Source organism: Spirochaetia bacterium 38H-sp, from assembly GCA_039023545.1.
In the GTDB taxonomy this organism is placed as follows: domain Bacteria; phylum Spirochaetota; class Spirochaetia; order Winmispirales; family Winmispiraceae; genus Rarispira; species Rarispira pelagica.
In genome coordinates, this window is record JBCHKQ010000006.1 from 1 (window position 1) to 57,671 (window position 57,671).

45 protein-coding genes and 1 tRNA gene (1 of these 46 running past the window's edge) are annotated in these 57,671 nt (G+C 39.5%); 17 read left to right on the forward strand and 29 right to left on the reverse strand.

Translation table 11 applies throughout. From position 1 onward, the window contains the following. The 6 genes from WKV44_09855 to WKV44_09880 form a co-directional block, all read right to left on the reverse strand. On the reverse strand, positions 1-582 hold a 582-nt coding region (locus WKV44_09855; GenBank protein ID MEM5948843.1), incomplete at its 3' end, for a LacI family DNA-binding transcriptional regulator. Positions 583-586: 4 nt separating this feature from the next. After that, entirely contained in the window at positions 587-2,860 is a 2,274-nt protein-coding gene (locus WKV44_09860; protein MEM5948844.1) for a glycoside hydrolase family 31 protein, read from the reverse strand. Between the two features lie 274 nt (positions 2,861-3,134). Further along, positions 3,135-4,007 carry a sugar ABC transporter permease gene (locus tag WKV44_09865; GenBank protein ID MEM5948845.1) on the reverse strand — a complete coding sequence of 291 codons (873 nt, stop codon included), beginning with the start codon at positions 4,005-4,007 and terminating at the stop codon, positions 3,135-3,137. Continuing rightward, positions 4,004-5,017: a sugar ABC transporter permease gene (locus WKV44_09870; protein ID MEM5948846.1), complete on the reverse strand. Its 1,014-nt coding sequence runs from the start codon at positions 5,015-5,017 to the stop codon at positions 4,004-4,006. The genes WKV44_09865 and WKV44_09870 overlap by 4 nt, the downstream gene beginning before the upstream one ends. 57 nt (positions 5,018-5,074) lie before the next feature. Beyond that, entirely contained in the window at positions 5,075-6,301 is a 1,227-nt protein-coding gene (locus WKV44_09875) for an extracellular solute-binding protein (protein MEM5948847.1), read from the reverse strand. A gap of 158 nt (positions 6,302-6,459) precedes the next feature. Further along, on the reverse strand, positions 6,460-7,692 hold the full coding sequence (locus tag WKV44_09880; protein MEM5948848.1) for a DUF763 domain-containing protein: 1,233 nt from the start codon (positions 7,690-7,692) through the stop codon (positions 6,460-6,462). A 32-nt stretch (positions 7,693-7,724) separates the two neighbouring features. Between WKV44_09880 and WKV44_09885 the strand changes: the two genes are divergently transcribed. Next, complete coding sequence (locus WKV44_09885) at positions 7,725-8,258, forward strand: 8-oxo-dGTP diphosphatase (GenBank protein ID MEM5948849.1); 534 nt, start codon at positions 7,725-7,727, stop codon at positions 8,256-8,258. Here WKV44_09885 and WKV44_09890 read toward each other — a convergent pair. From WKV44_09890 to WKV44_09920, 7 genes are all read right to left on the reverse strand, one after another. After that, positions 8,228-8,788, reverse strand: coding sequence for a cob(I)yrinic acid a,c-diamide adenosyltransferase (locus tag WKV44_09890; protein MEM5948850.1), 561 nt, complete (start codon positions 8,786-8,788; stop codon positions 8,228-8,230). The two genes, WKV44_09885 and WKV44_09890, sit on opposite strands and share 31 nt — an antisense overlap. A 3-nt stretch (positions 8,789-8,791) precedes the next feature. Next, on the reverse strand, positions 8,792-9,715 hold the full coding sequence (locus tag WKV44_09895) for a sigma-70 family RNA polymerase sigma factor (GenBank protein ID MEM5948851.1): 924 nt from the start codon (positions 9,713-9,715) through the stop codon (positions 8,792-8,794). Between the two features lie 144 nt (positions 9,716-9,859). Continuing rightward, positions 9,860-10,678, reverse strand: coding sequence for a M23 family metallopeptidase (locus tag WKV44_09900; protein MEM5948852.1), 819 nt, complete (start codon positions 10,676-10,678; stop codon positions 9,860-9,862). A 208-nt stretch (positions 10,679-10,886) separates the two neighbouring features. Continuing rightward, positions 10,887-12,083, reverse strand: a complete 1,197-nt coding sequence (locus WKV44_09905) for an ABC transporter permease (protein ID MEM5948853.1) — start codon at positions 12,081-12,083, stop codon at positions 10,887-10,889. Further along, a complete protein-coding gene (locus tag WKV44_09910) occupies positions 12,080-12,763 on the reverse strand; it encodes an ABC transporter ATP-binding protein (GenBank protein ID MEM5948854.1) in 684 nt (227 codons plus the stop codon). Before WKV44_09910 ends, WKV44_09905 begins: the two co-directional genes overlap by 4 nt. A gap of 6 nt (positions 12,764-12,769) precedes the next feature. Next, positions 12,770-13,867 carry an efflux RND transporter periplasmic adaptor subunit gene (locus WKV44_09915; GenBank protein MEM5948855.1) on the reverse strand — a complete coding sequence of 366 codons (1,098 nt, stop codon included), beginning with the start codon at positions 13,865-13,867 and terminating at the stop codon, positions 12,770-12,772. Then, a complete protein-coding gene (locus tag WKV44_09920; protein MEM5948856.1) occupies positions 13,867-15,255 on the reverse strand; it encodes a TolC family protein in 1,389 nt (462 codons plus the stop codon). Before WKV44_09920 ends, WKV44_09915 begins: the two co-directional genes overlap by 1 nt. Before the next feature lie 141 nt (positions 15,256-15,396). Here WKV44_09920 and WKV44_09925 point away from each other — a divergent pair, with 141 nt between their 5' ends. From WKV44_09925 to WKV44_09935, 3 genes are read left to right on the forward strand one after another with little or no spacing between them, the layout of a single operon-like run. Then, the gene (locus WKV44_09925; GenBank protein MEM5948857.1) at positions 15,397-15,921 is read left to right on the forward strand and encodes an RNA polymerase sigma factor; all 525 of its coding nucleotides are present in this window, start codon (positions 15,397-15,399) and stop codon (positions 15,919-15,921) included. Beyond that, complete coding sequence (locus WKV44_09930) at positions 15,914-16,222, forward strand: hypothetical protein (GenBank protein ID MEM5948858.1); 309 nt, start codon at positions 15,914-15,916, stop codon at positions 16,220-16,222. The genes WKV44_09925 and WKV44_09930 overlap by 8 nt, the downstream gene beginning before the upstream one ends. Continuing rightward, the gene (locus WKV44_09935) at positions 16,219-16,623 is read left to right on the forward strand and encodes a hypothetical protein (protein MEM5948859.1); all 405 of its coding nucleotides are present in this window, start codon (positions 16,219-16,221) and stop codon (positions 16,621-16,623) included. The genes WKV44_09930 and WKV44_09935 overlap by 4 nt, the downstream gene beginning before the upstream one ends. A 4-nt stretch (positions 16,624-16,627) precedes the next feature. On the opposite strand, the gene guaA is transcribed toward WKV44_09935, so the two are convergent. Genes guaA through WKV44_09955 form a run of 4 tightly spaced genes read right to left on the reverse strand, consistent with a single transcriptional unit; the run spans position 16,628 to position 22,284 of the window. Beyond that, positions 16,628-18,178, reverse strand: coding sequence for a glutamine-hydrolyzing GMP synthase (guaA, locus tag WKV44_09940; GenBank protein ID MEM5948860.1), 1,551 nt, complete (start codon positions 18,176-18,178; stop codon positions 16,628-16,630). After that, positions 18,163-19,389, reverse strand: a complete 1,227-nt coding sequence (purA, locus tag WKV44_09945) for an adenylosuccinate synthase (GenBank protein ID MEM5948861.1) — start codon at positions 19,387-19,389, stop codon at positions 18,163-18,165. The genes guaA and purA overlap by 16 nt, the downstream gene beginning before the upstream one ends. 22 nt (positions 19,390-19,411) lie before the next feature. Next, positions 19,412-20,848 carry an IMP dehydrogenase gene (gene guaB / locus WKV44_09950; protein MEM5948862.1) on the reverse strand — a complete coding sequence of 479 codons (1,437 nt, stop codon included), beginning with the start codon at positions 20,846-20,848 and terminating at the stop codon, positions 19,412-19,414. After that, positions 20,848-22,284, reverse strand: coding sequence for a lyase family protein (locus WKV44_09955; protein ID MEM5948863.1), 1,437 nt, complete (start codon positions 22,282-22,284; stop codon positions 20,848-20,850). The genes guaB and WKV44_09955 overlap by 1 nt, the downstream gene beginning before the upstream one ends. A gap of 193 nt (positions 22,285-22,477) precedes the next feature. On the opposite strand from WKV44_09955, the gene WKV44_09960 reads away from it, so the two are divergent. Further along, positions 22,478-23,959, forward strand: a complete 1,482-nt coding sequence (locus WKV44_09960; GenBank protein ID MEM5948864.1) for a pallilysin-related adhesin — start codon at positions 22,478-22,480, stop codon at positions 23,957-23,959. A gap of 43 nt (positions 23,960-24,002) precedes the next feature. Here the strand turns inward: WKV44_09960 and WKV44_09965 are convergent, their stop codons facing one another. After that, a complete protein-coding gene (locus tag WKV44_09965; GenBank protein MEM5948865.1) occupies positions 24,003-25,229 on the reverse strand; it encodes a pyridoxal phosphate-dependent aminotransferase in 1,227 nt (408 codons plus the stop codon). Continuing rightward, complete coding sequence (locus tag WKV44_09970; GenBank protein ID MEM5948866.1) at positions 25,226-26,023, reverse strand: hypothetical protein; 798 nt, start codon at positions 26,021-26,023, stop codon at positions 25,226-25,228. The genes WKV44_09965 and WKV44_09970 overlap by 4 nt, the downstream gene beginning before the upstream one ends. 58 nt (positions 26,024-26,081) lie before the next feature. Here WKV44_09970 and WKV44_09975 point away from each other — a divergent pair, with 58 nt between their 5' ends. The 4 genes from WKV44_09975 (at position 26,082) to WKV44_09990 (ending at position 30,345) form a co-directional block, all read left to right on the forward strand. After that, positions 26,082-27,242, forward strand: coding sequence for an HD-GYP domain-containing protein (locus tag WKV44_09975; protein MEM5948867.1), 1,161 nt, complete (start codon positions 26,082-26,084; stop codon positions 27,240-27,242). Between the two features lie 68 nt (positions 27,243-27,310). Next, positions 27,311-28,381: a hypothetical protein gene (locus WKV44_09980; GenBank protein MEM5948868.1), complete on the forward strand. Its 1,071-nt coding sequence runs from the start codon at positions 27,311-27,313 to the stop codon at positions 28,379-28,381. A gap of 52 nt (positions 28,382-28,433) precedes the next feature. Then, positions 28,434-28,724, forward strand: a complete 291-nt coding sequence (locus tag WKV44_09985; GenBank protein ID MEM5948869.1) for a hypothetical protein — start codon at positions 28,434-28,436, stop codon at positions 28,722-28,724. After that, positions 28,693-30,345, forward strand: coding sequence for a nucleoside kinase (locus WKV44_09990; protein ID MEM5948870.1), 1,653 nt, complete (start codon positions 28,693-28,695; stop codon positions 30,343-30,345). Before WKV44_09985 ends, WKV44_09990 begins: the two co-directional genes overlap by 32 nt. 11 nt (positions 30,346-30,356) lie before the next feature. On the opposite strand, the gene WKV44_09995 is transcribed toward WKV44_09990, so the two are convergent. The 4 genes from WKV44_09995 to nadE form a co-directional block, all read right to left on the reverse strand. Next, entirely contained in the window at positions 30,357-32,555 is a 2,199-nt protein-coding gene (locus tag WKV44_09995) for a cyclic nucleotide-binding domain-containing protein (protein ID MEM5948871.1), read from the reverse strand. Positions 32,556-32,635: 80 nt separating this feature from the next. Further along, positions 32,636-36,010, reverse strand: coding sequence for an LPS-assembly protein LptD (locus tag WKV44_10000; GenBank protein MEM5948872.1), 3,375 nt, complete (start codon positions 36,008-36,010; stop codon positions 32,636-32,638). 290 nt (positions 36,011-36,300) lie between these two features. Further along, positions 36,301-39,123: an excinuclease ABC subunit UvrA gene (gene uvrA, locus WKV44_10005; protein ID MEM5948873.1), complete on the reverse strand. Its 2,823-nt coding sequence runs from the start codon at positions 39,121-39,123 to the stop codon at positions 36,301-36,303. Between the two features lie 169 nt (positions 39,124-39,292). After that, entirely contained in the window at positions 39,293-41,098 is a 1,806-nt protein-coding gene (gene nadE, locus WKV44_10010; protein MEM5948874.1) for an NAD(+) synthase, read from the reverse strand. Between the two features lie 290 nt (positions 41,099-41,388). Between nadE and WKV44_10015 the strand changes: the two genes are divergently transcribed. After that, positions 41,389-42,165: a hypothetical protein gene (locus WKV44_10015; GenBank protein MEM5948875.1), complete on the forward strand. Its 777-nt coding sequence runs from the start codon at positions 41,389-41,391 to the stop codon at positions 42,163-42,165. A gap of 103 nt (positions 42,166-42,268) precedes the next feature. On the opposite strand, the gene WKV44_10020 is transcribed toward WKV44_10015, so the two are convergent. From WKV44_10020 to WKV44_10030, 3 genes are all read right to left on the reverse strand, one after another. Then, positions 42,269-42,961 (reverse strand): queuosine precursor transporter, encoded by a 693-nt coding sequence (locus WKV44_10020; protein ID MEM5948876.1) that lies wholly within the window; start codon positions 42,959-42,961, stop codon positions 42,269-42,271. 102 nt (positions 42,962-43,063) lie between these two features. After that, on the reverse strand, positions 43,064-43,774 hold the full coding sequence (locus tag WKV44_10025; protein ID MEM5948877.1) for a fumarylacetoacetate hydrolase family protein: 711 nt from the start codon (positions 43,772-43,774) through the stop codon (positions 43,064-43,066). Between the two features lie 42 nt (positions 43,775-43,816). Further along, positions 43,817-43,889 (reverse strand) — tRNA-Val (locus tag WKV44_10030). Between the two features lie 309 nt (positions 43,890-44,198). Here WKV44_10030 and WKV44_10035 point away from each other — a divergent pair. The 6 genes from WKV44_10035 to purD all read left to right on the forward strand — a co-directional run bounded on the left by WKV44_10035 (position 44,199) and on the right by purD (position 52,814). Continuing rightward, entirely contained in the window at positions 44,199-47,960 is a 3,762-nt protein-coding gene (locus WKV44_10035; protein ID MEM5948878.1) for a phosphoribosylformylglycinamidine synthase, read from the forward strand. Between the two features lie 72 nt (positions 47,961-48,032). Then, positions 48,033-48,515, forward strand: coding sequence for a 5-(carboxyamino)imidazole ribonucleotide mutase (gene purE / locus WKV44_10040; protein MEM5948879.1), 483 nt, complete (start codon positions 48,033-48,035; stop codon positions 48,513-48,515). Further along, positions 48,515-49,918 (forward strand): amidophosphoribosyltransferase, encoded by a 1,404-nt coding sequence (gene purF, locus WKV44_10045; protein ID MEM5948880.1) that lies wholly within the window; start codon positions 48,515-48,517, stop codon positions 49,916-49,918. The genes purE and purF overlap by 1 nt, the downstream gene beginning before the upstream one ends. Positions 49,919-49,939: 21 nt before the next feature. Next, positions 49,940-50,959 carry a phosphoribosylformylglycinamidine cyclo-ligase gene (gene purM, locus WKV44_10050; GenBank protein ID MEM5948881.1) on the forward strand — a complete coding sequence of 340 codons (1,020 nt, stop codon included), beginning with the start codon at positions 49,940-49,942 and terminating at the stop codon, positions 50,957-50,959. Further along, positions 50,947-51,552 (forward strand): phosphoribosylglycinamide formyltransferase, encoded by a 606-nt coding sequence (purN, locus tag WKV44_10055; GenBank protein MEM5948882.1) that lies wholly within the window; start codon positions 50,947-50,949, stop codon positions 51,550-51,552. The genes purM and purN overlap by 13 nt, the downstream gene beginning before the upstream one ends. Next, positions 51,549-52,814 carry a phosphoribosylamine--glycine ligase gene (gene purD, locus WKV44_10060; GenBank protein ID MEM5948883.1) on the forward strand — a complete coding sequence of 422 codons (1,266 nt, stop codon included), beginning with the start codon at positions 51,549-51,551 and terminating at the stop codon, positions 52,812-52,814. Before purN ends, purD begins: the two co-directional genes overlap by 4 nt. A 75-nt stretch (positions 52,815-52,889) precedes the next feature. Here the strand turns inward: purD and gltA are convergent, their stop codons facing one another. Continuing rightward, entirely contained in the window at positions 52,890-54,386 is a 1,497-nt protein-coding gene (gltA, locus tag WKV44_10065; GenBank protein MEM5948884.1) for an NADPH-dependent glutamate synthase, read from the reverse strand. A 2-nt stretch (positions 54,387-54,388) separates the two neighbouring features. Next, the gene (locus tag WKV44_10070; protein ID MEM5948885.1) at positions 54,389-55,237 is read right to left on the reverse strand and encodes a sulfide/dihydroorotate dehydrogenase-like FAD/NAD-binding protein; all 849 of its coding nucleotides are present in this window, start codon (positions 55,235-55,237) and stop codon (positions 54,389-54,391) included. Positions 55,238-55,523: 286 nt separating this feature from the next. On the opposite strand from WKV44_10070, the gene WKV44_10075 reads away from it, so the two are divergent. Beyond that, the gene (locus WKV44_10075; protein ID MEM5948886.1) at positions 55,524-56,894 is read left to right on the forward strand and encodes a CapA family protein; all 1,371 of its coding nucleotides are present in this window, start codon (positions 55,524-55,526) and stop codon (positions 56,892-56,894) included. 122 nt (positions 56,895-57,016) lie between these two features. Here WKV44_10075 and WKV44_10080 read toward each other — a convergent pair whose 3' ends face one another. After that, a protein-coding gene (locus WKV44_10080; protein MEM5948887.1) for an ATP-dependent Clp protease ATP-binding subunit crosses the window boundary here: on the reverse strand, positions 57,017-57,671 show its final stretch. It continues 1,865 nt past the right edge of the window; 655 of the gene's 2,520 nt are visible here — the last part of the coding sequence; its start codon lies beyond the right edge, outside the window; its stop codon occupies positions 57,017-57,019.

The following is a 57,671-nucleotide window of genomic DNA, read 5'->3' on the forward strand; positions in this document are numbered from 1 at the left end:
CGGACCTCCCAAAAAAACAAAATCCCTGTAACCTCTGTCAATCATCCAGTTGGTAAGCTTATACATAGCCTGAAAGTTATCGTTATCCACCCAGAGCATTTTATCATCCGGTATAGGATGACCTATAACTACAAAGGGTATGCTCTGGCTCTGCATATAATCTATACAGTCATCTTTCTCTCTTACAGTAAGCATTACAAAACCATCCACTCTTCTGGAACGATAAAGTTCTTTGATGTATTCCAATTCCTGATTTTGATCCTTGGAAAAAGCATAGAGAATAAAATAATGACAGGACTGAGCATATACGCTCAGTCCGCGCAAGGCATGTATAAAAAACGGGTTTAAAAAAAGGTCTCCCTCATCATTGGGGAGGATTACACCTAGAGACATGGTCTTCTTTTGCACAAGAGATCTGGCCGCAGCATTGGGGTAGTAGTTGAGCTTTGCCATTGCATAAAAGATTCTATCCTTAGTCTCCTGCTTGAGAGGGGCAGAATCATAGATGGCCCTGGATACCGTAGAAGGTGAAACCCCAGCCATCTTTGCAACGTCCTTTATCGTGACCTTTCTCTTGTTCATAATATCATCCGATTTTTATAACCATATCCTCTGAGCAGTTTACGGCATACTCATGAGTTTCCCAAGTATTATCCATGTTTGGCAACAAAATTACAAGTCTCTTATAGGATGTTTTTCTATCTATAGAAACTATAAGTTGATTATTTTTTCTAGTATATCTGTGTATGAGTGTTTCCTGTTCCCTGCTTATACCATCATCTTCTATAAAAATACCAGAGTTTTCTCCTTCTGCAATGGGCCAAACTTCCAAATACAGTGTTTCTCTGTCAATTTGACCTGTATGCTGGATATCGTAAGGATAGACGGGTATAACAGCCCCCTCTTTTACGTATATGGGAACAGTATCAAGAGGAGTGTCTGTTATCACGTGCTGCCTTCCATTGTATTTTACAAAACTATTTCTGTCGTACCAGATACCCTCTGGAACATAAACCAGCCTCTTTTTCTGTCCTTTCTCAAGACAGGGTGCAACCATGATAGAATCACCCCATAAAAATTGATCGCGAATAAAGGCATACTCTGCTCTGTCTTCCCAAAAAATAGGACGAAATACAGGGGTGCCTTTTTGTGTCATAAGATAAAACTGAGAATAGAGATACGGCAGCATCCTGTAACGAAAAGAGACAGCCTTTCTTATCAGAGCAGTTATATCATCTCCAAAAAGATAAGGTTCCTGAGGTTTTGACTCATTTTCATTATGCCCCCTAAAGAAAGGATAAAAAGAACCCAGCTGATACCAACGCACCATAAGCTCAGGATTGGTATTTTCACCAAAGCCGCCTACATCAGCACCAATAAATCCCACACCAGAAAGGCTCATATTGATAAGCTGAGGAACAGACATTGCAAGATGTTCCCAAGTAGAACGATTATCACCTGTCCACACTGCAGCATAACGCTGTATACCTGCAAAACCAGAACGCGTTAGAAGAAAAGGTCTTCTATCAGGAAGCATTTTATCAAAAGCAGCTCTGGTCGCCATGGCTTCATACATTGCATAAAGATTATGCATCCTGTCTTGCCCCGACCATCTGCCATCGTCATACATCCTGACTTCTTCCGGTATTGTGTTATCTTCTTTTATAGTTTCTCTAAGAAGTGCAGGCTCGTTCATATCATTCCATATGCCTTCTGCTCCTGCAGAGAAATATACCTCATGCAAATCTGCCCACCAATCTCTAACATCTCTTCTGGAAAAATCAGGGAAATGGACCTGTCCTGGCCATACTCGTCCCTCAAAAAGTCTGCCATCAGGATATTTCATAAAAAAATCGTTAGCTTTTCCCTGATCACAGACATCATATACTCCGGGAGAATCCGATTTTATGCCTGGGTCAACTATAAATACTGGATGAAATCCCAATTCTTTCATTTCTTTAAGATGTTTTTTGGGATTAGGGTACCTGTTTTTATCAAACGTAAACACACGATATGCATCCATATAGTCTATATCGTACCAGAATCCGTCACAGGGTATTTTCTCTTCCCTAAGTCTGGTTGCAACTTCTTTTGCTTCTGTCTCAGACATATAGCTGTATTTACACTGATGATACCCCAGCGCCCAGAGAGGAGGCATAGAATATCTTCCCGTAAGAGCAGTATACCTTTCTATGATTTCATCAGGAGTATCACCGCCTATAAAATACACTGTCAGGTCGTCTCTATAAAGACTCACAATAAGCTTGTCCCAGTCTGTATTGCCTATGTCAAAAATAGATTTATACGGAGAATCAAGAAAATATCCCCAAAAAATGTTGTCACTTATATTAACAGACATGAAAAAGGGAATACTGCAGTACATAGGTCGTGTTGCCTCAGTATGAGGAAAAGCAGCATCATTGTTCCAGTTTTCTATGATATATCCTCTGCGACTAAGAGGAGAAACCTGTTCGCCAAGTCCAAGTATTTCCTCTTTTTTTCCCAGAGTTCTGTAATCATACAGTGTATCTCCCGTAATATTTATACAATCTCCATGAGAAAGGACTTTTTTTCCATGATAAAAATCAATGGCAGCATTATCTCTCAGAACAATAGAATAATCCTCATATGATACCACAAGACCATTATCAGTCTTTTCTGCAGAGGCAGTCAGAGCCTTACTATCATAAATAACAGATAGGCTTCTGTATTCTTTTAGAGGCAGCTCTCTTCCCGCTCGCACTCTAAAAACTGCCTTATCTATGGCTTCTACTGTTAGTATCAGTCCTTCATATATTGCAATTACAGTATTATTTTCCTGTTTATATGACTTTATTTTTCCAGCTTTGTAGTTGTTCATAAGTTCTCCTGCTAAGCCAGAGGCCTATTTTATCTTATTTAGACTTCCAAGTATAGGAAACCAGTATTATAACAAAATATCATCTCAATATTATCAAATATCAGAAAAACAAACATCGTTTTCTTGATATTATTACAATAAGTAATACAGAAGAATCGGTATCCCTCAAAACGTCTACACAAACATCCCTAGAGAATAATATTTCTCAAAGAGCAAGGAGGTAAAGAAAGAAACTTATACCTTAGAGGGATACCTATCTTCCATAATTTCATAATCAATCTCCTTTTACGGAGCCAAGGGTAAGACCCGATACCAGATATCTGGATGTATAAATGAAAAGAGCAACAACAGGTATTGCAACAAGTATGGATGCTGCAGCAAACATACCCCATGCTGTTCTAAACTGCCCCTGAAGCTGTTGAAGACCAAGAGGCCAAGTAAATAGAAAATCTTTCTGAAGCATTATTCTTGCAAGCAAAAAATCTTTCCATGAATTCATAAAATTAAAAAGAAAAGCAATGGAAAGCCCCGGTAGAGCTAGGGGAAGTATGATTCTATAAAATGTTTGCATTCTTGTTGCACCATCTATCATGGCAGCTTCTTCCAAAGTATTGGGTATGGTGTCGTAGTAACCTTTTAACATCCATACACTAAAAGGAATAGAACCTACAGAATATGCAAGCACTAATCCCCTATAAGTGTTTATAAATCCAAACCTTGCGGCAAGAATATAGAGTGGCACCATCATCATGGTAGCAGGTATCATCTGAGTAGAAAGAAGAAACACAAGACCTGCTTTTTTGCCTTTGAAATTCCAACGGGAAAAAGCGTATGCAGAGGTTGCCGCAAGCATCAGCCCTATAAAAGCGGTGGAAACACTGATAAGAACACTGTTCCAGAGCCATAAAAAGAAATCTTTTTTAAAAAGTACATCTCTGTAGTTATCAAGTGTTGCTCCTTCCGGTATTATTCTAAGAGATGTAGATAGCAGTCTGTCTCCCGGTCTGAGGGATACGGACAAGACCCTTAATACCGGAAAAATTGCTATTACACATGCAATAATCAATACGATATGTGTAAAAATTCTAAAAGCTATGGAGTCGTGCCCCATTTTTCTTCTAAAAAGGACATTGTTTTTTATGTTCATGATTCTCTGACTCCTTTAAGACCGCCTGTTACTTTTATATACCAGATAGAGAAAACAAGCAGAATTGCAAAAATAACCATTGCAAAAGCAGCCGCAAATCCGTACTGATTATATTCAAATGCAGAACGGAATAAAGCAGTAACAAGAATGTCAGAAGATTCGAGTTCATTCTGGTTTATAAAGTAAGGTACGTTAAAGTTATTAAAAGTCCATATAACGCCAAGTATTATGGAAGGTGTCAAAATTGGTTTCAGCAACGGGAGGGTTATATTGGAAAATTTATTCCAACTTGTAGCACCATCCATATCAGCTGCTTCGTAATATTCTTTTGATATGCTTTGCAGACCGCCAAGTGCTATTATCATCATAAAAGGCACACCTAACCATATATTGGTAATATTCATTGCCACAAAATTCCAGACAGGATCTGCCTTCCATGGAATTGGCTCAGCTCCCAACTTTGTCAAAAGAATATTAAATACACCATACTCATAGTGGAATTCTCCTCTCCAAGCCAAACCAGAAATAATGTCCGGTATTGCCCAGGGAAGTATAAGAATGGCCTTATAAATATTCTTTAAAAACATTGGTCTATTTAAAAGAATAGCAAGACCAAGGCCTATGGTTACGTGTGCAGTAACCTGTACAACAGTCCAGAGTATTGTTCTCAAAAAGATAGGGAAAAAATATGTCTGTTTTAATACCGGTTTTGTAAAAACCCTTGCAAAGTTAGAAAGTCCTTGCAGTATGCCAAACTCTGGATGTTTAAATGTTCTTAGGTTCATATTACTAAAAGCCAGGCTTACTTCAAAAAGCAAAGGCCAAACAACAAGAACAAGTATTCCAACTATGGCAGGAGCAAGAAGCATCCATGTAAGCATATTTTTTGCCTTGGTTAGCTTTCCAACCAAAAAGAGCATAAGCTCCAGAAAAAGCACTCCAAGCCCGATATAAAGCACCATCTCTCCTATCTGTCCCAGAGATAATGCCATTATTTTTTTATCTATCATCACATGCTCCTTAAAATAAAGGGAGAGCCTAAGGCTCCCCCTTTTTATAAGCTGTTATTATTTTAATGCCTCTACACCAGCAAGAGCAGCTTCTTGCATTGCTTTTGCAGCTTCCGCAGGAGTTTTCTGATCAGCCAGCACAGCATTCATTTCTGGCTTCATAGCATCCCAATTAGCTCTCATCTCCACTACAGAAGGCATAGGAGTACCTACAGTCATCTGATCCGCACTTGCACTTAGAATAGCATCACTCTTTATGATTGGATCATTGAGAGCTTCTTTGAGTGCAGGAAGACGTGTAAGCGTCTTAACCATTGCAATCTGGTTTTCATAATTTGTTGCAAACTTGATAAAATCAACGACTGCTTCTAGTTTCTGTCCAGAAACCTCTGCAGGAATCATAAAATACTTTCCGCTTGTATAAGGTGCAGGCCATTTACCCGTTGCACTTACCATAGGAATCCTGGCAACACCCAGCTTATCACCAAGAGCTTCCTTATACCCGCTGAGAGACCAGTCTCCATTGATGATCATGGCAGCCTTACCCTCTTTAAAAAGAGTATCAGAACCATCATAGTCTGATTCTGCAGGAAGAATTTCGTATTTATATTTGAGATCATAGAGGAACTGGAGAGTATCTACCATAGCCTTGGTATTGAGAGACGGGGTGATTCCATCGTCTGCAAAGACCTTTCCACCAAAACCGCCAAGCCATGGAACAAGCCAGAAAGGCTCAGTCTGATTAAAAACAAGAGGGATAATTCCCTTTGACTTAAGAGCAGATGACATCTTGATTAGGTCATCGGTTGATTTTGGGGGATTAGCTACAAGCTTCTTGTTGTAAATGAGCATAAAATGATTACCGCTAGAAATAGGAACAGCCCATGTTTTGCCCTTCATCGACACTGAAGGAACATATTTGGAAAGATCCACTAGATCATCAACAGGTTGGATAAGCTCTGCAACAACAAAAGGACCAGCATGGTCATTTACTGTCCACAAAAGGTCCGGAGCAGCACCGGCAAGGCTGGCAGTCTGAAAATCTTCTCTTAGAGCTTCTGTGTCTTTATTAAGAACCTCTATCGTAAGACCTGGATACTTCGATGCATAAGCATCCGCAATCGATTGCACAAATGCATATGCACCTTCTGCTTCACCTTCTTGAGTCCAGAGTGTAATCGACATTCCTCCAGACTCAGTACCTTCTTCTGCCCCACCATTAGCAAACACATTAGCTCCAACAAGGGCAAAAACAAGGAAAAACACCCAAAAAAACTTCTTCATGGGTCACCTCCACATAGGATTCAAAGCTTGCTATGCAAGCGTTTGCACTAATTATAAAGCATTATTAAAAATTCTGCAACAAAAATTTTATCTTAATATTGTGTTTTTATTATAGAAAAAAGAAATCTCAAAAATCAAATTTTTTCAGAAAATTTTAATTATTCAAAAAGCATGAGCTGAGAATCATCATTATAGGATTTTATTTTTTTACTTTTATTATACGTAGAACTCAAAGTTTCTGAAGCGGTTTTTCCACCCCAGATCATGGATTGTTTTTTGTTATAATCAATAACTTTATAAAAATCGACAATGTTTTTTTTCTGTCTTTCTATGCTAATAATAAAATTATGCAAATTTTTGAGAACTGGACGCCTTAATTCTAAAGGAAGCTTAATTTTATGCACAATATCATCCATTTCTGCTATAACATTATCATATATGCATGTCATAACAGGGAACGGATGCCCATCTTTGCCTCCATGTGCAAAGGAAAATCTGGCAGGATCACTAAACCTGACCGGGTTTCCATATACAAGTTCTGCTACAAGAGCAAGCGATTGCATTGTTCTTGGACCCACATTTTTCATAAGCACAAGATCTGCAAAGTTTTTTAATTCTTTGTCATAGGCTGCGGCAAGTATGGCTCCTAGCCTTTTCAAGTTAATATCTCTTGGTAGAATATTATGTCTTGTCGGCATGACAATACGGCGCAATTCATTATATTGAGAAACTGGAGGTTGGATAAGAAAATCCAGCATACTATCTCTTGATGCACTGGCCCTAGAATCGGAAAGATTGATAATTTCTCCTTCATTTTCACCTATAATGGCAGTGTGGGGATCAGAAAAAAAGTCCCCTACACTATCGGAAAGCCAATGATATCTTCTTGCCATCCTCTTCTCATCATTCATACCCTGCTGCACAACACACCATTTTCCATTATCTGCAAGTATAAAAGTATGAAGATATAGAGAAAAGCCATCCTGAATGCAATTATTATCTATTTTTGCAACAAGTCTGGATGTTTTTACAAGCTCATCACCATCAGCACCAAAGCGATAAGAAACATCCATGAGCTGCCTGGGGGTATCTTTGGAAAATCGTCCACGGCCTCCGCAGATCACAATACCCAACTGTCTTTTTTGCAAAGCCTTCTGTAGAGCAAAAAGCAATGTCGTAGTACTGCCGGAAGAATGCCAATCCATCCCCAAAAGACAAGAAAAAGCCTGAAACCAGTCAGGATTGGAAATCCTGGATAAAAATCCATCGGTACCAAAACTGCTGACTATTTCTTCTGCGATAGTACCGGCAAGTTTTTCCATACGTAAGGCAAGCCAATGGGGAACTTTACCGTAATGCAAGGGAAGATCATATGAGCCTTTCTTGTTCATAACTATTCCAATTGACAGTAGTAGTTTTATATATGATTATTATACACCATATGGAGAAAAAACATAACCAGATAAAAATAAAAAATATAGATTGGAAAAAATGGCAATTTACAGAAAAGGCTGTGCTGTGTTTTGTCATAAACAATGATAAAATTTTATTGATCCATAAGAAAAGAGGCCTTGGAAAAGGTAAGATTAATGCTCCGGGAGGAAGAATAGAAGAAGGAGAAACACCAATAAAAGCAGCAATAAGAGAAACTCAAGAAGAAGTACTGATAACTCCTATAAATCCTGTAAAATATGCAGAACTCAATTTTATTTTTACAGATGGTTATTCTTTGTACGGAGAAGCATATATCAGTAAAAGCCATACGGGAATACCAGGAGAAACAGAAGAAGCTAAGCCTTTTTGGCAAGAAATAGACAAAATACCGTATGATAGAATGTGGGAAGATGACAGGCTATGGCTGCCCCATGTACTTAATGGAAAAAAAGTAAAAGCTTATTTTATATTTGAAAAAGACAAAATGCTGGATCATAATGTAGAGATAGTAGAATCTTTTTGACTGGGATTTTCCAACCATCTGGCAACTACAAATAAAAAATCCGACAATCTGTTGATATATTTCATAACAATGGATAAGGGAGTAGAAGAATCATCTCTGCAATAGGCAACAAAAAGTCTTTCCAGTCTCCTGCATACTGTACGGGAAACATCTGCGTGAGCTGATACAATATTTTTACCCGGCAAGATAAAATGGTCGGGCAGTTCTACTCTCTCCATAAACCATTTTTCCCATTTTTCCAGTTCTTCCACATCATAATTGGAAATTCTATCCTTATCAGGTATATACTCTGCCTCTGCAACCTGTCCTGCAGCAATTATAAGACGTGATTGAATCTTCTCAAGACAAGAGTACAGAAAAGAATCCTTTTCTTGCAAATAAGCTTTTACAAGTCCCAACCAAGAAGAAAGCTCGTCTATTCCGCCAAGAACATCAAAAACAAGTTCGTTTTTTGAAAGTCTTCTCCCGCTTGCAAGAGATGATAGTCCTCCGTCACCTCCACGAGTAGTAACCCCTTCGAAATCAATCATAATCTAGTCTTCCGGCTTAAAATCTCTTACTATTGAAATTTGACTCAGTTTTATAAGAGCTTTTTCCTGTATCTGTCTAACTCTCTCCCGTGTTATGCCAAGTAATTTGCCTGTTTCCTCCAGAGTAAGTGGTCCGTTATCGTTGAGACCAAACCTTAGACAAATAACATTCTTCTCACGTTCCGTAAGCTCATCTAGGACTTTGAGTAAAACATCCTTGAGATACAAGCCAAAAACCCTATCAAAAGGTTCTCCAAAATCATCATCAGCAATAAGATCACCGAGTGTTGTCATATTTTCATCATCAACTGTAACATCCAGAGAAGCTGTTTCCTGAGAAACTTTCATAACCTCGTTTACACGTTTATCCGATATGCCGGTATAACGTGATAACTCATCCTCGGTTGGATCCCTTCCCAAATCCTGAGCAAGCTCTTTTGACATCAGAAAAACATTTTTTATGGTATTTAACATATGTATTGGAATTCTTATAACACGACTTTTATCCGCAAGGGATTTTACAATAGCCTGCCTTATCCACCAAGTGCCATAGGTAGAAAACCTGCAGCCTTTGGTATAATCAAATCTTTCTACGGCTTCTATCAGTCCGATATTCCCTTCATCAATCAAATCAAGAAGAGAAAGTCCTCTATTCTGATATTTTTTTGCAATGGAAACAACAAGCCTGAGATTGGAGTTTATCATTCGGTTTTTGAGTTCTCTGAGTCTAAACTCAAGAGCTCTTTTCTCATCAAAGCACTCAGCTCGTTTTTCGTAAGGAAGAGAAGCTATTTCTTCCAGCCTTTTCCTGGTATTATGAATTTCCTCGCCTATCTGCTGTTCTTCTTCAGGAGTAAGCAGAGGATAATTGGCTATTTGCTTAAGATACATGGCAAGAGAATCTACCTCTCCCTTTGTCTCTTCCATGTACAAGCTAGTCTCGATAACGGTCTCAGAACGAGACCGGGCTTTCTTTCTTTTTTCTTTTGTATCCATTACCTTCTCTAAACAATAATGCTAGCAAGAGCATAAGTCAAGAAAACAGAGAAAAAAACTGACCTTGCTCCCTCCCTATCCGCTACGCGGAATTTTTAAGGGATCCACCGGTCTACCGTTCTTATATACAAAGAAAAAAACATCGTAACTCCCCCTATAAGGACTGCGTCCTACATATCCTAAAACATCACCCCTTCCTATAACATCACCTGGAGAAACATCCAGAGATTTGTTACCACCATAAACATACACGTAACCACCTGCAGACTCAACCATAACAACAAGGCCATAAGCGCCATAGGGTCCAGCCCATATAACCTTACCCGGCACCACTGCATATACAGGCTCCCCATCAGATGCAGAAATTCCCACCCCGCTAACTTTGCCCTTAATAAGATAGCGTTTGCCAGGATGAGGCCACATCCAATCAGAAGAAAAAACAGCAGCAGAAGCTTGCTGGACAGTTGCATCAGATGGAGCATTATCTTCTTCTACCTCTGTAACGGCAATATCTGACTTAGAACCGGGATTCAAGGATATATCCGTAGGAATAATAAGCAAATCACCAACCTTTATATTATCAGAAGACAAACTGTTAGCCGATTTTATAGCAGAAACCTTGATTCCCCATCTACGCGCAATAGAAAAAAGAGTATCTCCTTTCTTTACGGCATAGACTCCAGGAAGAATCAACCGCTCACCTGGTACAATCACCCCTGATTTTGCATCAGGGTTAGCAGCTATTATGTCATCTACTGCAATACCAAAGCGCTTGGCAATGCCATAGACAGTATCACCTTTCTTTACAACATAAGAATAAGACGGAAAATCGGCTGCAACCAGAGACATAGAAGAGAGCAGCAATACCAGTAAGAAAGATAAAAAACGCCTCATGCACCTTCTCTATCGGCAAACAAAATCATAAAACTTATATGACTAGCATACAACATAATTAAAAAAATATCAAATTATACCGAACGTCGGGACTGCGCCCTGTTATGTTTGTTCTTTGCATCTTCTGCCTAGAGGCAGCACAGTCCGCACTAGCGGACTGTGCGTTCGATATAAAAAGAAGGTCGCAGCCCTCCTGCCTTCGGCAAAACTATTCAAAGGCAAGAGCTTTGACAGGATCAAGACGGGAAGCTTTGTAAGCAGGATAAAATCCAAAGAAAACGCCCACTGCAAAGGCAAAGACAAAAGAGGCTGCCAACGCAAACAGGTTGAGAGAAAAGTCCCAAGAAAACAGAAGAGTTATGCCCCAGCTGATTAATACCCCCATGATAAGCCCTATAAATCCTCCGGTAATTGTCAGAACAACGGATTCAATCAGAAACTGAAGCCTGATAAAAAACGGGCTCGCACCCATTGCTTTTCTTATACCAATCTCACGAGTTCTCTCCGTAACTGAGACCAGCATAATGTTCATAATACCGATTCCCCCAACTATAAGAGATATCGCAGCTACGCCCCCCAATAGAAGCGAAAGTGTATCCGTAACTTGAGAATACATGTCAGCGATGGTTGCAGCAGAGACAACCCTGAATGCTTCCGAATTATCCCCGGCAATGGATACAAGATAATCTTCCAGCTCGGAAGCTAAGTTTACAACATCAGCTCCATCTTTTACATTGACAATATACATACCTACAACATCGGTATTTTCTATAGAAGAAATATAAGTGGAGTAAGGAACAAAAACAGAAGAGTCAAAACTGATACCAATAGTATCCGAGCGTGACTCCATAACACCCACCACCTTTAATCTGACGGGCACGTCCCTAAAGAGCCTTACATACTTTCCTATAGCATCTCCATCAGGGAATAAATCCTCAGCAACATCAGAACCAAGAACCACTACGTTTTTTCTTCTCTCATAATCAGAATCGGAAAAGAAACTGCCACTTGCTGCAGAATAAGAAAAAACAGAAGCAAAATCAGTAAACACGCCCATTACAGTTACATCAGAACTGTATTTACCATATGTCAGAGTAGCAGATGTACGCTGAGTAGGAAGAACAGTATCAAAATCAGGAAACTGCTTTTGTATCTTTTCCGCAAGAGCAAAATCAGAAAGTCTTGCAGCCTCCCTCTCTCCCTTTCCTGGAAAAACAGAGATAGTATTTAATCCTACGCTTTCTATCTGTTTTTTTACACTATTGGATGCACTGCTGCCAATGGATGTTATTATAATGACCGAAGCAACACCTATAATAATTCCCAGCATAGATAGAATGGTGCGGCCCCTGTTATGCCACAGACTGACAAAAGCCAATCTTATACTTTCCGCAATCATTTTCATAAAGCACTCTCCACAATTTTTCCATCCCTTAGTCTTATAGTCCTATCCGCATAAGAAGCTACCTCGTTATCATGGGTAACCACAATAATAGTCTTGCCTTTTTTATTTATTCCTTTAAAAAGCTCAAGTATTTTTTCACCCGTAACACTATCCAAGGCACCAGTAGGCTCATCAGCAAGAATAATTTCCGGATCATTTACAAGTGCTCTGGCTATAGCAGCACGCTGTCTTTGTCCTCCGGATAATTCTCCAGGTTTATGATACAATCTATCACCCAGACCTACCGCATTAAGCATTTCTACTGCTTTCTGACGCCTCTTTTGATAATCAATCCCTGCATAAAGTAAAGGCACTTCCACATTCTCTATAAGGTTAAGCCTGGGAAGCAAAAAAAACTGTTGGAAAACAAATCCAATTTTCTTATTTCTTATTTTTGCAAGCTCGGTCTCAGAATATCCTGACACATCTATTCCATCTATTTCTATAAGACCACTAGTTGGTACATCAAGACAACCTATGATATGCATGAGAGTTGACTTACCAGAACCAGAAGGACCCATGATAGAAACAAACTCGCCAGCATGTATGTCAAAATCTACACCATCAAGAGCCCGCACACTTATGCCACCCATAGGGTAATCCTTTACAACACCTCTTCCGGAAACAACACAAGAACTCATATTCCCCTACCTTCCCTGCTGTCCGTTGTTAGGTCTTTGTCCGGGACCTGGACCGGGACCTGGACCCATTCCCGGTATCTGTACAGGACCAAAAAGGCCATTATTTTCTTTGTCATCGGACTTACCATTTTTTGTTTTATCGCTGATAGGCATGATAACAGAGTCGCCTTCTTCCAAACCAGAAATAATCTTATAATAAGTGTCGTCATAGTCTTCCACTCTGATTTTCTTGAGCTCGGGACGATTGCTATCATCAGAAGGAGCCAGAAGAACGTAAAACTCATCATTTTTGGTAGAAACGGCCTTCTTTTCTATGAGCAATATTTTTTCAGATTCGGAAGTAATAATCTCGCCTGAGAAAGAAAAACCAGGTTTTATAACATCAGGAACAGAATCCAAGATAATTTTCACGGAAACAGCAGCAATTCCCTGACTGTTAACAGTAGCATATGGTGCAATGTAATCCACATAGCCATATACTTCCACATCGGGGATGACATCAAAAATAAATTTTACTTTTTGGCCTTCTCTAACTTGGGTAATATCAATTTCATCTACACTGACCTCTGCCATAAGCTTACTTGGGTCTAGAACACGTGCAATAATTTCATTCTCAGAGATAAAGGCTCCTTCTTCCACACTAAAATCCGTAATTATCCCATTGGCAGGGCTATATACACTTTGATGTAAAAGATTACTACTTTCTATTTTTACCTTAAGACGAGCCAGAGAAATTTCTGACTCAGAACCAGAAACCTCCGCTTCACTCAAGCTTAAAATAGCATTTTCAAGATTGTATTTCTGCTCAATATCATCTAGTTTCAAAAGAAGCTCACCTTTGTTTACAGTATCTCCATCGGTGACAAATACAGAAGTAACAATTCCAGAACCATAGGAAACAACATCATAATCATACATTGCTTCTACATTACCAGAAATATCAACTGTCTCACTACTAACCTTGCTTATAACCTTAAAGATATTTGGGACATTGGGAGAAGAAGTAGCCTTCTTCTGTCTAGCTATCATAAAAAAGGATATGATTGCTACAACAATAATAACAATAAGAACTATAAACAATACTGTCTTTTTTTTTCTTGTCATTAGAATTCCTCCAGTAAAAAATCTCTTTTTATTTGATAAAACAAAGACAACATATTAATCTTCGCTATAACAAGATCATAATTAGCTTCATCTATCTCTCTTTGACTATTTTTTACATCCAACTCAGAAGCAGCGCCTTTCTCAAATGCGGCATTAACAAGCTGATACTCTTCTTTTGATAGAATCAGATTTTCTCTAGCAAACTCTATATCCTCCTTATATTGTTGATACAATAATTTACAATCTTTTATATTGTTTTCTGCAGAATAAATTTCTAATTCTTCCTTTAATCTAGCCTCTTCAAGACTATTTTGCCTTTCACGCACATCTTTATTAGTTGTATCAATATTTATTCCTAGTCCTATAGCCATAGATAATGAGCTAGATGAAATATTATAATTTAAAGATATAGAAGCTGTAGAAGATCCAAGATATAAATTTGCTCCGGACTCAACAATTCCCTCTTCGTATCCAGAATTAGAAAAAACAATCTTACATCCTCCCAAAAGACTTATTTCTGGTATGGGGTTTACAGCATCCTGATAATCCGCTTCTGTTTTTTCTGTGTATTTACTCGCTAAAATATAAGAAAAAGATAACTTACTATCTTCCGGAATATCAAATTCACTTTCATCTATCTCCGGAATTTCATCAGTTCCTGTGAGGCTTTTATACATAGATCTTTTAATTTTAAGAGATGAAATAAGATTTTTCTTAGTATTTACTTGCTTTCTTAGTTCATAATCTTTTTTTCTGAATTCAAGAGAATTTTTATTAGTTGTAGATTTTTTAATAAGATTTATATCATTCTCCAATGAATCAATTTCCGAGTCCACAGCTAAGAGTTCTTTTTTAATCTCTATAATATCTTGTACTATATCTAGAATTTCTAGTGCCAACTCTGCTCTTCTCTTTATTATGTCTTGCTTTACGCTAAGGAGCTGATATTCTAGGGTCACATATTCAGATCTAGAAGAATATGGATATCCTATCAATGGCTGCTCTACAACAATCCCTGGAGAAAAAGAAAAAGAATCATCTATAGTATCAATTGAATATGGCATAGAAATAGAAAATGAAGTACCTAAGCTTCCCCCCATTGATATACCCAAAACAGGAGAAATAGAAATTGAATATCCAGCTGTATCTGCATCTCTAGAGATGAAAATCAAACTATTGTCATAATCATCGTAAGATTCTCCTTGTAAAGATATATTTAGTCCTTCTGGCTCTAGATCAAGAAGACTATTTTCTTTCTGTAAATTTAGTATTTTATACTCCTTATCAATGGATAAGGCTGCATCCAATACAGAAGAAAAATCCAGAGAACTAATAGAAGATAAAAACCCAAATAAGAATAAAACCAAAGTTATCCTATATCTCACCATACAATACTCCGAGTATTTTTACTCTATTTGACAATATGGAATGTAAAAATATTCCATCATATAATTAAAAATGGAATAAAAAAGATTAAAAACTTGTCTAATATAATAAGATGAGTAAAAATAACTACAGGGAAATAAGGTGTGGACAACATAATAAAAGCAGCAAAAAACGGAGATAAAAAGGCTTTTTCTATGATAGTGGAAAAATATAAAGATGATGTTGCCAAAACAATAGCAGGAATCACAGGCAAAACAGGCGATATAGAAGATATAGGACAGGATGTATTTATAAAACTTTATAAAAATATAAAAAATTTCAAGGGAGATTCTTCCATAAAAACATATATCATAAGAATAGCAATAAATGAAAGCTTAAATTATAAAAAAAAGAAAGCAAAAAGGCAGGAATCTCATCTTATAGAAGAAATCTCTGCTGCGGAAGAAAAGAATAATGTCCTGGAAAAGCAGATAATAAATACTGTCATGAAAAGGCTCAACAAAAAACACAGAACACTTCTAACCCTTTTTTACATAAATGATATGCCTGTCAAAGAAATCGCAATGACTCTTAATATACCCGAGGGAACAGTATTGTCTGGACTTAGTAGAGCAAGAAAAAAATTTAAGGAAATATACAGAACTCTTGAGGAGGAAAGTGATGAATGATGATAAGATATATAAAAAGTTAAAGACTTTTGCCAATATACAATTTTCTTCTGATTTTACACAAAAATTAATGGAAAAAATAGAGAATATAGATTTACAAACAAACAATTTTAAAGAGAAAACATTTGAGCTATGGGAATATATTACAACTATGGCAAAACCAGTCATAATGGCAGCTTCTTTAGGAATAATACTGTCTTTCTCCTCTTTAATATTTCTCAACACAGTAGAAAAAAGCGATACAGCAGAACAAATTGCAGGAATATTGGTAGAAAACACTATAAGTGAGGTTTTAAAATGAAAAAAGAAAAAATAATAGCAATATCAATAATAATTCTTATTTTTATCTCCGGGATAGTTGCAGGATTCTCAGGTTCTATTTTTTATTTTAGAAATAATCCAGAAGCTATGAGAATATTATGGAAAAAACCCCAAACAGACGATATTCTACAGAAAAGGATACTAAATCTTCTTAATTTGAACAGCACACAAGAAGAAAAAATAACAGAGATAACAGAAAAATATGACAAAATAATAAAAGAAAAAGAAAAGGCGCTCAGAAAAGAAGTTTTTACCGAACTTACAAATATGTATTCTGAGCTAAAAACAATACTTAACACAGAACAGCAAAAAAAGTTGGAAGAAATAATATTTTCCAGAAGGGGCAAAGACTATATACCGCCTCCCCCTCCTGAAAGATAGAACACTACTCCCACTCTATTGTTGCAGGAGGTTTGCTGGAAACATCATATACCACTCTACCAATCGATTTTACTCTATTGGTAATCATGGCAGAAATTTCTAGCAAATCCTTCATGGGAAAAGGATAAGCATCAGCAGTCATACCATCGCTGGAAACAACAGCCCGCAAGGCAAGTACATAGCCGTAATGTCTGTCATCTCCAGTAACACCTACTGACTTTACAGGAAGAAGAACCGCAAAAGCCTGCCATATGTCATTATAGAGTCCGCGATTTTTTAATTCGTTTATGTATATATAGTCAGCTTCTCGTAAAATTTCGCATTTTTCTTTGGTAACTTCACCCAAAATTCTTACAGCAAGCCCAGGTCCGGGAAAGGGATGCCTCTCAAGAACTGACTCTGATATACCAATAAAACGGCCTAATCTTCTTACCTCGTCCTTATAAAGCATAGAGAGAGGCTCTATTATCTTATTTTCTCTTCTCTTTTGTTCTACAAGAGGAGATCTTACATTATGATGGGATTTTATGACCTTGGCTTTGCTACCTACGCCCTTGCCGGATTCTATCATATCCGTATAAAGAGTACCTTGCGCCAAAAAGGAAGCATTGACATTCCTTTTTTCTATTTCTTCCTGTTGTATTTTTATAAAAAGATCACCTATTATTCTTCTTTTCTCTTCTGGATCTTCCTTACCTTTTAGAGCAGAAAGAAATTTTTCTTCTGCATTTACTATATACAGATTCTTTGCTCCCAATCTTTTTAAATTTTCTTCTACCTCTATTGTTTCATTCTTTCTCATAAGTCCGGTATCAACATACATAAGATGTACTTGCGCTGGAGGAAGAGCTTTGAGAAGGATACCGGCAACAACAGTGGAATCAACGCCACCAGAAATAAGCAAAAGGACATCTTCGTCCCCGACTTGTTTTTTTATATCTTGTGAAACATCATCAAGATAGTTTTGCATTGTCCATTCCTTACGACATCCGCATATATTTATAGCAAAGTTTTCCAGAATCCGAGTGCCATATTCACAGTGTGTTACTTCCGGATGAAATTGTATTCCATAGATGGGAAGGTTTTTGTGCTTAAAAGCTGCTATAATATTATTCTCAGACCTTGCACATACTTTATACAATTCTGGAAGTTCTACAATAGTATCTCCGTGGCTCATCCAGGATATAAACTCCTGAGGAACATTCTGAAACAGGTCAAAAGAATTATCAAAGTGTAATCTTGCACGTCCATATTCTCTATGGTCAAGTGGCATGACCTTACCACCATTAAGATGTGTTATCTGCTGAGCACCGTAACATATTCCGAGAACTGGAACTCCAATATCAAACACTCTGTTATCTACATGCGGTGAATCTTTATCATACACAGAATAAGGAGAACCAGATAAAATTATGCCTTTTACATCTTCCATAATTTTATCCGTAATTTTTGTATCTCCAGGAAGAATCTCGGAATATACCCCAATATCTCTTATTCTTCTGGCAATAAGCTGGCAGGTTTGCCCTCCAAAGTCTAGGACTAGTATTTTTTCCATAAATCCTTTCTCATTATAGTTTTATCTCTATCTTTTCCTACGGAAACAATAACTATATCCGTACCTGTATATTCTTCTATAAATTTAACATAGTCTATGGCTTCTTGGGGAAAGGACTTATAGTCTTTATAGACGGATAAATCCTTTTTCCATCCCTTAAAATATTTGATAACAGGTTTTGCAGACTCCAGCTCTGATATTGTTGTAGGGAATTCTGTTGTTTCTTCTCCGTTTATTTCATACGCTACACATAAGCCGATTTTGTCAAAACTGTCATATGTATCAAGATGGGTTAGAACCAGTCCGTCTAGCTGATTGGCTTCGCATGCATATTTTAGCGCAACAAGATCAAGATAGCCGCATCTCCTTGCTCTGCCGGTAGTAGTCCCGTACTCGTTGCCTATTTCTCTTATGCTTTCCTCAATGGCTTTTTCTTCCTCGGAAAACTCACTAGGAAATGGGCCATTACCTACTCTGGTAGAATATGCCTTAAAAACACCATATACAGCATCGATAGCTCTGGGACCTACTCCGCTACCCTGGCATGCCCCAGCAGCAGCTGATATGCCGGAAGAAACAAAAGGATATGTTCCCATATCTATATCAAGCATAAACCCTTGTGCGCCTTCAAAAAGAACGTTTTTTTCCCTATAATTTCTCATAAATGGGACCATCTTTACAATAAGAGGTTTTATTTTATCCAGATATGGAGAAATATAATCTTTTTCTTCTTCTGTTAACATGCTTTTTATATCCGGATCAAACAAATCTGCTATTCTTATGCCATCTCTGGAAGCTTTCTTACTGTAGGTTACGCCTATTCCTCTGCCAGTTGTACCTATAGGTCGTCTTCTCATCTTTTCTGTCATAACGTCTTCTTCTTTATATTTGGGGAAGACCACATGAGCCCTATCAGATATAAAAACGCGACCGGTCCAATCAATGCCATTTTGTTCCAATTCTTCCAGTTCTTTAAAAAGAGACTCCAAATCTATTACCATGCCTGTTCCAAGGATAACCTTTGTTTCTGGATATATTATCCCAGAAGGAATCAAGTGTAGTTTATACGTTTTTCCAGCATGCACTATTGTATGTCCTGCATTGGCTCCACCTGAGTATCTGACTACAAGATTTGCCCTGCTTGCCAGATAATCAACTATTTTACCCTTTCCTTCGTCCCCCCATTGTGCTCCTATTACTACTACGTTCATGAAATCTCCTATTTAATATTTTCTATCTGGAATAATTGGGTGGCTCCTGAGTTATTGTCACATCGTGGGCATGACTTTCCCTCAGTCCCGCATTGGTTATTTTTATAAATCTCTTATAGTTTCTAAGCTCTTCCAGTGTCTTGCATCCGCAATATCCCATACCTTTCTTAAGACCTGATACCAACTGATGTAGATAAGCAGAGAGCTCTCCCTTATAAGGTACTCGTCCCTCTACCCCCTCAGGTACAGGCTCCTCTCCCTGTGCCATCTGATATCTGTCTCCTGAGCCTTCTTTTATTGCTCCTATGGACCCCATGCCTCTGTAGGATTTAAATATCCTTCCCTCATATATGATCTCTCTACCTGGAGCTTCTTTAAGACCTGCAAATAGATTACCAATCATTACGGCATGGGCACCGGCTCCTATTGCCTTGACAATATCACCAGAAAACTTGATGCCACCGTCTGCAATTACCGGTATATTATGTTTTGAGGCTTCTTCCGCACATTCCAATACAGCTGAAAACTGTGGCATACCTATACCCGCTACTATTCTGGTTGTACATATAGAACCTGGACCTACTCCAACCTTGATAATATCAGCTCCGGCATCAATGAGATGTCTGACACCCTCTGCAGTAGCGACATTACCTCCTATCACTGGAACAGGATAGCTTGTCTTAAGTTTTTTTACAGCATTGATAACATTGAGGCTATCCCCATGTGCAGTATCTATTACTACAACATCCACACCAGCTTCAACAAGAAGAGGCATTCTCTTATCTATATCTATTGGTGACACTGCCGCACCTACTATAAGTCTGCCTTTTTTATCCGTAGCGGCGTTGGGATACTTCTGATGTTTTTCTATATCCTTTACAGTAACAAGACCTATAAGTTTTTTATTGCTATCCACAAGGGGCAGTTTTTCTACCTTGTGTTTATCAAATAGTTCCTGCGCCTGATCTATGGATGGACGTCCTTCTTCGTACACAACGTCACGTGTCATAATAGAAGAGACTTCCATACTGTCATCTTTTGAAAAACGCAAGTCTCGTCCTGTTATTATTCCGCACAGTATGCCAGAATCATCTATAACAGGAAGACCGGATATTCCATATCTTGACATTAGAGAACGTGCTACAGAGAGTTTATCGTCATGTTTTACAGTTACTGGCTTATCAATAATCCAATTTAAGAATCTTTTTACAGAACTAACTTGTTCTGCCTGCTCCTGAGGAGAGAGATTTCTGTGTATTATTCCTATTCCTCCCTGCAGAGCAAGGGCTATAGCCAGCTCTTTTTCCGTAACCGTATCCATGGCAGCAGAAATTATAGGAACATTTAGCACAAGTCCTTCTGTCAATCTGGTTTTTACATCTGCCTGAGAAGGCAAAAAATCAGCATAAGCGGGTATAAGAAGAACGTCGTCATAACTCAATGCTTCTTTTATTGTCATTATAATGACTCCTTGATATTTTGCATTTCTTTTTTATAGAGATTTGCAAGGGAAATAGCCTTATCAGTTGCTTTACCCCTATAACGCCATGGCTCAGAGAAGAAAAGCTCAGGATTATCGCCTGTAGTTTCAGCCAGGGCTCTGGCAAGCTTAGACCATAGTTCCTTGTCCTCTTTTAATAGCTCTACAAGTCTTTTGCCAGTCTTTTCTGACTCCAAAGTGAGTTTTCTGATTATCTCATGTCCTTCCCATATTCCTGAGCGTGCCAGGAGTATGTATGCGGCTTCTGCAAGCACAAAGTCTCCCCCCATAGTGAGGTTTGCCTGCATTCTGTCTCTTTCTACACTCAATCCCTTTAGAATTTTGTTCATTCTTGCACAGGCTGCTGCAAATCCTGCAAGGTAATCTGTTATAAACCTTCCGGAGGCGGAGTTAGAAAGATCTCTCTGGTGTTCTGATATTTGATCTGTAAAAAATGTCATAACGCGTGGAGCAAATGCTTTCCAGAGGCTTTTTACATGTTCCGAGTTCCACGGATTCCTTTTGTGGGGCATAGTAGAAGAACCAACCTGTGTGCTACTAAAGTATTCCCTTACTTCTCCTATCTCCGTTCTTTGCAGATGTCTTAAATCATCTGCCAGATTGGCAATTATTCCAAAAGCTATGTTATATTCCAATAACAGTCTTAAAAGATGCTCAGGCTCTACCAACTGGGTAGAATGGTCTGACGGCAACAGAGCCAGTCTGTCCATTATCTTTTTTTCTAATTCTATCGGATCTTTTACAAGTACGCTTGTTGCATTGTAGGCTCCAACAGCACCGGCAAACTTGCCTCTAAGATCGCTTACCAACTCTGATATCTTTTTTATGGATTTTCCTAGTCTGGAAACGTATTCTGCAATAGCAAATCCAAATGTTATAGGAACTGCGTGCTGTCCGTGTGTTCTTCCCACCTGAGCTGTCTCAGCTTCTTTTTCTGCTATTTCTATAAGTCTTTCTTCTACTTCTATAAGGAGGGGCAGAAGAACCTCTCTTGTCACATCACGGTATCGCAATGCAGCTGCCGTATCCATTATGTCTACCGATGTGGCACCGAGGTGTACATATGGTCTTATGTCCTCAGGAAGATACCTCATATAGACATTGACTAGTGCTCTTATATTGTGTTGAGTTTTTTCTTCTTCCAGGTATACATCTGAGGGGTCTACTTTTTTTGTCGCTTCTTTTACTGTTTTTTCCAATTCTGGAGTAAGAAGTCCTTTTATGGACAGATGTGTAAGAACAAGGGCTTCTTCTACTTGGAGAAGATATTTTACTGTTGCTTCTTCGCTTAGATACAACGAGAGTTTTTCAAATAATTCTCTGTTGGCAAGATAATATCTGTGATCCAACGGAGAGATGTTCTTGTAAAGAGATCGTAAGTCTTTATTTTCCATGTGCTCATATTGTCAAATTTGCCTGCTTTTGTCAAAGATAATTGACTGCTTTGAGAGTTTTTTCCTTATCTAAAAGTTTTGAAAAATAGTTTGTGCAACAAGGGCAGCTAGACTTAAGGAGAGCTGCCCGTTCGGTATAAATTATTTTTCCATTTATCTTGGCAGATTGTTTCATACAGGCTAAACTGCACTTATGAGAAGGTTTGTATTCTTACTTGTTTTTTTATATCTTCTATCCTCATGTTCCGGAAAGTCATCTTACTACGGTTTCCCTGCAAAGGGTCCTATCATAGAATATTCTACGGGTATTGAGGCTTCATCAGAGCAAAATACGGGTAGACTCGACAATATAGAGTCCAATCTCAGCCCATACATCTCTATTCCAGATGATTATGTTATTGTGGATATTATTCAGACCAATCTGGATATAGATGGTGATGAAGAACAGGTAATCGCTTATAAGAAGAAAAATGATGCAGCAAGCAGGATAGAGCTTGCGGTTGTAGATTATGACAGCCTTAGGGAGGTTTACAGGCGGGCATGGTCCACTGTTCTAGAGGCTGTTAATCCACACTTTTTTAGTGTTACACCTATGGACATAACAGGAAACCATATCAATGAGCTTATTGTAGAGGGAATAGATGCTCGCGGCGAGCAAGTGTTTACCATATACCAGAGAGAGCTTTCTCCATGGGGAATTTCTCTTATCTATTCTACCATTTTTGATATAAGGACAAAAGGAAAGGTTGAAATTCTGCATAAAAACAGATCTGCAGCATATTCCAGAGGTCAAGCTGACGGGGAAGCTTTTGATTTGCAAGTCACTCAGGAGCTTTCTGACAATAGTGAGAAGAATATAATAACAACAACGGTTTACAAATGGAATCCTCTCAACAGAACATACGAAAAGGCAGGCTATACGGAAGAGAACAAGAAGATAGAATCCGATGATTTAAAAAAGCTCTTTGAAGGCACAGCAAATGATATTGAGACCTTTCTCTCGGGACCATGGTTTAAAGAATCGGGCAGTAAGCGCCTTTTTGTAGATTTTGACCTACAAAATAGAGAGATAACCTTTTTCTCAACCGATATTCAAGAAGCATATATTTGGAAAAGCTCAGTAAAAAATATCTACAGCGGACTTGGAATCAATGCAAGGAGCAAAATTCTTGCCAATTTGTCACAATATTTCTACGTTACAATTACAGATGAAAACACAATAAAAATATCAGCAAGCAATCTGCAAACACAGGACACATTCTCATGGTCGGGAACGTATTCTCGCCTAACCTACGGATTGCAAAAAAGCCTTCTAAAGTATGAGTACATCCCTATACTTGGAGCAAGTTATCTGTCCGGACGTTTTTATAACGAAACCAGCGGCGGAGAAATTATATTCTACACACCCAACAGAATAAAAATAATATCACCTGATAAAAACATAGAAGGATATTATACAATATACAAAATAAAAGACCATACAATCCTTGAGATAAGAATAAAGGATACTCAGAAAAGACTTTACTACAGCCTCCTGTATACCGAAACCAACACAGACATAGGAAAAAAGAAAGAAATAACCCTCACACCAGTCACCCTTAAAGCCAGAGAAATAACACCAATACCAGGAGAACTATCAACCACATTGCAGCAACTAGAAACAAAAAAACAATAAACCGAACGGCGCTGACTACAGTCATCGCCTTTTTACAAAAAACTTATAACTGCTTATAACCATCTAGGAAATCCGCAAGCCTATTAATAGCCTCTTCCAATGTGTCCTTATCAGGCAAAAAAACAATTCTAAGATGATCGGGTTTTGGCCAGTTAAAACCTGTTCCCTGAACCACAAGAATTTTCTTTTCCCTCAGCAAATCAAGAACAAAACGCTCATCATCTTTTATGGAAAACTTTTCAATATCCAAGCGTGGAAAACAATAGAGAGCACCGGCAGGTTTCCTACAGCTTACACCCGGAATCCGGTTGAGCATCTCATAACACAAATCGCGCTGCTCATGCAACCTGCCCCCCGGAGCAACAAGATCATCTATACTCTGATATCCACCAAGAGCAGTCTGAATACCGTACTGAGCTGGAACATTGCTACAAAGCCTCATGCTAGAAAGAAGATTGAGCCCTTCTATATAATCTTCTGCAATAGAGCGTTTACCACTCAACATCATCCACCCACCTCTAAGGCCGGCACCTCTATAAGCCTTAGAAAGACCATTAAAAGTTATACACAGAACATCCTCGGCTATCAACGACATAGGCTTATACGATTTTTTTGCATCATCATCATATATAATCTTTTCATAAATCTCATCCGCCATTATTACTAACTGATGCTCGCAAGCAATTTTATAAATCTCCTCCATAACAGAAGCAGGATAAACAGCTCCCGTAGGATTATTGGGATTAATAACAACTATAGCCTTAGTTCTAGGAGTTATTTTTTCTCTTATATCTTTTATGTCAGGAATCCAATCGCTTTCTTCGTCGCAAACATAATGCACAGGTCTGCCTCCGGCAAGCCTTGTAGCAGCAGTCCATAAGGGATAATCTGGAGAAGGAATAAGAACCTCATCTTCATCATTGAGAAGAGCCTGGAGACTTATAGTAATAAGCTCGCTAACACCGTTACCAATAAAAATATAATCAGTATCAGCATCAAAAACACCCTTAGCCTGATAATATTGCATTACAGCCTTTCTCGCAGGGAAAATACCTTTACTGTCGGAATAGCCCTGAGCATTGGGCATATTTATTATCATATCATGGATAATCTCATCTGGCGCAAAAAGACCAAACGGAGCGGGATTACCGATATTAAGCTTAAGAATATTAAACCCCTCCTCCTCAAGCCTTTTTGCCTCATGCATAACAGGCCCTCTTATGTCATAACAAATATCATCAAGCTTGTGAGATTTTATAATTTTTTTCATGCAAATATCCACTCAACAGAATCTTGTATCAATCCTGACATCATAAGTACATATATATCAGCTTTTTCTTTCTCAATCAACTTAAAAATTTTTTCTTTTTTTACATCCTCTTTAAAAGACTTCTTATGCTTACTCACAAAGTCGGCAATCTCCTTATCAGTACCAGAAAAAGCATTGAGATTATATAGAGCAAGTAAAACAACAATAGATTCCCGTGCATAAGAAAGCAATGACAAAAGCTCTTGCTTTGCAAGAGTATAATCTCCTGTTAAGAGTATCCCATATATATAGAACCACCCTGCCCAATCACGCAATCTACCTTTCTGTTTCACAGTTATATCTTTATAATAAGGAATAATTATATCTGGATCCTGGGATTTAATATACGGCAACCCTAGCTCAATACAAAAAGCATCCTTTAGTACAGGTTTATGACTAAGTAATAAAGACAACTCGGAAATATAATCAAACCTGTTTTTTAAAACACTCAAAAGTATAAAAAGTTTTATATCATCGTACTTTAATTTGTTTTTATTTATAATAGAATCATATAAAAGCACAAGAAGATTATCCCAATTTTCCTCCTCCAGATAAGAAAACATTCTTCTGTTTTTTGTATAAAAAACAACAAGAACAATAAGCAAAACAGCAAGCAACAACAATAAATACCAATTAGAAGACCAAAATGAAAAAGCATAATCAGAACCAAGTACCCCAAAAGGCAAAAATAGAAGAACAAGAGAGGAGAAAATTATAAGTCCTACAAAGACAATGAAAAGTATCTTAAATTTCACAGTAAATTCTCCTATAATAATAAAGAGTGTACATTATAGAAACAGGGCGGTCAACATAATGAAAGAAATATCGATATCGGAGTTAAAACCCGGGACATATTCTACAGAAGATGTATATCTTGATCAGGAATATATACTTCTAAATACCGATTTACCAATAAAACAAGAACTAATACACAGACTCATCCAATGGAACTTTACATCAGTATTCACAACGGGAGAATTTATAGAAAATAGTATTGGTACCACTCCAAAAGAAAAAGATTTTACAGAAGAAAACAAACAAAAAGCATCTCTAAGCACAGAAATATCAGAACAGAATGAAATAAAAGAAGTAAGAGAATATTTTACGGAACTTGTAAATAAGTGTGAAAACATATTTTCTTCTTTTTTAAATAATCAGAAAATAGGACCCAATACAACAACAGAGATCGCAAAAAACATAATAAATGCAGTAAAAACAAAGCAGCCTTTTATATTTAGATTACAGGAGCTTGAAGATAATACAAGGAATTATCTGGTCATTCATTCTGCCAAAACAGCTATTCTTGCAGCAGGATTGGGACTGAGGCTGCAAATGCCTCAACATAAGCTTGTGGACCTTGTAACAGCTGCCTTATTGCATGAGATAGGCATGATAAGACTTCCGTCCAAGCTTTATCTGGCAAAAAGAAGGCTATCGCCGGAAGAAAAAAAGGCTATAACAGCACATCCTGTGATAGGTTATAAACTACTAAAACAGTTTGGCTTTCCGCTTCAGGTCTGTCTGGCTGTTCTGGAACACCATGAACATCTCGACGGTACTGGGTACCCAAGAGCCTTAAAAGATGTCCAAATATCAAAAGAAGCCAGAATTATAGGAATATGTACAAGCTATGCAGCCTTCACATCAGAACGTCCCTACAGACCAGCAGTAACAGGACACAACAGTCTACTAGATATGCTCAAATTATCAGGAAAATGGTATGACGAAACTCTTCTGCGCTCTCTTATTTTTATGATTTCCCTGTTTCCCATAGGTACATATGTAATGCTCCAATCAGGAGCAAAAGGTATTGTAATGGAATCCAATCCAGAAAATCCAAGATGCCCAATTGTAAAGCTCTTGTATAATGAAAACGGAGCAAGGCTTAAAGACCCTCTCATAATAAGGACAGACGATGGAGCTAACACCATAAGACGCGCACTTGCCCCCAAAGAAATAGAAGCTCTCAAATAATAGTTTATTTTCAATTGACATATTCCTGCTTTCTCAGTAGCCTATCCACCTGCAAATTAGGAGGATTTATGCAGACAGCCTATCGAGAACGCAACAATACAGAAACTTTACTTGCAGCAGACAGTTTTGCAGATATAACAGACATTCTGGGAGAAATAAGAGACCCTCTTCTTATATCAAAAACTACCTACCTTGATGATAAACACCCTCTCAGAAAAGATGCCATATTGATTATGGATGCAATTGCCTCCATAACTAACGGAATATTAGATAATTCTTTGATACAAGAATTGTATAAAATAGAAAAAAACTCTCCCTTCTATTCCTGGCAGCAATTTACACTTGCACTATACTACATCTATAAGACCAATACCATAAAAGCAAGGGAATGCATACAAAACATAGATAAAAAAAGTCCATTAAAAATAATGATACCCATATTAACTGCGCTAACAGAAGATAAAGACTGCGAAGCAGAAGAAGAAAAAAAATTTCTTAATCATATATGTCAGGATACAGGCCTCATAAAAGATATATTTATAGAAACAGAAAGAGCACTAGAAGATGACAGAGTTCAGGAAGCAGAACAATTTGCATGTCTTTTGATACAGGAACTCAATAAAATTGATAGAACACATACAGAAAAAACAGCAATAGCCCTTATTCTGGAATTTGACAAGAGAGATTATAATGCAGAAATTTTCACGGATACTCTACATCATATCATAGGCAAAAAAGAAACAAAAAGACTGTTGGCACTTGCATATTTGGAAGAAAATCCAGAAATCAGTCTCATGGCTTGGATGCAATATACCATTATTATGTTAAAGGAAGAAAGTATACATGAGAACACAATAAATATATTAAAAATAATTCATACTCTATTGGAATTTATAAACAACAATATTCCTAATACCAATTTTGTTAATGCATACCTGACATATTTAAAAGAGATCAATGCCATATTATCCATAGATTATCCAAAACTTTGTTTTTCTTCCTCAGAAGAATTTTCATTGATAGAATGGGAAAAAAAACTCAGACAAGTCCTTGGCATAAAAAAATCAGTAAAGCTAAAAAAAGACATAACAAAGAAAAAAAGCCACACCAAAACAGAGCAATTGGAATTTGATTTCTAATTTTGTATTGAATCAAAAATTACTTTTACTATACTTAAATTGGGACAAAGATATGACATATGACGAGCTTACAAAACTGACAAAAGAAAAAAACATATTAGAAAGAAACAAAATAGATATAAAAAAACTTACACAACAAGAAGTTGTAGAAATTATAGGGGACAAGAGACTAATATTACTGATAACTCCATCAGTAGAAAAAAGTCTGGCAAAACTTGCAAATGAGATTCCCAGGAGATTAAAGTTTACAGGGCCACGCCCATGGCTTGATAAGCTCTACAAAGAAAACCAACAGCAAGGAGAAGAAGGAAATGACAAAGGTTCTGATAAGTCTGCCATATAAACATGAAATAAAAATAGATTACGGCACAAGAATCAAAGATATTTTTGAAGAATACATGCCAGAAACCAAAGCAATAGCAGCGCGAGTTAACAACGAGCTTGTAAGTCTTTCATATAAGGTAGAATTTAACAGCATTATAGAACCAATATCACTGGAGGACAAAGAAGGAAATATAATATACAAAGCTACATTATGTTTTATCCTTGCTATGGCGACCCAAGAAGACCGGATAATAACTGAGCTTGTCATAGGCCATTCCCTAGGGGACGGATACTATTATACAAAAAGAGATTTTTCAGACATTTCCGAGCAAAAAATAAAACAGCTAGAAAAAAAAATGAGAGAAATTATCTCAGGTAATCTTGAAATAAAAAGAACCGTATTATCATATCAGGATGCCATAGAACTTTTTAAAAAGAGAGGACAATATCAGACGGAAAAACTTCTAAAATTTAAAAATCAAAATAAAATACCGGTATATAAATGCAACAATTACTATGATATAACAACCGTTGCACTACTCCCCAGAACAGGATATATACAAGACTTCAAACTGCAAAAATACAACAATGGATTCATTCTAAGATTTCCCCAAGAACCAACAAAGAGAATAGACTCTTCCCTATCACCCCCGGAAAAACTATTTGAAATTTACAAGCAGTACAAAGAATGGGGAAAATCCATAGGAGTATCTTCCGTGGGAGATCTTAATACATTTGTTCAAGAAAGAAAGGAAAGAGAATTTATACAAATTGCAGAATATTTACAGGAAACAAAAATATCGCAAATAGCTACAAAATTAGCAGAAGATTCCAATAATGTAAAAATAGTTCTAATAGCAGGACCATCATCATCAGGAAAAACAACATTTTCAAAAAAACTATCCATGTATTTGAGAGTAATGGGCTTAAAGCCACTGGCAATTAGTCTTGATGATTATTTTCAGCCAAGAGAAAAAACTCCGCTTGACGAGGATGGAAATTATGATTTCGAATCATTATATGCTCTAGATTTGGAAGCATTAAACATAGACCTCCTGGCATTGATGGAAGGCAAAGCAATACCAAGAAGGGTCTTTGATTTTAAAAAGGGAGAGCCTAGATATCTGGATAAAAAACTACAAATTCCATCCGATGGTATAATAGTTGTAGAAGGGATACATGCTCTAAATGAGGAATTAACAGCAAAGATTCCCCATGAAAATAAAAAAAAGATATATATATCCGCATTGACCCAACTCAACCTTGACGACCACAATAGAATTCCTACTACTGACAACAGACTTATAAGAAGAATGGTAAGAGATTCACAGTTTAGAGCAAAAACTGCATTGGATACTTTAAAAATGTGGCCATCTGTACGGAGAGGAGAAGAAAGGAATATTTTCCCTTTTCAGGAAGAAGCTGATTTTATATTCAACTCAGCTCTTGACTACGAATTAAGTGTGTTAAAGGTTCTTGCAGAGCCTCTTCTGAGAAGTGTAAAACCATACCACAGAGAATACCTAGAAGCTACCAGATTACTCGGATTTCTGGATAATTTTTTACCCATATCTCCGCAATATGTTCCAGGACGTTCTATACTTAGAGAATTTATAGGAGACAGCGAATTTCACTATTAAACCGTATAGATTTATATTATGCTAAAACCGCAAATTTGACTTCTCTTTAAGTACTCTTCTATAATTTTCAAAGAAACCATAGGTATTCCGGAAACTTTATCATAAGCTATGGAAAAACCTCTGCAGTCTGTCTCTGCAATCATCTTACAGCTGTTGACAATATCTTCCACGAGTGGAATTTTTGCAATCATTTCACCTCTACCAAGAGAAATTCCCATGCCATTATCAAAACTCATGGATATTCTGCCTTCTTTTATAATGTTTATCGAGTTGTCATTGGATTCTATAGGAGTATTCTTTTCCCAGAAAACAGGAGTCATCTCCTTAGCAAGAGCATGGAGGACAAGACTGGATACAGGTTCGTCTCTAAACCAAGTGGTTCTTAAAAAATACCTTCTAGTTAGAATTTCAAGATAATCCGTTAGATCGTCATCAGAAAAAATAGACATAAAATCATTGGTACTTATAGAAAATACATTGGCATAAGAATAAGCTCTATAAAATTCACCTATAGCAGAAGAGGAGAAAACAGCTCCCTCACCTATGACAGATCCCGGAGGTATTTGACCCCAGTCTTCTTTGGGCTGTTTCATTTCTATTAAGCCATCCACAATATAAAAAACTCTATCAGGAATTTCTCCCGGTTTTAGAACATACTCCTGATGTTCATATTGTCTAAACTCTGAGTTTTGTAAAAGAAAATCTAATCTTTTATCATCAATAAAAGGATAATATTGAATCAGGATATTTCTATACTTATCTTCTTTATGGGATTCCGATTCTTTAAAAATTTCATATACAGTACCAAACTCAACACACAGTCCTGCTTTTTTTTCTTCTGAGGAAAGAGGCTCATCAATATGACTGAGCAAAATAATATCAGAACTATCAGATAAAAAATCAAGGGGATTACCATGAATCATCCCTTTGCCAGCATCAATTTTTTTAATATCAGACTTAATAAAATAAGAATTAATAGCTTTTTCTATAAGTTTGGAATTTACAGGATTTGACCAGACAGTCCCTTTTCTCATGTTATCTATTACTTCCAGAGAAGAGATATCTGCAAGATGCGCATATATATGTTGTTTTCCGCTAACTCTATCAGTTGCTCTAAAATACATTATAGTAGTTTCTACCGGATGAGGAGAAAAAAGAGGCATGACCTCAAATCCAGGTTCTATACTATTCCACTGTCCTTCTACAAGATCCATAGGAGAAAAGAAACTCATAAAATCTTTCTCCGGGATACCTGTCAAAGCAGAAAGTTTTTTTTGTACAGAAAGCCTTACAACAGGTACAGCATAATATCCAAGCTTGTGATCTGTTCTTATAAGTGAAGTTATTCCTGCAAAATGATCATCATGACAATGAGTATGGAAAATACCAGCAACACAAGAAGGATGAATCCCCAAAGCTTTAAGAGTTGCAAGAACAGAAGGTCCTGCATCTATAAGAAACAATTTACCATTGAATACTAAGATCGAGGACATACACGGATTATCGACATCCCAGCCGGTTCCTTCTCCTGTATTGATAATCGACCAATAAGAGTTAGGATGTTTTTTTACTGGAAGTTCATAAGGAAAAACCTCGGACTTTTCGTATATATTCAAATCCACCATTTCTATCTCTTCTTGATATCTAAATTCAAAAACATTAAGCTCTTTTCTGGTTATTGTAAGATCTTTTCCTATTGTAACAGGAGAAGCATCAATTGCTCTTATTTCTAGTAACTCGTCAATGGATTTTATTTTTCCAAAAGCAAAAAAAGTTTTTATATCATAGAAAAATCTTATAAGTTCCTCATCCAGACCAGCCTCTCTAAGCTCTTCTTCCGATATTAATCCGTAATTACCTCTAAGAATATATTGTGCCTGTGCATTTATCTGGTTCTTTGAGCCTAGTAGAAGAGGCTTTTTGCCATCATTGTTGGGATGACCAGGAATAATCTTCCCCTGTCTGTAAAAAATTTGAAGAATAGGAAATTCTGCAAGATTGGTAAACTGTCCATGCTGTAATGGAATATCAGACAATAATATCGCGTTAGGACCGCTTTCAAAAACAACTCCATTTTTTTCTTTTTTTTCTATAAGTTTTTCTTTTTTTAGAAACTTTATTACATCCTGCGGAACACCACATAATATACTCAAATTCTCCTCAGGTATTTCTACCAACCAGCTTCCCGGACAAACTTTAATCTTATGCATTATAACTTTACCTCTTAGAATACTATAGAGCAAATGACATTAAAATACAAACTTATATTTGTAACTATCTGCAAAACAAATCAATAGGAAAACTGATTGTCACTGTATTTTACTTTTGATTCTATCTCTTTTATGGCTTTCCAAGATAGAAGAATAGAAAATGAAGAATCCCAAACTGTTTTTAAAAGACCATTCTCTTCCTTTATCTCTGGCAAACCAGTATACGTAAAGGACAAGTCCCAGTCCCTAAGGTCATGGACAATTGATATATCTATTTTTTGCAGCTTAAACAATGCCTGCTCCCTTGTCTCATTATCAAATATATTAAAAGAAGAAAATATATCGGATAATGGATTTATCCAGGACATTCCTACCTTCTCTGGAAGCCCTGGTATGTATCTGTAGGCAGCTCTATTGAGAGAAGAAGAACTTATATCAAGACTAATAAATTCACGAATAAAAAAAGACATTGTAAATATAAAATCAAGCTTTGTCTCTGTCACACGGATAGGATTAATGGAATATGTAGAAGATGCACCCAGTCTTAATCCCATTCTATTTTTCCAAAAATACATACTATCAGAGTTGAGATTTAACTTTGCCGTAAAATTGGAAAATAAGAAATCCTTAGAGGTTCCCTGAATCCACCCTATTCCATATCCACCAAATGTATATGGATATGTATACTGCCAAGTGGAAGAAAAAGTAAGATAGTAAAGCTTTAAAGATAAGGTATGAAGCTCCAATCTCCATGAATTATTATCTTCTTCCAGAGGAAGAATTTTTATTAGCTGGCTTGCCTGTATATTATTATCATAAAGATTTATTTTTTGATTAAAAGTAAAAGAAGAAAATGTCCAATCATTGTTGTCTTTTATATAATTAAGAGTAGAAGACTGTGACCATGCATAGATTGTATCAGTAAGAGATAAAGCAAGGCTTTCATCAAGAGGGGGCAGTACATAAGAAGAAGAAAAACTATGACTTGTATCAAGCAAATCTAAGCCCAGCGAAGCTGTAAGTTTATGCGATTTTATATAAGTTTTATTCCATTCTACAGTCTTATACTCATATACAGGACGTCCGTTATTGGAAACAGAACTCACATCCTCATCAAGTAGAACAGCTACAAGAGAATGCGACAAAGAAGTATTTCTAAAAGGAGTTATAAAATACAAAGGTTTCAATGTGGAAGTTACAGTCTCTGTAATAGTAAGATTATTCTGCATAAGAATAGGATCCCTTATTGCCAGCCATTGAGTATCAGAAAGAGAATCCCCCAACCTGCTCATAAAATACCTTGTTAAGGTTGTATCTGTGTTGGATGCCACGGAGAAAAATTGGTCATATATATTTATATTATTGCTGAGCATAAATCTGGAGGAAAAAGAATACTTGGCATAAGAAAGACCCCATTTTATATCATCCGGCTTGCTTATATCTGATGTATCATAGTAATAAATAGAATTCCACACCGGAGTAATTGTATAAGAAGAAGAGAAAGAAAGAGGTCTGTAGTTATCAGAATCCCACATAGAGCTATAAATATCCTGCAGGAAAAGCCAATCCTTAAGCTGGAGGGAATATGGTGCAGTTGTTTCTGTTTCTGATAGACTACCCTCTTTTTCACTATTAACCAAATCTCTATCTGCAGAAATATCTTCATCCCATGGTGCAAAAAGCTCTGAGTTTACATCCGCTGTATCTTTTTGCATCTGAGAAGAAAATGGATATGAAAATATATTACCGGTGATTCCGGAAGAAACAGAAGGAAGGCTAATAGAAACAGGTATAAAAAACATTCTCTCAGGACTTGCAGAATTCACATCAGATCTGCTCTTTGCAGACCAAGAAAAAATATTAGATATTGAAAGATTATTCCACATAAAATAAGGGGATAAATCCGGTAAATTTGCCCAGTTGGCTTTAACTATCCAGTTCATTGTTGTTTCCTCGCTTACAGAAGAAGAGCTGGAGGAAGAGGATGTAGAATCAGACTCAGAAGATGTTGAAGAAGACGAGGAATCAACAGAACTGCTATCCACTCCTAAGAGCTTTTTCCATGATATATCCTCTTTGCGATCAAGGAAATCTATTGCAACAAAAGGATCAGAAAACAGGGAGATATTCCACTCCATATCTGCACCTATGGCATTTAGCTTTGCTGCTGTCTTTATACGATATCTAAAAGGAAGCTCCATAGAAGCAAAATATCCGCTATCAGGATTATCAACTAAACTACCATTCTCAAGAAAATATGGTGTATAGCCAGTACCAGATGAAAATAGAGTTCTGCTCTTTGCAATACCTACAAAAAAAGAAAGAGAAGAAAACGGCTTCAAAGACCCAAGAGACGCATCTACGCCTGTAAAGTATCCAAGCCCCGTATAATAATCAAGCATAATCTTAAGATAATCAGAGGTATTCTCGGGCGGATTTATAACAGGAATTTTATGATAAAAAATCCCATGTCTCTCATATATATAGTTGGCATCGTCACCTGTACTCATAAAAGAAAAAGTATTATCTTGGCTGCTTGTCTTTTTATGACCTATAAAATATGTAGTACTTGTAAAAAATGCCCCTCTTCTGTCGTCAAAGCCAAAAACAGGATTAAACACCATTTCATCCCCGGCATAAAAGAAAAAAGGGATATACAAAACAGGAATAATTCCTACTTTTAGTATGGCATTGCTTATTATCCAGTCAGATCCTCCATACAGCCACAAATTATCCGCTTGTATGCCATAATAAGGCGGATTTCCCTGAGAAGAAGTTATAAAAACATTGCTTGACCTTATAACCTCGTCTTTGTCAACAATATTCCTTCTTGCGGATTTGGCAACCGTTGCAAAAAGCAGCTCCTCATCCCCTGCATTACTTTTCTTATAAGAAGCCCCCTCTATAAAGAGCCCGGAGGTATCCTCTATTCTGATATAAAGCGTATTTCCCTCAAACCTATCCGCTTCCTCTCCTCCTCGCTTCTTTACATACACAACATGGCCGTAAGCTGCCAGAGTATCAGAAGAAATATTATAAAGAATAATATCTGCAGAAATGCTGTGCTCACCCTGTTCATCCTCAAAGAATAACAAAGCATTCTTTAGTAGCACATAAGTTTCATCAATCTCGGAAAAAGACGAGTACAGTGCGTAGCCTGCCTTCTTAAGCTCTATCACCCTATTTTCCACATTGGAAACAGGCTTTTCCTGAGGCACAATCCCATAATACGACAGGAGCCGTGCTTCTAGCGTATCACGCGTACCCGTATCTGCCAGCCCCAACCTTTTGCACCACTCTACAAGCTGAAAATAAGAGGAAGTCTCAATATCCCTCTGTACAGTACTTTCTGCAAGACTCTGGTCTGAAACAGCAGAAGAATCGCCACCAGACTCCTGCGCGACAACATAAAAAGAGACAAGCAAAATAAGAACCAGCAGAATAAACCTTCTCACACAACCTTCCGGAAACACTATGTACAAAAGTTTATAACATTTTTTATGTTTTATGGTAAGTTTTATTTTATCAGTACACAAAAAAAAACCAAGCCCTCAGCCCCTCAAAAAATTCAAATACATTATACCGAACGCAAGGACCGCGCAAAATGCGCGTCCCTGCTGCCTTTGGCAAAAAAAAGACGAATTTCAAATGACCCCAAAACACAAAAAAGGCGCAGCAAAAGCTGCGCCGTTCGGTATATTATAAAAAACTTTAAGATGTATACTTTTTATACTATTCCTACTTCTCACAACATGTCTTTAAGATATTGTCCGGTATAAGAACGCTCACAGGAGGCAACATCCTCAGGAGTACCCATGGCAATAACCTCTCCGCCACCGGCACCTCCTTCTGGTCCCAGATCAATAAGCCAATCAGCTTGTTTTATCACATCAAGATTATGCTCAATAAGAACCACTGTGTTGCCCATATCCACAAGCTGATTGAGCACGGTAAGAAGCTGCTTGACATCTGCAAAATGCAAACCAGTAGTAGGTTCATCCAGAAGATAAAGAGTCCTGCCAGTACTCCTCTTGGACAGTTCAAGCGCAAGCTTAATCCGTTGAGCCTCACCACCGGATAGGGTTGTAGCAGGCTGTCCCAGTTTTACATAACTTAGCCCCACATCTAGCAATGTTTTGAGCTTTCTCTCTATGGCAGGAACAGCTGAGAAAAACTCATATGCCTCTTCTACAGACATCTCCAAAACATCATAAATATTCTTTCCCTTATATCGTATATCAAGCGTATCCCGGTTAAAACGCCTGCCGCCGCAGACATCACAGGTAACATAGACATCAGGCAAAAAATGCATCTCTATCTTGATGGTACCATCACCTTTACAGTTCTCGCACCTTCCTCCCTTTACATTAAAAGAAAATCTGCCAGGTTTATAACCACGTGCCTTGGACTCTGGAATACCTGCAAAAAGCTCCCTTATAGGTGTAAAAAGCCCTACATAAGTTGCCGGATTAGAACGTGGAGTCCTGCCTATAGGACTCTGGTCTATATTGATAAGCTTATCTATGGCCTCGACACCCTCTATAGAATCATAAGAACCTTCCCGCATCCTTCCTCTGCTGACCCTGTTATAGACAGCCGGCAAAAATACATCGTTGAGCAACGTTGATTTACCAGAGCCAGACACACCTGTTATAACGATAAATGTCCCCAGAGGAAATCTCGCATCTATATTCTTGAGATTATGCTCTCGCGCACCACGCAGCACAATCTCGTTACCATTGCCCTTTCTTCTCTTTTCAGGGACATCTATCTTGAGCTTACCAGACAAAAACTTGCCGGTGAGACTCTCCTCAGATGCACAGACATCCTCCACAGTCCCCTGAGCTACAACCCTGCCTCCATTGACACCTGCTCCGGGCCCCAAGTCAACAATCCAATCCGCAGTACGCAAAGTCTGCTCATCATGTTCCACAACAACAAGCGTATTACCTATATCACGTAGATGCACAAGCGTATCAAGGAGCTTCTGATTATCCCGCTGATGCAATCCTATAGTAGGCTCATCCAAAACATACAAGACCCCCACAAGGCTGGCACCAATCTGCGTGGCAAGCCTAATACGCTGTGCCTCACCACCTGATAACGTAGACGCCCGTCTTTCAAGAGAAAGATATCCTAGGCCAACATTCTCCATAAAAGTCAAGCGACTTACAATCTCTTTAAGAATCTGAGATGCAATCTCTTTCTCATTCTGAGACAACCCCTCAGAAAAACCCCTAAAAAATACAAGCAAATCGCTTACGGACATACACGTAAGCTCATAAATATTCTTCCCCCCTACGGTAACAGCAAGCACCTCTGGTTTTAGCCTTTTTCCCCCGCATTCCTCACACACACGCTGGGACATAAACCCCTCAAGCCAGTCCTTAACCTCTTCCGAAGAAGACTCCATATAGCGCCTCTTTAGGTCCTCCGTAACACCTGGGAAACGAGTCCTGTACTCAAACCTACCCGTCCTGCGCTTATTTTCATAAGCGACCTCAAACTCTCTATCTGACCCATAGAAAAGAGCCTCTTTAACCTCCTCAGGAAGCTCACCTATAGGCGTATTGATATCAACACCAAACTCCTTAAAAAAAGCCTCAAACCTGCTACGATTCCAGTTAGCATCCGGATTATAAGGAACAAGCCCTCCCTCCAAAAAAGAGAGAGACGGATCCGGCACAATCAAGTCAGGATCAAACTCAAGAGTAACCCCTATACCAGAGCAAGCAGGACAAGCCCCATACGGACTATTAAAAGAAAACAACCTAGGCTCAAGCTCCGGAAAACTCACACCACACACAGGACAAGCATGTTTCTGAGAAAAAACATGCTCTTTTTCTCCATCCTTTGTAAGCTCCAACACCACACACAAACCAGCAGCAAGTTCAAGAGCAGTCTCCACAGCCTCAACCAACCTTCTTCTCACATCCCCGCCAATAACCAGCCTATCAACAATAACCTCAATTGAATGTTTATGCTTTTTTGATAACACAATCTCTTCATCCAACTGTCTTACAACCCCATCCACACGCACACGCACAAAACCTGCACGCCTTGCATCCTCCAGTACCCTACCATGCTCTCCCTTCTTGCCACGCACAACAGGTGCAAGCACCATAACGCGCGCTCCCTCCCCCAGATGCAAAACCTGCTCCACAATCTGATCTACAGACTGCTCACTAATCTCACGCCCACACACATGGCAATGAGCAACACCAAGCCTAGCAAAAAGCAGGCGAAAATAATCATAAATCTCCGTTACAGTTCCTACCGTAGAGCGAGGATTACGATGAGTAGTCTTCTGTTCGATAGAAATAGCAGGAGAAAGCCCTTCGATATAATCCACATCAGGCTTATCCATCCTGCCCAAAAACTGCCTGGCATAAGCGGACAAAGACTCAACATAACGCCTCTGTCCCTCCGCATAAATAGTATCAAAAGCCAGAGACGACTTACCCGACCCCGACAAACCAGAAATCACAATCAAACTATCGCGCGGAAGCTCCAAATCAATATTACGCAAATTATGCTCACGCGCACCCTTAATAACAATCTTACCCATACCGCATAATCTACAAACAAAACTCTCTCACATCAAGAATACACGATAACAAAAAACACTTACACCGAACGTCGTCCCTGCACATACATAGCAAAAACAAAGGAAAACGCAGGGACTCCTGCCTCCGGCAAACAAAAGACCAAACATAATAAGAAACTAACAGAATCTGTCAGTAAGCTCCGGCACTCTTTATAACACGCTCCCTGAGCTCAAGATACCTCCTGGTAGGCATCCAAGGAAACTGACTCTCGCGCAAATCATAACCAAAAGCAGTCCGAGAAAGCAAAATCACAGGTGGAGCCTGTATTCTCTTAAAAATACTTCTTCTCATAGTAGATACAAACCACTCAAGATCACTTACAAAAACATCCGGCTTATCCAGCTCATACAACATAAAAATATCCTCGGATATCCCCATTTTCTCACAAAAACTATCCTTACCCTCAAGATACCACTCCATAAAATGTTCTGGACTCTTTTTCCTGTAATCCATAAGATGTTCTATCAATCTGTCATGATAACCAAACTTCATAGGATCTCTCTGATTCTCCTTAAGCTCTGCAGAAGGAGCAATCTCAAAATTATACCTGTCATCCGGCAAAAGCTCAGAAGGAACAAGCTCCTCATCACTATTTATCCACTTGCACATCTCAAAAACCTCATCTTTTGTAAGGTCACCTATGGGAGCAATAGCACCATTTACATCACCGTACAAAGTAGCATACCCCAAAGCAATCTCCAGCTTATTACCATTATTTGTCATAAGTCCGTTATGCATTGCAGCAAGATTAGAAAGAATACTTGTACCCCTTATCTTGGCCTGTATATTCTCCTCGGCAAGAGCCCCGGGAACCAATCCACTCTTTTTTAGAACCTCCCTGTTGAGCTCCACAAGCTCCTGTATCGCAATATCCTTAAAACACACACCCAACCTATCCGCAAGTTTTCTTGCAGAAGACCTGGTAGCACTGCTATTGTATACAGAAGGCAAATTATAAGTAAAAATCCGCTCCTTACCCAAAGCCCTTGTCATAAGAACAGCAACAAGAGAACTATCCACTCCACCCGATAAACCTATTACAAAATTAGGCCTCCAATCCCCCATCATCTCATCAAAACCTCTTATCCCTCTGATAATCGCATTATATTTCTGCTCTATTCTGGAAGGCAGCCGTCTTTCACCCGCCTTGTTAAAATTATCATCATCCACATAGATAATCCCCTCCTCATAAGGAGCAAGATCATATCCATGAAGCCTCTCACCATCCGCATATACCGCAGTATCGCCGTCAAAAGTTATGATATTTTTACCATTATTCTGCACACCCACATTATTGACATAATAAAAAGGAATCAGCTTTCCCGCCTTTCTCTCAAGAATAGAAATCTGCTTATCCCGTGCATAATTCTTTCCGTAAGTCCAGGGACTGGCACTTATACACACAATAAAATCCGCCCCCTGCTCTATCAACTCAATAACAGGATCGCTGTCATAATCATTGGACCACATATCCTCGCAGACAATAACCCCCATATCCCTGCCAGCAACATCAAACAACTGTCTCCTCCCCGTCTGCCTGGGAGTAAAATATCTCTGATCATCAAAAATTCTATAATTGGGCAAAAGCGTCTTTGCCTCCCAAAAAAGACGGCCATCCTTTACAACATAAGCAGCATTATACTTTGTACACCTACCATCCCGCCCCCTTTTGTCAAAATCTACAGCAACATTACCATAAACAACACAAATCCCCCTAGCATGCTGCAAAATCACCCCGTTATAATAAAGCAACTCATTAAGCCAATCATCCTCCAACCATCTATCCCCCACAAAATACCCGCCCACACAAAGCTCCGGAAAAACAACAAGCTCAGCACCCTTACTGCGGGCATCATCCATCATAGCAATCATCTTCTCTACATTCTTCTCCGGATTACCGGCCGTAACATCCATCTGCGCAAGGGCAATTCTCATACACAACTCCTCTGACAACTATAAACCATACCCAATACACAAAAACATCTTGGGAATATTACACTATACTATTTTTTACCCTGCAAAAACAACAATACCGAACGTCGGGCATGCGCCAGTAGAAAAGAAGCAAAAAGGCGCATACCCTCCTGCCTACGGCAAAAAAAGACCAATCACTGTTATATCTTCTTCCGCCAGGAGGCAGCGCAGAACGCAGTGCGGGCTGCGCGTTCGGTGTAAAACTGCTTTTCCTACTTGATGAGCAAAGACATAAGGCGTATATTGAACTCATGATAAGATTTTTGATAAAAAAAGCATTTTTTGACACTTGGGATAATCTTATACAGGCTGCACTCATCAATCTGGGAGCAGTACTGATTATTGCAGGTTTTCTAGGGCTTGGAAAACTGGCTCTGAGTCTTGGAGAGGTTATGCTGCCTCTTACGCTGGCCGCGGGTATTATCGTGTTTTTTGTGTACGGCGGCTTTATGGCACTCACTGCAAAGGATATAGCTTTTTATGGACAGCCCAGCTTTAAAAACTTTTTTTCTTATATAGCCAAGACTTGGAAGGCCAGCATTTTCTATGCTCTTATGGTCATTCTTATTTTTTACACATGGATTTTTCTACTTCCCTTTTATAACAGCATTGGCGGTGCTATCGGCTTTGTTGCTACCATTGTGCTTCTGTGGGTCATTTTTGGTTTTGTGCTCATAAGTCCGTGGTTTTTTCCTGTTGCATCACAACTTGATACAAAGCCGATAAAAATTCTTAAGAAGTCTTTTTTGCTTGCACTGGACAATCCGGGTTTTACGCTGTTCTTGTTTTTTTCTTCTATCATAACGTTTATTCTTTCTCTTTTTACGGCACTGCTGTTTCCAGGATTTACGGGTATGCTTATCTGGCAACAGGATGCTCTCAAATTGAGGATGTACAAGTACGAATATCTGGAAGAGAATAAAAACGCTAACAGAAAAAAAATTCCATGGGATGCGCTTATAGCAGAAGACAGAGAAAGAGTCGGAAAACGTACTCTTAGAGGTATGATTTTCCCATGGAAAGACTGAATAGCTTTACAATATCCGGCTATTACAAAGCTGACAAAACTTATACGGAATATAAAAGGCAGCCATCCGGCTGCCTTTACATTACAGAAGCTTTAAGAACTGGCTAGTCACGCAAATCCGCAATCTGTTTTTGTTTTACAAGCATTTTGGAAAGATACAGAAAAGGTGTGTCCAGAGCTGCTACAATCCACTTAAATATATAAGTGGTAAAGATAATCTCAAGAACAACAGAAAAAGGAAACTCACCAAGAAAAGCAATAAGACAAAAAACAATGCTGTCTATCAGCTGACTTACCATTGTGCTTGCATTGTTTCTCAGCCACAACTGATTGGGAAACCTGTTCTTCCAAAAATGATACGCCCAAACGTCATGAAACTGCGAAAGAAGATAAGCTGTTACACTGCCCAAAACAATACGGGGCATAAGCCCAAAGATTGCCGCAAGATGTTCCTGGCTGCTGTCATCGGAAGCAGGTGTAAACCAGAGAGCAAACTGAGTAAGAACAACAAGAGCAATCATGGATACAAGGCCAAATATAACAGCCTTCTGTGCCTCTTTCTTGCCATAATGTTCGGACAGCATATCCGTAACAAGAAACGTAGAGGCATACACGATATTGCCCAGTGTCGCAGTGAGACCAAAGAGATTGACAAGCTTGACAACCTGGACATTGGCAAGAATAACGGAGATGGGAACCCAGATAAAAAGCCCCATCTTTCCCCACAGCCTAAAACTTATCATAACCATGGCAAAAGCGGCTATGAGCATAAGAAACCAAAGAAGTTCGTTCTGCATAAGACGACTCCTTGTTTTGATAAGGCGGGTGTCTGCGACCGCCGCAATCCCGCAACGCGGGAGAATTGCAAAATAATTATATCAAAATAACAACTCTCAAAATTATTGTGAAACAACCGGATTTTTCAAAACACCAATATTCTCAATATCAACCTCAATTACATCCCCCGGAGAAAGCGGTCCTACTCCTGCTGGAGTTCCGGTAGAAATGATATCCCCTTCTTCCAGAGTAACAAACCTGCTCACAAAGGATATAATCTCAGGAATCTTAAAAATAAGCTCGGAAGTAGAAGCATCCTGGACAACCTTACCATTGAGAATAGACCTAATTCTGAGATTATGTACATCACCTATTTTATTAGCAGGCACAACACAAGGACCAATAGGTCCAAAGGTATCCAGAGACTTTCCTCGCCACCAACCGGAGCGATCATAAGTCTGGATATCACGTTGGCTGACATCATTAAAGCAGGTAAAACCCATCACATAATCCATAGCTTCTGACACCGGCACATTTTTAGCACGCCTGCCAATTATAAGCGCAAGCTCTGCCTCATAATCAGTCCTCGGACCACCAGCATCCCTCACATACTTTTTGTCCACAACAGGAAGAACAATAGCCTCGCCAGGTCCAACAAGCACATTTGGCGTTTTGACAAAAAGCACAGGCTCATCAGGCAAATCATTTCTCAGGCTAACCTTCTGAGAAATACTCTCTCTAGCATGCTCTACATAATTGAGCCCCAGCGCAATAATCTTGGAAGGATTGATATCAATAAAACCGCCATCCGGGATAACAGGCAATTTCAACATAACAAGCCTCCAAAAAATAAAAAAGCCCCCATATAGGGGGCATGGGCGATGACGGGATTGAACCGCCGACATCCTGCTTGTAAGGCAGGCGCTCTCCCAGCTGAGCTAATCGCCCGTCTTGTTGTCAGTAAACTATCACATAAGCTCAACAGTGTCAATATCTGTAACAAAAATTTTTTATACCGAACGTCGTCCCTCTGCCATAGGACAAAAGAAAAAATGCAGGGACTCCTGCCACCGGCAGAACAATATACTAGCTGTTACCATCTGCTAAGCTTTGCTTTTGCCAAAGGCAGGCAGACTGTCGTTGACAGTCTGCCGTTCGTTTTTTTTATTTTTTACGACCTGTCATCATTTTACACAGAGAAACATGCTGCTATTCCTTTGACAAAATGCGTTAAATTTGGAATTATGCAGTATGAATATGATTTCATGTGTTCTTGTGGAAAAAAAGCCGCAGTTTGCTGTATCTGCGCGGCAGCTTCTTGAGGATATTGTCAATACGCTTCATATACGTGGCCTTAGTGATTTGCGGATTGTTAATCGCTATCTTATTGAGGGTGAGTCTCAGGCTCTCATCAATAAGGCTATCAAAGGTATTTTTGCGGAGCCACCAGTTGATGTTGTGCTTGATGCGCTTCCGGAGGCAGACAGGATTCTTGCTGTAGAACTTCTTCCCGGACAGTATGATCAGAGGGCAGATTCTGCGGCTCAGTGTCTAAGGCTTATAAGTCCAGACTCCAATCCTATCGTGAGATATTCCAAAGTCTTCCTTTTTTATGGCAATATTTCTGACAATGACTTTGACAGAATTCGTTCATATCTTATCAATCCTACAGATTCACGAGAGGCTTCCTTGCTTATTCCTGAGACTCTGCACGAAGCTGTGGAAAAGCCTTCCGATGCTGTCAGATATATAGAAGGATTTATCTCTGCAGATAAAGAAGGACTATTGCACATAAGGCGGGACATGTCCCTTGCCATGGATATTGCAGATCTCATGCATTGTCAGCGGTATTTTCGCGATATTGCAGAGAGAAATCCTACGGAGACAGAACTCAGGGTTCTAGATACTTATTGGTCAGACCACTGCAGACATACTACTTTTCTTACTCGCTTTGAAGAGATAAATATAGAAGGACAGGATTACCGCGAGGTAATTGAGTCTTCTTATAATGTATACCGTGATATCAAGAAAAAGATTAAGCAGGAAGATCGTCCTCAAACTTTGATGGATATTGCCACAATAGGCATGAAGTTTCTAAAACAGGAGGGTTTTCTTGACAATCTGGATGAATCTCCAGAAATAAATGCCTGTACTATAAAGATAAAAGTAAACACATCCAGTGGAGATGAGGATTGGCTTCTTCTTTTTAAGAATGAGACGCATAATCATCCTACAGAGATTGAGCCTTTTGGCGGTGCAGCTACGTGTCTTGGTGGCGCCATAAGAGACCCTCTGTCCGGAAGGGCTTACGTATATCAGGCTATGCGTGTTACAGGTGCGGGAGATCCTAGGACTCCTGTGGAGGAGACTCTTCCTGGCAAGCTTCCTCAGATAAAGATTACTAGAGAGGCTGCTCACGGTTACAGTTCTTATGGAAACCAGATTGGTCTTGCCACAGGTCAGGTCACAGAGATATATCATCCGGGTTATGTTGCCAAGAGGATGGAGATAGGCGCTGTAATAGGTGCTGTCAGAGCAGAGTGTGTAAGGCGCGAGGAACCTGCTGCAGGAGATCTTGTTATTTTGCTGGGTGGTCGTACGGGCCGTGATGGTATTGGAGGTGCTACTGGTTCGTCTTTGGCTCATGACGAGAAAGCTATAGAAAAGGCAGGCGCAGAGGTGCAGAAAGGCAATCCTCCTGAGGAGAGAAAGATTCAGCGACTTTTTAGGAATCCTGAACTTCTTTCTCTTATAAAGCGCTGTAATGATATGGGTGCCGGTGGTGTAAGTGTTGCTATAGGTGAGATTGCAGAGAGTCTTGATATTTTTCTGGATCGTGTGCCCAAGAAATATGCAGGTCTTAATGCAACAGAGATTGCTCTCAGCGAATCTCAGGAAAGAATGGCTGTTGTTGTAGAAGCTAAGGACGCAGATAGGTTTATAGAGCTTGCCTCAGAGGAAAATCTGGAAGCCACGGTTGTAGCAGAGGTTACGGACTCTGGTTTTCTAAGAATGTTTTGGAAGGCAAAAAAGGTTGTAGATATAAAGCGTTCTTTTCTGGATACAAACGGTGCAAGCAAAAACACTCTTGTCACCATAAGTACTCCTGATAAGAAGGAATGTCCTCTTCATGATGATTTTCTGTGTAAAAATGTAGATGATCCAAATATCATTGACAAGCTCAAGGAGTATTTCTCCTCTCTTGGCAATGCAAGCCAAAAGGGGTTAAACCAGATGTTTGATAGCTCTATTGGTGCTGGCTCTGTTCTTCTTCCCTATGGAGGGATTTTCCAGGATACGCCTGTTGATGCAATGGCAGCGCTTATTCCTGCTTTGGAAAATGAGGCCAATACTGCTTCTCTTATGGCTTATGGTTATAATCCGTATCTGTCAGAGTGGAGTCCTTTTCACGGTGCTTTTCATGCTGTTGTAGAGTCTGTCTGCCGACTAGTTGCTGCAGGTGGGAGATGGAGAGAAACAAGGCTTTCTCTGCAGGAGTATTTCCCAAAGCCCGGTAATGATGATAAGAGATGGGGATTGCCTGCTGCAGCTCTTCTTGGTGCCCTAAGCGCTCAGCTTGCGCTTAAGATTCCCGCCATTGGTGGTAAGGATAGTATGTCCGGCAGTTTTAACGATATGGATGTACCACCTACCCTTGTATCTTTTGCAGTTTCCACCCAAGAGAAGGATTTTATTATTTCTCCTGAGATAAAAAAACGCAGCAGTAAGCTGTATCTTATACAGACGCCTTTGGATGATAATGACCTTCCCGATATTTCGGTTCTGACCGAAAATATGGATTTTATTCAGAAACATATAGAGAAAGCTCATATAATATCTGCCACTGCCATACGGCATGATGGACTTGCCGGAGCTCTGCTTAGGATGATGGCAGGTAACAGGATAGGTTGTATTCTTCTTCCAGAAAATAAAAACAGTTCTGTTCTTTGTCCTTCTTACGGTAGTTTTCTGGTAGAGGTACCTGTAGATGCTCCCCACTCTCACTTTGAGAACCATCCTAATACTGCCTGTGTTGCAATTACAGAGGGAAATAGTCTTGTAATTGGGAGGATGTCTGTTCCTGTAGAAGAGCTTGTATCGTCGTGGAAAGCTCCGCTAGAAGGGATTTTCCCTTCTATCCATAAGGAGAAAAAAGAGACAGAGAAGATTGAGGCACGCTTGTATAACTCTGGTTCGTCTTCATCCAAGACAAAGGTGGCAAGGCCAAGGGTTCTTATCCCTGTTTTTCCTGGTACCAACTGCGAATATGATACAGAGTATGCTTTTAAAAAGGCTGGTGCAGAGACAAGGGTACTTGTGTTTAAAAATCTTACAGCGTCTCAGATAGAGGCTTCTCTAGATGAGCTTGCAAAGGCTCTTTCTAGTTCTCAGATTCTTGTGATTCCTGGTGGTTTTAGTGCGGGTGATGAGCCTGAGGGGTCTGGTAAGTTTATTGCTACTGTTTTTCGTAATGCTGTGGTAAGGAAGGCTCTGGAAGATATGCTGGATAAGCGGGATGGTCTTATTCTGGGAATTTGTAATGGTTTTCAGGCTCTTATCAAGCTTGGGCTAGTTCCTTACGGATATATACGTGATTTGGAGGATGATTCTCCTACTCTTACTACCAACAAGATTGGTTCTCATGTTGCCCGCTATGTTAACACCAGGATTGTCTCCAATCTTTCTCCATGGTTCCTTGAGGAGGAGCTTGGTGCTGTTCATACTGTCCCTGTTTCTCATACGGAGGGGCGTTTTGTTGCCGATAGGGCAATGGCAGAAGAGCTTTTTGCCCGCGGACAGGTAGCTACTCAGTATGTGGATGCAGAGGGTAACCCTACGATGGATGCTCGTTTTAATCCCAATGGTTCTGTACTGGCTATTGAGGGTATAACAAGTCCCGATGGCAGGGTGCTGGGTAAGATGGCTCACTCGGAGAGGCTTAGGCCAGGAATAGCTCGCAATATTCCAGGCCATAAAGAAGAAAATATTTTTGCAAGTGGTGTAAAGTACTTTTTATAGTATATGATTGTAAAAAAGGCAGCAGGCCGTATGGCTGGCTGCCGTTCGGTATAAATTGACTAAGGAGTTAGGATGAAAGTAGCTATTCTTATGGGTAGTGCATCGGATAAGGATAAGATGAAGGGTGCTGCAAAGGCGCTTTCTATGTTTGGTATTGAGTATGAGGCGCGTGTTTTGTCAGCACATAGGGTGCCGGAGCTACTAGAGAAGGAGCTCTTACGGATGGAGGCAGAGGGTGCGGAGTGTGTTATAGCAGGAGCGGGGCTTGCGGCACATCTTCCTGGGGTTGTTGCGTCCAAGACTGTGCTACCTGTAATAGGTGTACCTCTCAATGCGGCTCTCTCGGGACTGGATGCTCTTTTTTCTATTGTGCAGATGCCCAAGAATATCCCCGTGGCTGCTGTTGCGATTGATAGCTCTTTTAATGCAGGTATTCTGGCAGTAGAGATTCTTGCAGTAAAGTATCCTGAGCTTAAGAAAAAGCTTGTGGAATATAGAAAATCTCTCAAAAGAGAACTGGAAGAGAATAACAGTCCTTTGATTTTGGAGGGATAGTGAGCTTCTTTAATGATAAGATTAAGGATGAGTGCGGGGTTTTTGGAGTATTCAGCAGGAAGGCTATGCCTGTTGCTCATATAACTTATTATGGGATTTATTCTTTGCAGCATCGTGGTCAGGAAAGTGCAGGTATTGCCGTTGCTCATGATGATAATAAAATAGATGTCCATAAGGGGATGGGGCTTGTATCAGAAGTATTTGAAGAGAAGCATCTGGAAAAGATGACAGGTTATGCTGCAATTGGTCATGCCAGGTATTCCACTACAGGCTCAAGCAATATTGCCAATGCACAACCTCTTCTTGGTCAATCCATAATAGGTCCTATTGCTATTGCTCATAATGGTAATCTTATCAATGCGGATGTACTGCGTGAGCTTATGGAGGAAAGCGGAGCTGTTTTTCAGACTACAAATGATTCTGAGGTTGTACTCAATCTTGTATCAAGGCGAGCAAGAAAGGGGCTAGAAGATGCTCTTAAGAGCAGTATACAGGTGATACGGGGGTCCTATGCCATAGTTATGCTTACTCCCAATAGCCTTATAGGTGTAAGGGATCCTCACGGAATACGGCCTCTATGTATAGGTACTCTGGATGATGGCTATGTTCTTGCTTCCGAGAGTTGTGCTCTTGATGCGGTAGGAGCTAGTTTTTTGCGGGATGTGGAACCGGGAGAGATTGTAATTATAAATGACAAAGGGATAACAAGCATAAAGAGTGTAGAAAGAACTCATCTGTCCACATGTTCTTTTGAATATATTTATTTTTCTAGGCCGGATACTATTCTTGATGGTAGAAGTGTTTACATAACAAGAAAGGAAGCCGGCAGAATTCTATACAGAGAAAGTCCTGTTGATGCAGACCTTGTAAGCGGAGTTCCAGACTCAGGTATTGTTGCTGCAGAAGGCTGGTCAGAGGAGTCCGGTGTCCCATATGCTCAGACACTTATCAAGAACAAGTATGTGGGTCGTTCTTTTATAGCTCCGACACAGGAGCTAAGAGAAAAGGTTGTACACGTAAAACTAAATGTCTTAAGGCCCAATGTAGAGGGCAAGCGTATAGTTTTGATTGATGATTCCATAGTTAGAGGTACTACCAGCAGGAGGCTGGTAAGAATGTTAAAAGAGGCAGGGGCAAAAGAGGTGCATTTTAGGATTGCAGCACCGCCTGTTATGTATCCCTGTTACTTTGGCATAGATATTCCCACCAGAGCAGAGCTTATAGCAGTAGGAAAGTCTACTGATGAGGTGGCGGCAGCACTAGGTGCCGACTCTTTGGCATATATCAGCACAGAAGGGCTTCTTAAATCCATAGGCGGAGGGCATCCGTATTGTACTGGTTGTTTTACTGGGACATATCCTATGTCCGCCGCAATAGAAAAAGGAAAATATACAATGGAGTAAATCTCCTCATAGGAAGGATATATGAAAGAAAAAAAAGATTCTCTCACCTATAAGGCTGCAGGTGTAGATATAGAAGAAGGATATAAAACCGTCCAGAGCATAAAAAAAGAGGTTGAGAGTACATTTGACAGCAATGTCATGGATGGAATAGGCAGTTTTGCCGGTATGTATGCTCTTGCAGGCTACAGAGAGCCTGTTCTTGTCTCAGGTACGGATGGTGTTGGGACAAAGCTTGAGGTTGAGTTTGCAATGGACCGTTATGAAAATGCCGGTATAGACTGCGTTGCAATGTGCGTCAACGATATACTCTGCCATGGAGCAAAACCGCTTTTCTTTCTTGATTATCTTGCCTGTGGAAAGCTGGAGGCAGAAAAGGCGGCCAGGCTGGTAAAAGGCATTGCGGAAGGCTGCAGACAGGCAGATTGTTCTCTGATTGGCGGAGAGACAGCAGAGATGCCTGGATTCTATCCTCCTGGTAAATATGATATAGCAGGCTTTGCCGTAGGTGTCGTAGAAAAATCCACAATAATAAACGGAAGCAATATACAAGAAGGAGACCTTTTGATAGGGCTGGCATCAAGCGGTGTCCATAGCAATGGCTTTTCCCTTGTTAGAAAAGCGGTTACAAACTATGAGGAAAAATATAATGGGCATATTGCGGGAGAACTTCTTGTAACGCCTACAAAAATATATGTAAAACCCATTCTTGGTCTTCTTACAAAGCTGCCTGGTGCTGTTAAAGGTATGGCTCACATAACAGGAGGCGGTTTTAGAGAAAACATTCCCAGAATGTTTAGAGAAGATTTTACAGCGGTTATAAAAAAAGGAAGCTGGGAAATACTGCCAGTATTTAAATACCTAATGAGTAAAGGAATATCAGAAGAAGAGATGTACAACACCTTTAATATGGGTATAGGATTTGTCCTGACAATAACCCCAGAGGCAAAAGATGCGGTAATAAAATACATGGAAAACATTGGTATAAAAGCTACACAGATAGGTATTATAAAAAAAGGGAAAAAAGGCATATGTTTAGAATAGGCGTTCTGGTATCCGGAAGCGGAACCAATCTCCAATATATAATCGATACCATAAAACAAAACAAACTTGATATAAAAATAGAAAAAGTAATAAGTGACAGAGAAGCTTATGCCTTAGAGAGAGCGAAAAAAGCAAACATAAAAACTATTCTTGTTGACAGAAAAATCTATAAAAACAAACTTTCGGACAAAATACTGGAAGAACTGGGAGAAGACCTGGACTTGATAGTTCTTGCCGGCTTTTTGTCAATACTTAGAGGAAGAATACTTGAGGTATATAAAAATCGCATAATAAACATACACCCTTCCCTTATACCAAGTTTTTGCGGTGAGGGTATGTATGGTCTCAAGGTACATCAGGCAGCATTGGACTACGGCGTAAAGGTATCCGGCTGCACAGTACATATAGTAGACAGTGGAACTGATACAGGGCCCATAATCCTGCAAAAGACAGTACCAGTATATGCAGAAGACACTGCAGAAACCCTGCAAGAACGCATACATCAGCAGGAATATATTGCTCTAGAAGAAACAATAAGACTATTTGCAGAAAACAGGATAAAAATAGAGGAAAGGAAGGTGTATATAAAATGAAGATGATGATAATAGGAAGCGGTGGTAGAGAACATGCTCTTGCATGGAAATGTGCACAGTCCCCCAAAATACAAAAAATATACTGCTGCCCTGGTAATGGAGGAACTGCTACACTGGAAAAAGCAGAGAACATAGACATATCTGACTACCAAAAAATGGCGGACTTTGCAAAAGAAGAAGGGGTAGAACTAGTAATGGTAGGACCAGAAGCTCCCCTTGTAGAAGGGATATCGGATATATTCCAAAAAGAAAGAATACCTATCATAGGTCCAGTAAAAGAAGCCGCAATGCTGGAAGGAAGCAAAGCCTTTGCCAAAGAGTTTATGAAAAAATATAATGTTGCAACCGCAGATTACATAATAACTGACTCATATGACAAAGCAATGGACTTTGTAAGAACTGCTAACTATCCTCTGGTAATAAAAGCGGACGGACTTGCTGCAGGAAAAGGAGTTAGAATAATAGACAATCGTCAGGATGCAGAAAGAACCATAAAAGAGTACATGATAGAAAAAATATTCGGTGATGCGGGAACAAAAATAGTAATAGAAGAATACCTCACAGGCATAGAAGCCTCCATTCTGAGCATAACCGACGGCAGCACCATAATCCCGTTTATCTCAGCCCAGGACCATAAACCCATAGGAGAAGGAAACACAGGTGACAACACAGGCGGAATGGGCGTAATAGCACCCAACCCCGCAGTGGACAAAAAGGTCATGGCAGACTTTACAGAAAACATCATGAAACCCACCTTAGAAGGCATAAAAAAAGAGGGCTGGGACTTTAGAGGCATAATATTTTTTGGCATCATGATAACAAAAAAAGGTGCAAAATTACTCGAATATAATGTACGCTTTGGCGACCCTGAGACACAAGCGTTGCTGCCAATGCTCAAGACAGACCTTATAGATATCCTTACAGCCTGCTGGGAGAAAAAACTCCACACAATAGAACTGCAATGGAATGCACAACACTCTTGCTGCGTAGTTGCAGCATCTGGAGGCTATCCGGGCTCGTACAAAAAGGGCTATCCAATAGAAGGCCTAGAAAAAACAAAAAACACAATCTTCATAGCAGGCGCAAAAAAAGAAGGAGAAAAACTCATAACAAGCGGCGGCCGCGTACTTGCAGTATGTGCAACAGGCAGTACAAGAGAAGAAGCAAGAAAAAAAGCCTACTCAGACATGCAAAAAATACACTTTACAGACATATACTACAGAAAAGACATAGGCACAATACTACCCAAAACCAGTCAATAAACCGAACGTCGGGAGAGCGCCAGTTTGGAAAAACCCATCTGCATTGGCGCTCCCCCTCCTGCCTTCGGCATTCCTTTAGTGAGAAGACCTTAAAAAACTATCTATACTTTTTGCAGCACGGCGTCCTGCCCCCATAGCCTCTATGACAGTCGCAGCACCAGTTACGATATCTCCACCTGCAAAAATCCTAGGATGAGAAGTACAAAGATTATCATCTGCAACAATATTGCCCCTTGAGTTAACCTTTACCTCTGGCATAGTGGTTCTTATAAGAGGATGAGCTAGGTTTCCAAGTGCAAAGATAACAGCATCAAGCTCAAGCACATGCTCACTGCCCTTAACAAGCACAGGTCTTGCGCGGCCGCTCTCATCGGGTTCCCCCAGCTCATAAGATACACACTCTGCAGCAACAACCCTGCCATGTTCATCACCGATTATCCTAGAAATATTCTGCAAAAACAAAAACTCAATTCCCTCTTCCATCGCATGAATAACCTCTTCTCGCCTGGCAGGCATCTCTTTCTCTGTTCTGCGATAAACAACAAACACCTTATCCGCACCCAGCCTAAGCGCCATACGAGCTGCATCCATAGCAACATTACCACCACCTACAACAGCAACCCGCTTTGCAGGATAAACAGGAGTATCAGCTTTTTCTCTATCATAAGCCTTGAGAAGATTGGCACGTGTGAGATATTCATTAGCAGAAAAAACACCAACAAGATCCTCACCCTCAATCCCAGGAAATTTTGGAAGCCCGGCCCCTGCACCTATAAAAATAGCATCAAAACCATCCTCCTCAAGAAGTTGAGAAAGAGTACGGGTCTTACCAATCAGAAAATCATATACAAACCTGACACCCAATTGTTCTAGATGAGCAATCTCCTCCTTTACAAGAACTTTAGGAAGCCTAAACTCGGGTATACCATAGACCATAACACCGCCAGCCTTGGGAAAAGCATCAAAAACAGTAACTGCATGCCCAAGCCTTCTAAGCTCAACAGCAGCACTAAGACCCGCAGGACCACTGCCGACAACAGCAACATTAAAACCACTATCAGGAGCCACATCAGGAAGAGAATACTCACCACTAGTTCTCTCCCAGTCCGCAACAAAGCGCTCAAGCCTACCTATGGACACAGCCTTAAGAGGGTCTTTAAACACTTTACCAACAGTACAAGCAGCCTGACACTGTCTCTCCTGTGGACAAACCCTACCGCAAACAGAAGGAAGCAGATTTGTGCGCTTTATAACATCAACAGCAGCCTTAAAATCCCTCTTCTGTATCTCAGAAATAAAAGAAGGAATATCTATAGAAACAGGACAACCTTCTATGCATGGAGCATTCTTACAATCAAGACATCTGTTAGCCTCCACAACAGCCTGAGCTTCGGAATATCCCAAGGCAACCTCCTCAACAGAAGAACGCCTTTCCTCAGGCGCTCTCTCCGGCATTTTCTGCAGAGGAATCGCAAGCCTTTCTTTATTGGTAAGCTCCTTACCCTCTATATCAGCAAGGATATTCTTTGCAATAACATCAAGTTCATCCTGAGTAAAAAACTTCTCTGACATTACTACTCTCCCTCTCCTGGAACAATAGAATCTAGTCTGCACTGATGATCCTTTTCTTTTTCAATATCCTTATAAGCGCCAAGACGCTTAAACATAAGGTCAAAATCTACAAGATGTCCGTCAAACTCAGGCCCGTCCACACATACAAACTTAACCTCATCACCCACGCGCACTCTGCATCCACCGCACATACCAGTACCGTCGACCATAATCGTATTAAGCGAAACCACAGTAGGAATGGCATAAGGCCTTGTGGTCTCAGCACAGAACTTCATCATAATAGGAGGCCCAATGGCAACAACCTCATCCACTCCACCCTGCTCGCACAGCTCTTTTAAAGGCTCAGTAACAAGAGCCTTTCTACCGTAAGAACCGTCATCCGTACACACAATAAGCTTATCCGACACAGAAGACAACTCCTTTTCCATGATAACAAGCTCGCGGGAACGCGCACCTATTATGCTGATAACCTCAGCTCCAGTCTCCTTAAATGCACGCGCAATGGGAAATACTGGAGCAGCCCCTATACCGCCTCCAACACACACAACACGTCCACGCTTCTCAATATGCGTAGGATGCCCAAGAGGCCCCAACACATGGGCAACACCCTCTCCCACAGAAAGAGAACACAACATCCTACTCGTCTTTCCCACAACCTGCACAATCAAAGTAATAGTCCCCTCTGCCCTATCCACATCAGCAACACTTAGAGGTATTCTCTCACCAAACTCATCGTCAAGCTGAATCACAACAAACTGCCCTGGCTTATGAGAAGTTGCAACATGTGGCGCTTCCAAAACCAGTCGGAAAACATTCTCGGATAACCTGAGTTTTTCTCTTATCGCAAACACAAAACCCTCCAAAAAATAAAACACTGTACCACTTTGTGCAATATTATATATAAAAAAATTAATAAAGAAAAGTAGATACCATAAGATAATAAATTATCAAAACTTAGATCGAACGTCGTACCCGCACCATGTAAGGAATAAAATACAGCATGGTGCGGCCACTCCTGCCTTTGGCAAAATGCATTTTTCTTTCCGCCGGGAAGCAGCGTGAGATGCGAAAGCATCTCACGCGTTCGGTATAAAAATTATAAATGACACATCATATGCTTTATGTTAATCTTTTTACGTGAAACAGACGATTTTTCTGAGTTTTTGCGTATTCTATCTACTGGCCTGCTGTAGCGCCTACAAGCAAGATGATGCGGATTTTGCGACGGTAAACGATGTGCCGATACCACAAGAGATTGCAAAATGGGTAATGGCAGAAGAAGCCTATCAGGGAGAGATTCCGGACGAAAAAGGGCTCTGGAAACCCATACGTGAGATACTTTATGCAGTCCCTGTCTCTTTTACAGAAGGAATCACTGCCAATTTTACAGAGGAAGAAGCCTGGAAGCTGGCAATTCCGATTGAGGAACTCACAGCCCCATACGTTGCAGCACGGGTAGAGGGGAAACTGCCGGGAGAAGAAGATTATAAGTTAAAAAAATTGCTATGGATAGGACTTAAGAGAAATAAGGAGGAGTATAACCCTATTGCAGAGAAATGGTTTAAGAAACTGGGGTTTGAAACACTCAGGGTTGTATGGCTGGGGTTTACAGGCGATATAAGCCCTAGTGGAGAGATGGGCAGACTTTTTGATAGTGACGGAGGGATAACAAAGGTGCTGGATGGACTTGCATATTCTCTTGCAGAATTTGACTTTCTAGCTGGAAACTTGGAGGGAGCGGTTACACAGAGCAAAAAGGCTTATCCAAAAAAATATACATTTTCTGTATCAGAAGAAACCTTATCAGGATTGTCAGCCCTTGGTTTTGACTGGCTTAGCATTTCCAACAATCATAGCTGGGATTTTTATGCAGAAGGTTTTATAGAAACACTTGAGGCCCTAAGAAAATATGCTATAGACACCTCAGGTGCTGGGAAAAATATAAAAGACGCAAAAAGGTGGGCAGAATATACGCTGGGAAACAGCAAAATAAGGATAATAGGGGTCAGTGCCTACCTCAGGGAAAATAGCGGTTTTGACGGAAAAACTCTGACAATGGCAGGAGAGAGCAAGGCAGGAGTGATCTGGACAGACAGCGAAGCGATTGAAGATGCCATATCCCCACGAGAAGGACTGGATATTGTCTTTATACATGGCGGATTAGAATACACTGATAAGCCTCGTTCTGACTGGGTCAAGCTTTACAGGAGCATTATAGACAGGGGAGCGGATATTGTTATTGCTTCTCACCCGCATGTGATACAAGGTGCAGAAGCCTACAACGGAGGATACATTTTTTACTCCCTAGGCAACTTTCTTTTCCCTGACGATGTAGATGATATAAGAGCCTTTATGGGATTTATTCTTAAGCTTGGTATATATGACAATAAAGTCATAGCAGTAGATTGCATACCATTTATTAGTGACGGAATAAGCTTAAGTCCTGCTGGAGAAAAAATCGGTAAAGAAATCATAAAGAGATTTAAAACTTTATCAGAAGAATTATAAGCAAAAGTTTTGTAAACAGTCCTAGCACAACTTTAAAAACATTAGCTTTTACAGCCATAAATCCATAAAAAAAAGAGCTGCATTATAATAATGCAGCTCCGTGTCGTGCATGTTGTTTACTATCAGCCTACTCTATTGGCAGATAACTCTGGTTTTTTTTCTTCTTTTGCCTTATCGGAAAATATCAGTTTTTCTCCTCTAGTACTGACAAATATTTTTGACCCCGGAGCAAAACGCCTCTTTAAAATCTCAAGAGAAAGCGGGTCTTCAAGCTCTCTCTGTATGGTCCTTCTAAGAGGGCGCGCTCCATACTTAGGATCATAGCCCTTATCCAAGAGAAAATCACGTGCCTTTTTACTTATATCTATATCCATTCCCTGCTCACGCACACGAGAAAAAACCTCTTCCAGAAGAATTTTTAGTATGTTTGCAAGATCATCTCTGCTAAGACTCTTAAACACAACAGTCTCATCAATTCTGTTAAGAAACTCAGGACGGAAGAGTTTTCTAAGCTCATTTAGAGCAGATGACTGTATGTCTTTAAAATCTATTATACCTTCCTGAGTCTGAAACCCTACGGCAGATTCCCTCGTAATCTCTCTTGCTCCAACATTGGATGTCATAATAAGCACAGTATTGCGGAAAGACACCTTATGTCCCAGATTATCCTGCAGCTCTCCTTCTTCCAGTATCTGAAGAAGTATATTAAACACATCAGGATGAGCTTTTTCTATCTCGTCAAAAAGAATAACAGAGTACGGCCTGTGTCTTACCTTC

Bases quoted from the DNA above. Each gene is read 5' to 3' on its own strand.
- WKV44_09860 (MEM5948844.1), bottom strand. From the start codon at position 2,860: ATGAACAACTACAAAGCTGGAAAAATAAAGTCATATAAACAGGAAAAT.
- WKV44_09865 (MEM5948845.1), bottom strand. From the start codon at position 4,007: ATGAACATAAAAAACAATGTCCTTTTTAGAAGAAAAATGGGGCACGAC.
- WKV44_09870 (MEM5948846.1), bottom strand. From the start codon at position 5,017: ATGATAGATAAAAAAATAATGGCATTATCTCTGGGACAGATAGGAGAG.
- WKV44_09875 (MEM5948847.1), bottom strand. From the start codon at position 6,301: ATGAAGAAGTTTTTTTGGGTGTTTTTCCTTGTTTTTGCCCTTGTTGGA.
- WKV44_09880 (MEM5948848.1), bottom strand. From the start codon at position 7,692: ATGAACAAGAAAGGCTCATATGATCTTCCCTTGCATTACGGTAAAGTT.
- WKV44_09885 (MEM5948849.1), top strand. From the start codon at position 7,725: ATGATTATTATACACCATATGGAGAAAAAACATAACCAGATAAAAATA.
- WKV44_09890 (MEM5948850.1), bottom strand. From the start codon at position 8,788: ATGATTGATTTCGAAGGGGTTACTACTCGTGGAGGTGACGGAGGACTA.
- WKV44_09895 (MEM5948851.1), bottom strand. From the start codon at position 9,715: ATGGAAGAGACAAAGGGAGAGGTAGATTCTCTTGCCATGTATCTTAAG.
- WKV44_09900 (MEM5948852.1), bottom strand. From the start codon at position 10,678: ATGAGGCGTTTTTTATCTTTCTTACTGGTATTGCTGCTCTCTTCTATG.
- WKV44_09905 (MEM5948853.1), bottom strand. From the start codon at position 12,083: ATGAAAATGATTGCGGAAAGTATAAGATTGGCTTTTGTCAGTCTGTGG.
- WKV44_09910 (MEM5948854.1), bottom strand. From the start codon at position 12,763: ATGAGTTCTTGTGTTGTTTCCGGAAGAGGTGTTGTAAAGGATTACCCT.
- WKV44_09915 (MEM5948855.1), bottom strand. From the start codon at position 13,867: ATGACAAGAAAAAAAAAGACAGTATTGTTTATAGTTCTTATTGTTATT.
- WKV44_09920 (MEM5948856.1), bottom strand. From the start codon at position 15,255: ATGGTGAGATATAGGATAACTTTGGTTTTATTCTTATTTGGGTTTTTA.
- WKV44_09930 (MEM5948858.1), top strand. From the start codon at position 15,914: ATGAATGATGATAAGATATATAAAAAGTTAAAGACTTTTGCCAATATA.
- WKV44_09935 (MEM5948859.1), top strand. From the start codon at position 16,219: ATGAAAAAAGAAAAAATAATAGCAATATCAATAATAATTCTTATTTTT.
- guaA (MEM5948860.1), bottom strand. From the start codon at position 18,178: ATGGAAAAAATACTAGTCCTAGACTTTGGAGGGCAAACCTGCCAGCTT.
- purA (MEM5948861.1), bottom strand. From the start codon at position 19,389: ATGAACGTAGTAGTAATAGGAGCACAATGGGGGGACGAAGGAAAGGGT.
- guaB (MEM5948862.1), bottom strand. From the start codon at position 20,848: ATGACAATAAAAGAAGCATTGAGTTATGACGACGTTCTTCTTATACCC.
- WKV44_09955 (MEM5948863.1), bottom strand. From the start codon at position 22,284: ATGGAAAATAAAGACTTACGATCTCTTTACAAGAACATCTCTCCGTTG.
- WKV44_09960 (MEM5948864.1), top strand. From the start codon at position 22,478: ATGAGAAGGTTTGTATTCTTACTTGTTTTTTTATATCTTCTATCCTCA.
- WKV44_09965 (MEM5948865.1), bottom strand. From the start codon at position 25,229: ATGAAAAAAATTATAAAATCTCACAAGCTTGATGATATTTGTTATGAC.
- WKV44_09975 (MEM5948867.1), top strand. From the start codon at position 26,082: ATGAAAGAAATATCGATATCGGAGTTAAAACCCGGGACATATTCTACA.
- WKV44_09980 (MEM5948868.1), top strand. From the start codon at position 27,311: ATGCAGACAGCCTATCGAGAACGCAACAATACAGAAACTTTACTTGCA.
- WKV44_09985 (MEM5948869.1), top strand. From the start codon at position 28,434: ATGACATATGACGAGCTTACAAAACTGACAAAAGAAAAAAACATATTA.
- WKV44_09990 (MEM5948870.1), top strand. From the start codon at position 28,693: ATGACAAAGGTTCTGATAAGTCTGCCATATAAACATGAAATAAAAATA.
- WKV44_09995 (MEM5948871.1), bottom strand. From the start codon at position 32,555: ATGCATAAGATTAAAGTTTGTCCGGGAAGCTGGTTGGTAGAAATACCT.
- uvrA (MEM5948873.1), bottom strand. From the start codon at position 39,123: ATGGGTAAGATTGTTATTAAGGGTGCGCGTGAGCATAATTTGCGTAAT.
- nadE (MEM5948874.1), bottom strand. From the start codon at position 41,098: ATGAGAATTGCCCTTGCGCAGATGGATGTTACGGCCGGTAATCCGGAG.
- WKV44_10015 (MEM5948875.1), top strand. From the start codon at position 41,389: ATGATAAGATTTTTGATAAAAAAAGCATTTTTTGACACTTGGGATAAT.
- WKV44_10020 (MEM5948876.1), bottom strand. From the start codon at position 42,961: ATGCAGAACGAACTTCTTTGGTTTCTTATGCTCATAGCCGCTTTTGCC.
- WKV44_10025 (MEM5948877.1), bottom strand. From the start codon at position 43,774: ATGTTGAAATTGCCTGTTATCCCGGATGGCGGTTTTATTGATATCAAT.
- WKV44_10035 (MEM5948878.1), top strand. From the start codon at position 44,199: ATGATTTCATGTGTTCTTGTGGAAAAAAAGCCGCAGTTTGCTGTATCT.
- purE (MEM5948879.1), top strand. From the start codon at position 48,033: ATGAAAGTAGCTATTCTTATGGGTAGTGCATCGGATAAGGATAAGATG.
- purM (MEM5948881.1), top strand. From the start codon at position 49,940: ATGAAAGAAAAAAAAGATTCTCTCACCTATAAGGCTGCAGGTGTAGAT.
- purN (MEM5948882.1), top strand. From the start codon at position 50,947: ATGTTTAGAATAGGCGTTCTGGTATCCGGAAGCGGAACCAATCTCCAA.
- purD (MEM5948883.1), top strand. From the start codon at position 51,549: ATGAAGATGATGATAATAGGAAGCGGTGGTAGAGAACATGCTCTTGCA.
- gltA (MEM5948884.1), bottom strand. From the start codon at position 54,386: ATGTCAGAGAAGTTTTTTACTCAGGATGAACTTGATGTTATTGCAAAG.